47 protein-coding genes and 1 pseudogene (3 of these 48 running past the window's edge) are annotated in these 57,671 nt (G+C 62.3%); 29 read left to right on the top strand and 19 right to left on the bottom strand.

Features of this window, described 5'->3' with window-relative positions:
- Window positions 1-21: the beginning of a hypothetical protein gene (locus AC3WOG_RS25675; RefSeq protein WP_492582562.1), read on the bottom strand. It extends 474 nt beyond the left edge of the window; 21 of the gene's 495 nt are visible here — the first part of the coding sequence; its start codon is at window positions 19-21; its stop codon lies off the left edge, out of view.
- On the opposite strand from AC3WOG_RS25675, the gene AC3WOG_RS25670 reads away from it, so the two are divergent.
- The 6 genes from AC3WOG_RS25670 to AC3WOG_RS25645 all read left to right on the top strand — a co-directional run.
- A protein-coding gene (locus tag AC3WOG_RS25670) for a class I SAM-dependent methyltransferase (protein ID WP_492582449.1) crosses the window boundary here: on the top strand, window positions 1-174 show its 3' portion. The gene continues 96 nt to the left of window position 1, outside the view; 174 of the gene's 270 nt are visible here — the last part of the coding sequence; its start codon lies off the left edge, out of view; its stop codon occupies window positions 172-174. The genes AC3WOG_RS25675 and AC3WOG_RS25670 overlap by 117 nt on opposite strands.
- Entirely contained in the window at window positions 108-293 is a 186-nt protein-coding gene (locus AC3WOG_RS25665) for a hypothetical protein (RefSeq protein ID WP_492580690.1), read from the top strand. The genes AC3WOG_RS25670 and AC3WOG_RS25665 overlap by 67 nt, the downstream gene beginning before the upstream one ends.
- 409 nt (window positions 294-702) lie before the next feature.
- Entirely contained in the window at window positions 703-2,871 is a 2,169-nt protein-coding gene (gene katG, locus AC3WOG_RS25660) for a catalase/peroxidase HPI (RefSeq protein ID WP_492582448.1), read from the top strand.
- A gap of 103 nt (window positions 2,872-2,974) precedes the next feature.
- Window positions 2,975-3,373 carry a hypothetical protein gene (locus AC3WOG_RS25655; RefSeq protein WP_492580689.1) on the top strand — a complete coding sequence of 133 codons (399 nt, stop codon included), beginning with the start codon at window positions 2,975-2,977 and terminating at the stop codon, window positions 3,371-3,373.
- 359 nt (window positions 3,374-3,732) lie between these two features.
- A complete protein-coding gene (locus tag AC3WOG_RS25650) occupies window positions 3,733-3,891 on the top strand; it encodes a hypothetical protein (RefSeq protein ID WP_492580688.1) in 159 nt (52 codons plus the stop codon).
- A gap of 130 nt (window positions 3,892-4,021) precedes the next feature.
- Window positions 4,022-4,444 carry an ACT domain-containing protein gene (locus AC3WOG_RS25645; RefSeq protein WP_492580687.1) on the top strand — a complete coding sequence of 141 codons (423 nt, stop codon included), beginning with the start codon at window positions 4,022-4,024 and terminating at the stop codon, window positions 4,442-4,444.
- Window positions 4,445-5,147: 703 nt separating this feature from the next.
- Here AC3WOG_RS25645 and glcC read toward each other — a convergent pair.
- Window positions 5,148-5,915, bottom strand: coding sequence for a transcriptional regulator GlcC (gene glcC, locus AC3WOG_RS25640; RefSeq protein ID WP_492580686.1), 768 nt, complete (start codon window positions 5,913-5,915; stop codon window positions 5,148-5,150).
- A 232-nt stretch (window positions 5,916-6,147) separates the two neighbouring features.
- Between glcC and glcD the strand changes: the two genes are divergently transcribed.
- The 4 genes from glcD to AC3WOG_RS25620 all read left to right on the top strand — a co-directional run bounded on the left by glcD (window position 6,148) and on the right by AC3WOG_RS25620 (window position 11,402).
- Complete coding sequence (glcD, locus tag AC3WOG_RS25635; protein WP_492580685.1) at window positions 6,148-7,647, top strand: glycolate oxidase subunit GlcD; 1,500 nt, start codon at window positions 6,148-6,150, stop codon at window positions 7,645-7,647.
- Window positions 7,647-8,714 (top strand): glycolate oxidase subunit GlcE, encoded by a 1,068-nt coding sequence (gene glcE, locus AC3WOG_RS25630; RefSeq protein WP_492580684.1) that lies wholly within the window; start codon window positions 7,647-7,649, stop codon window positions 8,712-8,714. The genes glcD and glcE overlap by 1 nt, the downstream gene beginning before the upstream one ends.
- 13 nt (window positions 8,715-8,727) lie before the next feature.
- The gene (glcF, locus tag AC3WOG_RS25625) at window positions 8,728-9,945 is read left to right on the top strand and encodes a glycolate oxidase subunit GlcF (protein ID WP_492580683.1); all 1,218 of its coding nucleotides are present in this window, start codon (window positions 8,728-8,730) and stop codon (window positions 9,943-9,945) included.
- A 152-nt stretch (window positions 9,946-10,097) separates the two neighbouring features.
- Window positions 10,098-11,402 carry an MFS transporter gene (locus AC3WOG_RS25620; protein ID WP_492580682.1) on the top strand — a complete coding sequence of 435 codons (1,305 nt, stop codon included), beginning with the start codon at window positions 10,098-10,100 and terminating at the stop codon, window positions 11,400-11,402.
- A 413-nt stretch (window positions 11,403-11,815) separates the two neighbouring features.
- Here AC3WOG_RS25620 and AC3WOG_RS25615 read toward each other — a convergent pair whose 3' ends face one another.
- Complete coding sequence (locus AC3WOG_RS25615; protein WP_492580681.1) at window positions 11,816-12,574, bottom strand: hypothetical protein; 759 nt, start codon at window positions 12,572-12,574, stop codon at window positions 11,816-11,818.
- A 543-nt stretch (window positions 12,575-13,117) separates the two neighbouring features.
- Window positions 13,118-14,002 carry a LysR family transcriptional regulator gene (locus AC3WOG_RS25610; protein ID WP_492580680.1) on the bottom strand — a complete coding sequence of 295 codons (885 nt, stop codon included), beginning with the start codon at window positions 14,000-14,002 and terminating at the stop codon, window positions 13,118-13,120.
- A gap of 152 nt (window positions 14,003-14,154) precedes the next feature.
- Here AC3WOG_RS25610 and AC3WOG_RS25605 point away from each other — a divergent pair, with 152 nt between their 5' ends.
- The gene (locus AC3WOG_RS25605) at window positions 14,155-15,186 is read left to right on the top strand and encodes an NAD(P)H-quinone oxidoreductase (RefSeq protein WP_492582447.1); all 1,032 of its coding nucleotides are present in this window, start codon (window positions 14,155-14,157) and stop codon (window positions 15,184-15,186) included.
- A gap of 498 nt (window positions 15,187-15,684) precedes the next feature.
- On the opposite strand, the gene AC3WOG_RS25600 is transcribed toward AC3WOG_RS25605, so the two are convergent.
- Complete coding sequence (locus AC3WOG_RS25600) at window positions 15,685-16,842, bottom strand: extracellular catalytic domain type 2 short-chain-length polyhydroxyalkanoate depolymerase (RefSeq protein ID WP_492580679.1); 1,158 nt, start codon at window positions 16,840-16,842, stop codon at window positions 15,685-15,687.
- A 584-nt stretch (window positions 16,843-17,426) separates the two neighbouring features.
- On the opposite strand from AC3WOG_RS25600, the gene AC3WOG_RS25595 reads away from it, so the two are divergent.
- From AC3WOG_RS25595 to AC3WOG_RS25585, 3 genes are all read left to right on the top strand, one after another.
- Window positions 17,427-17,735: a hypothetical protein gene (locus tag AC3WOG_RS25595; protein WP_492580678.1), complete on the top strand. Its 309-nt coding sequence runs from the start codon at window positions 17,427-17,429 to the stop codon at window positions 17,733-17,735.
- Window positions 17,736-18,497: 762 nt separating this feature from the next.
- Window positions 18,498-19,241 (top strand): hypothetical protein, encoded by a 744-nt coding sequence (locus tag AC3WOG_RS25590; RefSeq protein WP_492580677.1) that lies wholly within the window; start codon window positions 18,498-18,500, stop codon window positions 19,239-19,241.
- Window positions 19,242-19,939: 698 nt separating this feature from the next.
- On the top strand, window positions 19,940-21,304 hold the full coding sequence (locus AC3WOG_RS25585) for a sensor domain-containing diguanylate cyclase (RefSeq protein WP_492580676.1): 1,365 nt from the start codon (window positions 19,940-19,942) through the stop codon (window positions 21,302-21,304).
- A gap of 279 nt (window positions 21,305-21,583) precedes the next feature.
- Here the strand turns inward: AC3WOG_RS25585 and prpF are convergent, their stop codons facing one another.
- The 3 genes from prpF to prpC all read right to left on the bottom strand — a co-directional run bounded on the left by prpF (window position 21,584) and on the right by prpC (window position 26,834).
- Entirely contained in the window at window positions 21,584-22,783 is a 1,200-nt protein-coding gene (gene prpF, locus AC3WOG_RS25580; RefSeq protein WP_492580675.1) for a 2-methylaconitate cis-trans isomerase PrpF, read from the bottom strand.
- Window positions 22,784-22,851: 68 nt separating this feature from the next.
- The gene (gene acnD / locus AC3WOG_RS25575; protein WP_492580674.1) at window positions 22,852-25,446 is read right to left on the bottom strand and encodes a Fe/S-dependent 2-methylisocitrate dehydratase AcnD; all 2,595 of its coding nucleotides are present in this window, start codon (window positions 25,444-25,446) and stop codon (window positions 22,852-22,854) included.
- 218 nt (window positions 25,447-25,664) lie between these two features.
- Complete coding sequence (prpC, locus tag AC3WOG_RS25570; RefSeq protein ID WP_492580673.1) at window positions 25,665-26,834, bottom strand: bifunctional 2-methylcitrate synthase/citrate synthase; 1,170 nt, start codon at window positions 26,832-26,834, stop codon at window positions 25,665-25,667.
- A gap of 328 nt (window positions 26,835-27,162) precedes the next feature.
- Between prpC and prpR the strand changes: the two genes are divergently transcribed.
- Entirely contained in the window at window positions 27,163-29,118 is a 1,956-nt protein-coding gene (gene prpR / locus AC3WOG_RS25565; RefSeq protein ID WP_492580672.1) for a propionate catabolism operon regulatory protein PrpR, read from the top strand.
- Window positions 29,119-29,151: 33 nt separating this feature from the next.
- Here the strand turns inward: prpR and AC3WOG_RS25560 are convergent, their stop codons facing one another.
- Both AC3WOG_RS25560 and AC3WOG_RS25555 read right to left on the bottom strand, forming a co-directional pair.
- Entirely contained in the window at window positions 29,152-30,123 is a 972-nt protein-coding gene (locus tag AC3WOG_RS25560; RefSeq protein WP_492580671.1) for a hypothetical protein, read from the bottom strand.
- A gap of 420 nt (window positions 30,124-30,543) precedes the next feature.
- Window positions 30,544-31,443, bottom strand: a complete 900-nt coding sequence (locus AC3WOG_RS25555; RefSeq protein ID WP_492580670.1) for a LysR substrate-binding domain-containing protein — start codon at window positions 31,441-31,443, stop codon at window positions 30,544-30,546.
- Window positions 31,444-31,594: 151 nt separating this feature from the next.
- Here AC3WOG_RS25555 and AC3WOG_RS25550 point away from each other — a divergent pair, with 151 nt between their 5' ends.
- From AC3WOG_RS25550 to AC3WOG_RS25540, 3 genes are all read left to right on the top strand, one after another.
- Window positions 31,595-32,341, top strand: a complete 747-nt coding sequence (locus tag AC3WOG_RS25550; RefSeq protein ID WP_492580669.1) for an SDR family NAD(P)-dependent oxidoreductase — start codon at window positions 31,595-31,597, stop codon at window positions 32,339-32,341.
- 31 nt (window positions 32,342-32,372) lie between these two features.
- Entirely contained in the window at window positions 32,373-33,119 is a 747-nt protein-coding gene (locus AC3WOG_RS25545) for an SDR family NAD(P)-dependent oxidoreductase (RefSeq protein WP_492580668.1), read from the top strand.
- A 93-nt stretch (window positions 33,120-33,212) separates the two neighbouring features.
- Window positions 33,213-33,860, top strand: a complete 648-nt coding sequence (locus tag AC3WOG_RS25540; protein WP_492580667.1) for a glutathione S-transferase family protein — start codon at window positions 33,213-33,215, stop codon at window positions 33,858-33,860.
- Here AC3WOG_RS25540 and AC3WOG_RS25535 read toward each other — a convergent pair.
- Window positions 33,839-34,034: pseudogene (locus AC3WOG_RS25535) on the bottom strand (hypothetical protein); the annotation flags it as partial. The gene AC3WOG_RS25540 and the pseudogene AC3WOG_RS25535 overlap by 22 nt on opposite strands.
- Window positions 34,035-34,059: 25 nt before the next feature.
- Window positions 34,060-36,855, bottom strand: coding sequence for a UPF0182 family membrane protein (locus tag AC3WOG_RS25530; RefSeq protein ID WP_492580666.1), 2,796 nt, complete (start codon window positions 36,853-36,855; stop codon window positions 34,060-34,062).
- A gap of 245 nt (window positions 36,856-37,100) precedes the next feature.
- On the opposite strand from AC3WOG_RS25530, the gene AC3WOG_RS25525 reads away from it, so the two are divergent.
- From AC3WOG_RS25525 to AC3WOG_RS25505, 5 genes are all read left to right on the top strand, one after another.
- Complete coding sequence (locus tag AC3WOG_RS25525) at window positions 37,101-37,538, top strand: SRPBCC family protein (RefSeq protein WP_492580665.1); 438 nt, start codon at window positions 37,101-37,103, stop codon at window positions 37,536-37,538.
- 56 nt (window positions 37,539-37,594) lie between these two features.
- On the top strand, window positions 37,595-38,293 hold the full coding sequence (locus tag AC3WOG_RS25520) for a DUF899 family protein (protein ID WP_492580664.1): 699 nt from the start codon (window positions 37,595-37,597) through the stop codon (window positions 38,291-38,293).
- Between the two features lie 388 nt (window positions 38,294-38,681).
- Entirely contained in the window at window positions 38,682-39,242 is a 561-nt protein-coding gene (locus AC3WOG_RS25515) for a sigma-70 family RNA polymerase sigma factor (protein WP_492580663.1), read from the top strand.
- A complete protein-coding gene (locus AC3WOG_RS25510; RefSeq protein ID WP_492580662.1) occupies window positions 39,239-39,970 on the top strand; it encodes an anti-sigma factor in 732 nt (243 codons plus the stop codon). The genes AC3WOG_RS25515 and AC3WOG_RS25510 overlap by 4 nt, the downstream gene beginning before the upstream one ends.
- 147 nt (window positions 39,971-40,117) lie before the next feature.
- Window positions 40,118-40,684, top strand: a complete 567-nt coding sequence (locus AC3WOG_RS25505; RefSeq protein ID WP_492580661.1) for a fasciclin domain-containing protein — start codon at window positions 40,118-40,120, stop codon at window positions 40,682-40,684.
- An 88-nt stretch (window positions 40,685-40,772) separates the two neighbouring features.
- Here the strand turns inward: AC3WOG_RS25505 and AC3WOG_RS25500 are convergent, their stop codons facing one another.
- Complete coding sequence (locus tag AC3WOG_RS25500; RefSeq protein ID WP_492580660.1) at window positions 40,773-42,260, bottom strand: MEDS domain-containing protein; 1,488 nt, start codon at window positions 42,258-42,260, stop codon at window positions 40,773-40,775.
- 576 nt (window positions 42,261-42,836) lie between these two features.
- On the opposite strand from AC3WOG_RS25500, the gene AC3WOG_RS25495 reads away from it, so the two are divergent.
- The 6 genes from AC3WOG_RS25495 (at window position 42,837) to AC3WOG_RS25470 (ending at window position 50,985) form a co-directional block, all read left to right on the top strand.
- Window positions 42,837-44,210 (top strand): MFS transporter, encoded by a 1,374-nt coding sequence (locus AC3WOG_RS25495; protein WP_492580659.1) that lies wholly within the window; start codon window positions 42,837-42,839, stop codon window positions 44,208-44,210.
- A 167-nt stretch (window positions 44,211-44,377) separates the two neighbouring features.
- Window positions 44,378-44,890: a sigma-70 family RNA polymerase sigma factor gene (locus tag AC3WOG_RS25490; protein ID WP_492580658.1), complete on the top strand. Its 513-nt coding sequence runs from the start codon at window positions 44,378-44,380 to the stop codon at window positions 44,888-44,890.
- Window positions 44,891-44,893: 3 nt separating this feature from the next.
- A complete protein-coding gene (locus AC3WOG_RS25485; RefSeq protein ID WP_492580657.1) occupies window positions 44,894-45,892 on the top strand; it encodes a FecR domain-containing protein in 999 nt (332 codons plus the stop codon).
- Window positions 45,893-46,010: 118 nt separating this feature from the next.
- Window positions 46,011-48,509: a TonB-dependent siderophore receptor gene (locus tag AC3WOG_RS25480; RefSeq protein WP_492580656.1), complete on the top strand. Its 2,499-nt coding sequence runs from the start codon at window positions 46,011-46,013 to the stop codon at window positions 48,507-48,509.
- 58 nt (window positions 48,510-48,567) lie between these two features.
- Window positions 48,568-49,326: a hypothetical protein gene (locus AC3WOG_RS25475; protein ID WP_492580655.1), complete on the top strand. Its 759-nt coding sequence runs from the start codon at window positions 48,568-48,570 to the stop codon at window positions 49,324-49,326.
- Between the two features lie 150 nt (window positions 49,327-49,476).
- On the top strand, window positions 49,477-50,985 hold the full coding sequence (locus AC3WOG_RS25470) for an MFS transporter (RefSeq protein WP_492582446.1): 1,509 nt from the start codon (window positions 49,477-49,479) through the stop codon (window positions 50,983-50,985).
- Window positions 50,986-51,048: 63 nt separating this feature from the next.
- Here the strand turns inward: AC3WOG_RS25470 and AC3WOG_RS25465 are convergent, their stop codons facing one another.
- From AC3WOG_RS25465 to AC3WOG_RS25440, 6 genes are all read right to left on the bottom strand, one after another.
- Complete coding sequence (locus AC3WOG_RS25465) at window positions 51,049-52,296, bottom strand: enolase C-terminal domain-like protein (protein ID WP_492580654.1); 1,248 nt, start codon at window positions 52,294-52,296, stop codon at window positions 51,049-51,051.
- A gap of 52 nt (window positions 52,297-52,348) precedes the next feature.
- The gene (locus AC3WOG_RS25460) at window positions 52,349-53,641 is read right to left on the bottom strand and encodes an MFS transporter (RefSeq protein WP_492580653.1); all 1,293 of its coding nucleotides are present in this window, start codon (window positions 53,639-53,641) and stop codon (window positions 52,349-52,351) included.
- Window positions 53,642-53,731: 90 nt separating this feature from the next.
- The gene (locus AC3WOG_RS25455) at window positions 53,732-54,499 is read right to left on the bottom strand and encodes an SDR family oxidoreductase (RefSeq protein ID WP_492580652.1); all 768 of its coding nucleotides are present in this window, start codon (window positions 54,497-54,499) and stop codon (window positions 53,732-53,734) included.
- 127 nt (window positions 54,500-54,626) lie between these two features.
- On the bottom strand, window positions 54,627-55,346 hold the full coding sequence (locus AC3WOG_RS25450; protein ID WP_492580651.1) for a FadR/GntR family transcriptional regulator: 720 nt from the start codon (window positions 55,344-55,346) through the stop codon (window positions 54,627-54,629).
- 158 nt (window positions 55,347-55,504) lie between these two features.
- A complete protein-coding gene (locus AC3WOG_RS25445; protein ID WP_492580650.1) occupies window positions 55,505-56,545 on the bottom strand; it encodes a fimbrial protein in 1,041 nt (346 codons plus the stop codon).
- Window positions 56,542-57,671: the final stretch of a fimbria/pilus outer membrane usher protein gene (locus AC3WOG_RS25440; protein ID WP_492580649.1), read on the bottom strand. It continues 1,624 nt past the right edge of the window; 1,130 of the gene's 2,754 nt are visible here — the last part of the coding sequence; its start codon lies off the right edge, out of view — the gene reads right to left on this strand; its stop codon occupies window positions 56,542-56,544. The genes AC3WOG_RS25445 and AC3WOG_RS25440 overlap by 4 nt, the downstream gene beginning before the upstream one ends.

Raw genomic sequence — 57,671 nt, 5'->3', positions numbered from 1 at the left:
ATGGTCGAGCTTGCACGTCATCGATGTGCCACGCTTCCGGTCGAGGCGACGACAGGCGACCTTGCATCTCCCTCGACTGGCTTTCCGATCAGTCGTTCGACAACATTTTGTGCGCACTGGCTCTCGACTATGTCGAAGACCTTGCGCCGGTTCTCAGGGAATTCCGGCGCGTAGCGCGACGGGGATCGACTTTGGTGTTCTCCATGGCGCTCCCCATGCGGGACTGGATGGATGCACGAACGCATCGCGAAGGGACATACTTCACGACCTCGCGCTTCGGCCTATATTGGTGAGGTTTCGGTGAGCCGAAGCCGTACGCGCAAGCCTATCGTCGTCCTCTTTCCGACATTCTGAACGGAAACCGAGAACGGCTGGCTGTTGGATCGCTTTGTCGAACCTCGACCGCTCGCCGAGATGCAGACCGTCTCGGAACGCTTGCACGCGGAGCTCTCACAAGCCCCAGCATACTGCGCGCCGCTTTAGCGATTAATTCGATTGCTTTCCCCTATCGCATTGATCGTTAAATTTCAACGGTCTAGGTTTGATTTTCTGCCGGCAGAAAACTACACCAGGAGGTGTCATCTCGAAAATTTGCTACCACGGTCCATGGAGGATGATATGTCTGACAAGCGACACACCGGAAGTGTTAGCGAAAGCGAAAGCCCTGCCATCCCCGCGCCAACTCCAAAGGTCGGCCGACCGATGAGGAACGAGGATTGGTGGCCGAATCAGCTGGATCTTTCGGTTCTTCACACGCACTCGCACCTGTCCTGCCCGTTGGAAGAGGAGTTCGACTATGCCGAACAGTTCAGGAGTCTTGATGTCGAGGCGCTGAAGCAGGACCTCATCAAGCTCATGACCACATCCCAGGATTGGTGGCCGGCCGACTACGGCCACTACGGGCCCTTGTTCATCCGCATGTCCTGGCATGCCGCCGGCACGTATCGCATCGCCGATGGTCGCGGCGGCGGCGGCGAGGGCCAGCAGCGGTTTGCGCCGCTGAACAGTTGGCCGGACAACGCCAATCTCGACAAGGCGCGCCGGCTGCTCTGGCCCATCAAGCAGAAGTACGGCCAGAAAATTTCTTGGGCCGATCTGCTGATCTTGGCCGGCAATGTGGCTTATGAATCGATGGGCTTCAAGACCTTCGGCTTCGGTTTTGGCCGGCCCGACGTCTGGGAGCCCGAAGACATTTTTTGGGGTCCGGAGGACACGTGGCTGGGGGACGAGCGCTACAGCGGCGACCGGGAACTCGCCAAGCCGCTCGCCAACGTGCAGATGGGCCTGATCTACGTCAATCCCGAGGGACCGGGGGGCAACCCCGATCCGCTCGCTGCGGCCAAGGACATCCGCGATACTTTTGGCCGCATGGCCATGAACGATGAAGAGACCGTTGCGCTCATCGTGGGCGGCCACACGGTCGGCAAGACGCATGGTGCTGCGCCGGCGGTAGGGAATGTCGGCCCGGGACCAGAGGGCGCCTCGATCGAGGAGCAAGGCCTAGGCTGGAAGAACAAGTTCGGCAGCGGCAAGGGTTCCGATGCGATTACCAGCGGGCTTGAAGGCGTATGGACCAACAATCCGACCACATGGGACAACGGGTTTCTGGAGAACCTGTTCAAGTACGAGTGGGAGCTGACGACGAGCCCTGCGGGCGCGAAGCAGTGGACGCCCAAGAATCCCGAGGCGAACGACACTGTGCCCGATGCACACGAGGCGTCCAGGCGGCACGCGCCGACGATGCTGACGACAGACCTGTCGCTGCGAATGGATCCGATTTACGGGCCGATTGCGAAGCGCTTCTACGACAACCCAGACCAGCTTGAGGACGCGTTTGCCAAAGCCTGGTTCAAGTTGCTTCACCGCGACATGGGTCCCCGCTCACGCTATTTGGGCCCTTGGGTCCCGGAGGCGCAGCTTTGGCAAGACCCGATACCACCCGTCGATCACGTGCTGGTCAGCGAACAGGATATCGTCGCCCTCAAGCGCACGGTCCTCGACTCTGGTTTGTCCGTCCCTGAGTTGGTTTCCACAGCCTGGGGCGCTGCCGCCAGCTTCCGTGGCACCGATAAACGTGGTGGTGCCAACGGCGCGCGGATTCGCCTGGCGCCGCAAAAGGATTGGGAGTCCAATGAGCCGCCGCGGCTGGCAAAGGTCCTGACAGCGCTTGAGCGCATCCAGAAAGACTTCAACGGCTCGCAGTCCGGCGGCAAGAAGGTTTCGCTTGCCGATCTGATTGTCCTCGGCGGATGCGCTGCCGTCGAGGAAGCGGCCAGAAAGGCGGGATACAAAATTAGCGTCCCGTTCGCGCCGGGTCGCACCGATGCCTCGCAGGAACAGACGGATGAGAGCATCTTTGATGTGCTCGAACCGATCGGCGACGGGTTCCGCAACTATTTCCGAGCGGAAGACCCCCTGTCTCCGGAGACCCGTCTGCTGGACCGGGCCAACCTCTTAAAGCTGACCGCGCCCCAGATGACGGTTCTCGTCGGCGGCATGCGCATGCTCGGTGCAAACCACGGGCAATCGAAGCACGGCGTGTTCACCGACAAGCCGGGCACGTTGAGCAACGACTTCTTCGTGAACTTGCTCGACATCGGCACAGCGTGGAGACCTTCCGTCTCGGACAAGAACGTGTACGAGGGCAATGATCGCACTACGGGCAAGACCAGGTGGACCGCGACGGCTGCCGACCTCGTCTTCGGGGCGCATTCTCAATTGCGCGCGCTGGCCGAAGTCTACGCGTGCGACGACGGGAAGGAGAGATTCGTGCGCGACTTCGTAGCGGCGTGGAACAAGGTCATGAATCTCGATCGCTACGACCTGCTCGGCCGGGGAAACGGTCGACGCGCGGTTGCCGCCGCGCTCTAAGCGAGTGTGACGACACCGCTGCAGCAAGCGTGGGCGCACCTCCCGAGGGTCGCCTGCGCCTCGCTGCTCGGGCGCGTCGCTCAACATCATGTGAGGCACGTCCATGGATCAAGACACCGCGAACCTGATCGCTCGCCTCAACTCGGTTGCTGTCTCCGTGGAGGACTTGATTCTTGCGAGCCACGAAGTTCATAACCTTCCGCCTGAGAAACGGAATTGGGAGGGGCGGACGAGCTGCGTTGCGCGTCTCTTTAAAGGGCAACATTACAAGGCGTTTGCGGTTCATTGCAGGCTGCAAGCCGTGGCTGCCCTTATCACAAGCGGCAAACTCCCTCTGGCCCTTGTCGCTGAAATGAGCGAGGGCGGCCGAATGGTCGCTGAACCGATATTTACTGCTGCTGCGAAAGAACCAATTCTCTTTACGGAGAAGGAGCCGTTCTTCAATACCGAATCCTTTATTGAGGCTGTACTCCGACACAGTGGCGCGGAGGGACATGCCTAACCGCCTTGCCGATTACACGGCGCGGGATCATTTCAAATCGGACCCGCGGCGCCGATCTTCCAGACAGCGCAGGACGCGCTAACGTGATCCCAGTGCACGTTTACGGTTAGCAGCAGTGGACGGCGCTTCGGGTCGCTGGTACTGGGTATTGAACGTCCGTTTCGGAGTGAGACGACAGTCCGTTGTGGGTCGAACTGAGACAGTTGGACCGAGCGGGCCCATCGTGCAGCCAACGCCCGACTCATCTGGTGAGCCAGCTTGACCTCGCCACTCCGCAGGCAGATCGACGTTGTTGCGAGAGAAGAATGACGTAGGTTGTCGCGCACAATCGTTGGTTCCGTCCCGCAAGCGAGTTTTCCATGCATGTACCGCATCCCTTGCGGACTGGCACGCCGCAGCTTTCCGGCCGCGACTGGATGGTCGGCGCCGACTATATCGGCAGCTTGCAGGGAGAAGCGTCGCATGACGACGAACCGAAGCGGGTGGTTTCCTGGGCGCACAGTGCCGGCGTTGCATAGCATCAAACCTGGCAGTGCCGGTCCGGGGATTCCCGGCATTCGCGTGTGTCGCTTACGCTGCCGGCCTTGCTTGCGAGCCGTTGGTGAAGTAGATTTTTATAGGGAGATGCATCACGCAGGAGGGACTGACATGGAACTGATCGTGGAACGCGTCGATGTTTGGGCAGCTACCATCGAGGACAAACCAGGCGGGCTTGCGCAAGTATTAAGCGCTTTGCGGGATGCTGGCGTGGACTTGCAGTTCGTTGTCGCACGTCGCACGCCGGAAGCACCCGGCAAGGGGGTCGTGTTTGTCGCACCGCTGCAGGGGGACAGGGAGATCCAAGCCGCGACACAGGTGGGGTTCTCCGTCACCCCGAGCCTTCACTCCGTCCGTGTAATGGGTCTGGACCAGCTGGGGATCATCGCGCAATTGACCCAGATGTTGGCAGAGGGGGGGATCAACCTCCGCGGCGTTTCCGCCGCTGTACTCGGCACACAGTTCATTGCTTATCTCGCGGTCGACTCGCTGGACGACGCCGAAAAGTCGATGGACATTCTGCAGAGGGCCTGAAGGGCCCGTGCCGGACCGCGAACCGGCTTGGTTCTTCCTATCGAGGCAACTTGGACGCCCTGCCTGACACGACCGGCGTAGACCGGTTTCGATCTGTCACCTGGCGACGATAAACGTGTCACCTCCAGGCGGGCCGTCCCCGCGTCTCCGCCCGGCCTTGCTGGATAGGCGTTTAGAGACGCGAATTCAATGTGTCACCGGCGAGGGCCGGTCGGGCGACTTCGACGGAAATCGCGTTGAGACGACCACTTCAGCTCGACAGAGTGCGCGGCCGTGCGTGCCGCGAGGGCGAAGCGGCTGGGCCCTGGTCCGGCCATTTTCGGGCATTGGCCAGCGTGTTGATACCGACCCTCGAACGTCTCCTCAACCTTGGTAAGAGACGTTCGAGCGCCGAGGGTGGTCGTCCCGACGTCGGCCGGAGCCGTCATTCAACGACCCGCGACATTGCCGGTCGCGAACGGCGGCTTACGAGAAATTCGAATGCTCCCTGCCAACCCCGAACAGCCATTCGGGCTGGATTCCCGAAATTCCTCTCAGCAACGCATAACCGACGGCGCTATTGAACTTCGTAGCCTCTGGGCGGTGCATGTGCATTCCGTTCGCGTCTTGGGGTAATCGTACGAATCGTGCGAAATCTGGCGGTAGTCACTTGCCGAGCCGCTTGCAGCAAGGCTCGGCGGCTCCACGTCTTTCGCGCTAACCCTCACGTCCACCCCTGAAGACGCAACGTGGATCGCACGAGCCGCTGCTCTTCCTGTTCGATTTCTGCGAAGCTCTCGCGCACGCTCCTGATATGCTGGCTCGCCGCCCGGCGCGCCTGCTCCGGCAGCTTGCCCGTCACCGCGTTATAGAGCCGCGCGTGCTGCCGGTCGATAGCCCGCTTCTGCGGTTGCCGGTGATACAGGTTGTTCACCGACGCGAACACCGAACTCAGCATCAGATCGTTCAACGTGGCGAGCGTATGCACGAGCACTGGATTGTGCGACGCCTCGCAGATCGCGAGGTGGAACGCGTGATCGAGCCGGGCATGCGTCGATGCGTCGGTCTCCTGCGCGTGGGCCGCAACCATCTCGTCGTACCGTCGCGCGATCAGGATATAGTCGGCGGGCGTGCCGCGCAGCGCCGCGAGTCGCGCCGATTCGGCTTCGAGCATCTCGCGCACTTCGAGCAGGTCATAGAGCGTGCGCGGTTGCGATCCCAGCAGATGCATCAGCGGCGTTTGCGCTGGCTCGGCCGTCAGTTTCGCGACGAACGAACCCTTCCCCTGCGATGTTTCGATCAGCCCCCGCGCGCGCAGGATCTTCAGCCCCTCTCGAAGCGCGGTTCGCGACACGCCTAGCTTTTCCGTTAAGCGACGCTCTGACGGCAGTGTCTGCCCCTGTTTCAGCACGCCGTCGACGATCAGCCGCTCGATGCGCTCGACGACCACGTCCGCGAGTTGCCGCTTACCCTCCGGTTCTGTCTCTTTCATGGCGCTCACCACTGGTATTACCACTGCTCGATGGTAGCACGCGAGCATGCGGCTGATCGTCTGAGATCCTTGTACAAGGCCGCCTCAGCGATAACGGTAAAAAATCACACTTAAAAAAACTGGTATTACCACTGGAAAACGATTCGACATCGCTGCCCCGACCCGGAACAATCGGGAAAACGTGCAGCAATCCGACGCTCGTGAGAAGCCGCGGACTCACAGGAGACATCGCATGACCTACGCTTACGACGAAAAGCTCGACGGTCCGCTTCGAAACCACGACAAAGCCGCAATTGTGCGCGACCTGCGGGCGCTCCTTCCCGATCTACAGCTTCTGCATTCGAAGGAAGACCTGCGGCCGTTCGAATGTGACGGCTTGTCCGCCTATCGCATCACGCCGATGCTCGTCGCCCTGGCTGGCACCGTCGATGAAGTTCAGACGCTGTTGAATTACGCGTCGGCGCACGGCGTGCCCGTGGTCGCGCGCGGCGCCGGCACCGGACTCTCCGGCGGTGCCTTGCCGCTCGAAAAAGGCATCCTGCTCGTGATGGCGCGCTTCAACCGCATCCTCGAAATCGATGTCGAAGCCGGCACCGCCCGCGTGCAGCCGGGCGTGCGCAATCTCGCGATTTCACAGGCGGCCGCTCCACACGGGCTTTACTACGCACCCGATCCGTCGTCGCAGATCGCGTGTTCGATCGGCGGCAACGTCGCCGAAAATGCAGGCGGCGTGCATTGCCTCAAATACGGGCTGACGGTCCACAACATCCTGAAGGTCGAGATCGTGACGATCGACGGCGAGCGGCTCACGCTCGGCTCCGAAGCGCTCGACTCGCCCGGCTTCGATCTGCTCGCGCTCTTCACCGGCTCGGAGGGGATGCTCGGCGTCGTGGTCGAGGTCACCGTGAAATTGCTCACCAAGCCGCAGAGCGCGAAGGTTCTGCTCGCGAGCTTCGACGATATCGAAAAGGCCGGCAATGCGGTCGCGCAGATCATCAGCGCCGGCGTGATTCCGGGCGGCCTCGAGATGATGGACAACCTTGCGATCCGCGCGGCGGAAGACTTCATCCACGCGGGCTATCCCGTCGATGCCGAAGCGCTTCTGCTGTGCGAAGTCGATGGCGCGGAATCGGACGTTCAGGAAGACTGCGAGCGCGTGGAAACGCTGCTGCGCGCGGCGGGCGCGACCCACCTTCGCCTTGCGAAGAACGAAGCCGAGCGCCAGCGCTTCTGGGCGGGCCGCAAGAACGCGTTTCCGGCGGTCGGCCGCATCTCGCCCGACTACTACTGCATGGACGGCACGATTCCGCGCCGCGAGCTGTCGCGCGTGCTGCGGGGCATCGCGGCGTTGTCGGTGCAATACGGACTGCGCGTGGCGAACGTCTTCCATGCCGGCGACGGCAACATGCATCCGCTGATCCTCTTCGATGCCAACGCGCCCGGCGAGATGGACCGCGCCGAAGCGATCGGCGCGCGCATCCTGGAACTGTGCGTCGCGGTAGGCGGCAGCATCACGGGGGAACACGGCGTCGGACGCGAGAAGATCAACCAGATGTGCACGCAGTTCAACAGCGACGAACTGACGTTTTTCCACGCGGTCAAGGCCGCCTTCGATCCCGACGGCCTGCTCAACCCGGGCAAGAACGTACCGACGCTGCATCGCTGTGCCGAATTTGGCTCGATGCACGTGCATCACGGAGCCCTGCCCTTTCCTGAACTGGAGCGCTTCTGATGCGACGTGACCTCATTTCCATCGACGACAGCGCGCGGCTCGTCGAGCAGGTTCGCAGCGCGCTCGCCGAAAAAAAACCGCTCTCCATTCGCGGCGGCAACAGCAAGGCGTTTCTCGGGCGGCCCGTCTCCGGGGAAGAAATCGATACGCGCTCGCATCGCGGAATCGTGAGCTATGACCCGAGCGAGCTCGTGATCACCGCGCGCGCCGGCACGCCGCTCGCCGAAGTGAACGCGATCCTCGACGAAGCCGGCCAGATGCTTCCCTGCGAGCCGCCTACCTTTGGCGGCGGCGCAACCGTAGGCGGCGCGGTCGCGAGCGGCCTGTCCGGTCCGCGCCGGCCGTGGGCCGGTTCGGTGCGCGACTTTATCCTCGGCTGCCGGATCATTACGGGCGAGGCGAAGCATCTTCGGTTCGGCGGGCAAGTCATGAAGAACGTGGCGGGATACGACGTGTCGCGCCTCATCGGCGGCAGCTTCGGCTGCCTCGGGCTCATCACGGAAGTGTCGTTGAAGGTGCTGCCCAGGCCGCGCGAGTCGCGCAGCCTCACGCTCGCGATCGAAGCGAGCGAAGCGATGCGCAAACTGTCGGCATGGCGCAAGGCGGCGTTGCCGGTGGGCGGCGCGTGCCACCTGGATAGCAAACTGCATCTGCGTCTGGAGGGCGGCACGGGCTCCGTGCGCGCGGCGATCGATTGTATCGGCGGCCAGAATCTCGACCCGCAGTTCTGGGAATCGCTGCGCGAGCAGCGTCTCGCCTTCTTCGACGATCCGCGCCCGCTCTGGCGTTTGTCGCTGCCGAACAATACGCCGCTCGTAGAGTTGCCGGGCGCCGTGCTGCTCGACTGGGGCGGCGCGCAGCGATGGCTCAAGAGCGACGCGCCCGCCGAGGCAATTCGCCAGATCGCGAGCGCGGCGGGCGGCCACGCGACCTGCTTCACGCCACAGCCGGGCATCGAACCGTTTCATCCGCTTGCCGCGCCGCTGATGCGCTTTCACCGGCAGCTCAAGCAACGCCTCGATCCGCACGGCATGTTCAATCCCGGGCGCATGTACGCCGATTATTGAAGCGATCACGATCATGCAAACGAATCTCAGCGACGAAGCAAAATCGCTCGCGCGCGCGAAGGAAGCGGAAGACATCCTCCGATCGTGCGTGCACTGCGGCTTTTGCAACGCGACCTGCCCGACGTATCAACTCCTCGGCAACGAACTCGACGGCCCGCGAGGACGCATCTATCTGATCAAGCAGATGCTCGAAGGCGAGCCGGTCACCGACAAGACGCAACTGCATCTCGACCGGTGCCTGACTTGCCGCAACTGCGAAACGACCTGTCCGTCGGGCGTCACGTATCACGCGCTGCTCGACATCGGACGCGAGATGCTGGAACGGCGGGTCGAGCGGCCCGTCGCCGACCGCGCGCTGCGTGCGGGCCTGCGCCATGTGATCCCGCGCGCGAGGACGTTCGGCGCGCTGCTGAAGGTCGGGAAAATGATGCGGCCTGTTCTCCCCGCGGCACTCGGTGAGAAGATTCCTCCTCACGCCCGGGTTGCCCTTGAACGGCCCGTTGTGCGCCATGCACGTCGCATGCTGATGCTCGAAGGCTGCGCGCAACGCTCGCTCTCGCCGAATACGAACGCGGCCGCCGCGCGCGTGCTGGATCGGCTCGGTATCAGCATCGAAGCAGCACCGGAGGCCGGCTGCTGCGGCGCGACCGACTATCACCTGAACGCCCAGGAAGCGGGGCTTGTGCGAGCGCGCCGCAATATCGATGCATGGTGGCCCAAGGTGCGCGCGGGCGCGGAAGCCATTATCCAAACGGCGAGCGGTTGCGGTGCGTTTGTCAAGGAGTACGGCCACCTGCTGCGCGACGACCCGGCATACGCCGACAAGGCTCGCCGCATCAGCGAAATGGCACGCGATCTCGGCGAAGTCCTCGCCGATGCGCCGCTCGAAGAGTTGCGGATCAAGGCCGACAAGCGCGTCGCTTTTCACTGCCCGTGCACCTTGCAGCATGCGCAAAAACTCGGCGGCTCGGTCGAGGGCGTGCTCGGCCGCCTTGGCTTCGACCTCGCGCCTGTTCCCGACGCGCACCTGTGTTGCGGGTCGGCGGGGACCTATTCGTTCACGCAGCCCGAGCTTGCCCGCACGCTGCGCGACAACAAACTCGACGCGCTCGAAAGCGGCAAGCCAGACGTGATCGCCACGGCCAACATCGGTTGCCAGACGCATCTGGGCGCGGGCGGACGCACGCAGGTGCGCCACTGGATCGAAATCGTCGGCGAAGCGATCGACTGAACTGCGCACACGTTCAGCGCACGCCAGACGGTCCGTCACTGCCACCAAGCCTTCATTTGCAGGTGTTCGACCGAAGCATTCCCACTTCGCCGCGCGGCGCACGCCGTGCGCCGCGGCAACCCGTATCGCATCAGAAAAGAGAGACTGGAGACATGAATATCATCGCCAAACCCAACGACGACGCGCTCGACCGTGCCACGGTCGAAACCCGCGCTTATTCGAAAGCCGCCTGGCGGCTCTTGCCGTTCCTGTTCGTGTGCTATGTCGCGGCGTATCTCGACCGCGTAAATGTGGGCTTCGCCAAGCTTCAGATGCTCAATGACCTGGCCTTCAGCGAGACCGTGTACGGTCTTGGTGCGGGCATCTTCTTCATCGGCTATTTCCTCTTCGAGGTTCCGAGCAACATCATCATGCATCGCGTGGGCGCGCGGGTCTGGATCGCGCGGATCATGATTACCTGGGCGGTGATCTCGGCAGGGTCGCTGTTCGTTAAGACGCCGACGGCCTTCTACGTGATGCGATTCCTGCTCGGCGTGGCGGAGGCGGGCTTCTTTCCGGGCATCGTCCTTTACCTGACCTACTGGTTTCCGGCCGAGCGGCGCGGGCGCATGAACGCGCTCTTCATGATGGGCATCCCCATTGCCGGCGTGGTGGGCGGCCCCTTGTCCGGCTGGATCATGACCGTGCTCCAGGGCGTGGGTGGCTGGTCGAACTGGCAATGGCTCTTTCTGCTCGAGGCGATTCCCTCGGCGGTGCTGGGCGTCGTAACGCTGTGCTGTCTGCCGAACGGCATACGCTCGGCGAACTGGCTCACGGACGAAGAAAAGCGCGTGCTGGAGGTGAACATCGAACGGGACAGCGCGGGCAAGACTCACGGTTCGCTCGCCGGAGTGTTCACCGACGCCCGTATCTGGAAGATGGCAGTCATCTACTTTTGTTGCATGATGGGTCTCTATGGAATCAGCTTCTACCTTCCGACGCTGATCAAGGCGACTGGCGTGCGCACCGCACTCGATGTGGGCCTGCTGACCGCCATTCCGTATGCGTGCGCTGTCGCGAGCATGTTCCTCGTGGCTCGCAGCGCAGACCGCTCGGGCGAGCGGCGCTGGCACTTCGCGGTGCCCGCCGTGCTCGCCGGCGCGGGCCTGTTCGCCAGCACGCAACTGACCGGCAACATTCCGCTCGCGATGGTTGCGCTGACCGTCGGCACAGCCGGCATGCTCGCGACGATGCCTGTGTTCTGGACCTATCCGAGTGCGATTCTCGCCGGTAGCTCGGCTGCCGCGGCCATCGGCATGATCAATTCGATCGGCAACCTGGCCGGGTTCGTTAGCGCGTCGATCATCGGCTGGATGAAGGACGTGACACATAGCACGAACGCCGGCATCTACTGCGTGGCGGGCGCGCTTGTCTTCGGCGCCGTGCTGGCTTTGCTTCAGCCGCACCGGTCCGTGTGATGAAGAGGTTCCACAGGCCTGGCGACGAAACGCGCCTGGTCGTCATCGTGCCAGCGGTGCAGTTCGAGGGCTGGCTGTCGCACAGGGCGACAGACGATCGGCTAGAGCCGAACGGCAGGACACTCGATAGCAGACATTGACCGACATTCTGCCTCTTCGGTGTCCGGCCGGATTGGCCGAATTTGAGTCGTTGCGAGCGCGACCGGCGCCGGCCCGGTCGTCGGCCATTGCGGTCATTGGCGGTAGACGTGGCGACAACATCAACGAATGTCCGCTTCCCAACACAAACTGCGATCGAAGTCGATTGAAGGCGGACAGTTAGCGCACGCATAACCCTTGATTGCTCGGCAGCGTTATGAATTCTCTTCAGAGGTTTCGCTAATAGTTGCAGACATTGACCGGCGCCTATCGATCTACGCAGCAATCGCCGTGTCGTCCCCATAAGGCTTGAACGCTGTGGCTCTATCTATGACAACGCGTTGGTCCGGCGCTCCAGCCTTCATTGCGTGAAAATTGTGGTACTGAGCGAGCCATTCGTACTTTTGACGCTCACGAACACGAGAAGCGTTTTCCGCTAGTCCGTTTTGAACGAATTGACGATGCCATTCCAGTGATGACGGAAAATGTATCTTTCTCCCGAGATAGTCCAGGAAAGCATAGCCATCTGCATCTCGCAATACTAACGAATGGTACAGGCTGTCAGGTTCGATATATTGGAGAACTGATTTACTCAGCAGTATTCTTGGAAACAGGGCCGCTTTTTCCAGCTCAACAGCCTCGACCAGCGCCGGACCGAATAGGAATTTTTCTGAGAACATCAGCGGCCCGACGGTAACAGCCCCCCGCATTGGGAATCCCGACAAGAGCGTTAGTTGAGTTATCTGGTCTGTGAGCTCTCCGAGGAACAGCGCGACAACCTGCTCGTCGCTTAACTGGCGATTTGATCGAAGCGGAAACGCTACAAAAATATTGTCACTGAACGTTTTGACCATCGCCCGTGTTTGGCGCTTTCTCGGGAAATGCCTGGACCATCCATTCATACGTTGCTCAAAGGTCTCCAGGCATGAAAAAAACTCTCCAGCTCGATGACGATCCTTGCCTTTAAACAGGCGGGCTCCTCCGAGTACATCAATGAACGCGCAGACTTGACGATGCAACCTAACCGTTGTCATTTCTCTTTCCTCTATCTTTCATAGTCAAAACACCTTCTGCCTGATTCTAATGGCACGTCACAGACCGCAATATCGGATTGTGCTTCTGATCGACAGATGCTTTGGTCGTTTGCTAACTGCCACAAGCCGGTACAACGGATGTCATGCGGGGGGCGGAGGCAGATATTCGGCCATTGCGCGTACTATGAGTCGCTTGGTTTCATACGTGTAGGACTCAAGCCAATACCAAACTACGGCGACAATATCGCGTCACTGTACGAGAAATTGGCTCACTAGCTTTCAACCAGAACTCCGATAGGCTTCTCGCGCATGCGTAACCAAACCGCCGAACGCATAGCGCGAGTAATTGCTGATGTACGGACCGGTAACCGATTTGGAGTCCGTAGAGAGACTGCTCCGGGTCGACTGCCGCCGACCGGCGACAGGCAGCGACCGGCCATGAGGCAACAGTCGCGATGTCGAGTTGAACGGCTGACATGCTGCGTAAATCGGCCGCTCGGGCATGTACGCGACACGCAGCAGCCGCCCCCAGGTCGTGCGTGACTATTTTGTGTGGTTGGTGTGATCTTCGAACGCGGAGACGATGCCCTCAATCATTGCCGCGATGCGCGCGGTATGCCGAAGGTCCTGATGCGTGACGAGCCAGATTTCGTAGACCGCCCCACGTGCGGGTTCCGGCCATATCTGCACGAGGCCGTCGTGTTCAGCCAGATGTATCGGAAGCTCACCGATGCCGAGGCCGGCCTTTACCGCAGTACGCAGCATGAGGCTGGAATTGAAGGTCGAAACGATGCGCCCCGCGTGTGTCGGTTCGCCAGCAAGAGTCGGTGATCGATTACCGGTCCAGTTTCCCTGATAGACGACAAGATCGTGGCCCGCGAATGCGGAGCCGGCGGCGGGCTTGCCGTGCTGCTCGAGATAGGCATTCGATGCAAAGAGCGCCATGGGCCAGCGAGCAAGGCGCCGCGCGATCAGATCGGGATTGTCCGGCCTGACTGACCGAACCGCGATATCCGCTTCACGCTTTGCCAGATTTAGCATGCGCGTCGACGTGTCCAGCAGGACGCGCACTTCAGGATGCGCAGCATGCAGGCGTTCGATCGCGGGAAGCAGGAAATCGAGCGCGATCGAGTCGGTGCTGGTGACTCTTACGTCCCCCGCCAGCCGTGTATCCGTACCTTGAGTTTGTCTGACGAGTTCGTGTGCGGAGTGTTCCATTTTCTCCGCTGATCTCAGCGCGGTTTCGCCTGCGGCGGTCAACGCGTAACCCTCAGAGGTGCGCAGGAAGAGCGTTGCGCGCAGGGCGTGCTCTAGTGCCGCAATCCGTCTGCCGACCGTCGCCTGATCGAGATTGAGCGTCCTGGCCGCTCCGCGGAGCGTTTTTTCGCGCTCCACCGCGAGAAACACTCGCGCGTCATCCCAGTTCATCGTGCCGCCCTCCCTGATGCAAATTTGCATCGGACCACGTGAATAATGCCGCGCAGATTCATCAATGTCGACTCCTATACTGAGCGCAAGAGTTCCTCGTTCAGTGATCCGACCGGATCAATCGAGCCTCATCAATCGAAGGAGTGGTATCCATGTCTGCTTCAACTTATCGTGTGCCGTCGTCCATGGTGGCCATTGAGATCAAACAGCCCGGCGGTCCTGAGGTCCTGGTGCCGACTACGCGCCCTGTGCCGATGCCGGCCGCCGATCAGGTTCTGATCCGCATCCACGCGGCTGCCGTGAACGGTCCAGACGTTTTCCAGCGCAAAGGGCTATATGATCCGCCCCCCGGCGCTTCGGACATTCCAGGGCTGGAAGTGGCAGGTCAAGTGGTTGCCGTCGGCTCCGACGTGTCCCAATTCCGGATCGGCGAACTGGTGTGTGCATTGATTCCCGGCGGTGGCTATGCAGAATATGCCGTCGCGTACGCCTGCAACACGATGCATATCCCCAAAGGCCTGACGTTGGTGGAAGCGGGGGCCATGCCCGAAACGTTTATGACGGTATGGCTGAACCTGTTCCAGCGCGGCAAGCTGGTTGCCGGCGAATCGGTGTTGATCCATGGTGGCGCGTCAGGTATCGGCACCACGGCGACCATGCTGGCGAAGGCATTCGGCGCTGCGAAAATCATCACGACAGTTGGCTCGCAGGCGCATCGGGAGGCCAGCCTCGCGCTAGGCGCAGACCTCGCGATAGATTACCGCGAGCAAGATTTCGTCGCCGAAGCGAAGCGGTTTACCGATGGAAGAGGCGTCGACGTGATCCTCGACATCATTGCCGGCGACTACGTAGCTAGAAACTATGACGCCGCGGCCGTGGACGGACGGATCCTCCAGGTGGGCGTGATCAAGGGGCCGGCGAAGGATCTCAACATCTTGCCGATGTTGACGAAACGTTTAACGCATATGGGCTCAACATTGCGATCGCGCACATCCGCGGACAAGGCGACGATCATCAATGAACTTGAGCGGCAGGTGTGGCCGCACATCGAGAGCGGCAAGATAAAGCCGGTTGTCTACAAGACCTTTGCGCTTGCCGATGCTCGCGGCGCTCACGAGCTGATCGATTCCGGCACACACTTTGGAAAGATTGTCCTTACGACAGGTGCCGATCTCATTGACTGAAGCCTGGCTTGCCGCCAAAGCGGCAGGCCTCTTGCCAGTTTCGTCATGAACGTGAAGAAAGAGCGTTACTTTTTCAAGGTCACGGACTGGCTCACGATCTGCTCGACGATCGGCCGAAGTCGGTTCGGAAGCGAACGGAGGTAGATCGCGCCTGAATGACTCAGACGGGTCGATCACGGTCTGCGTTAACCTCGATAACACTTATCGGTGTATAGATCAATAATTGCGAGGACCAGGGACAGCGGAACGCGAGGACTCTGATGAGCATCCTCGGCGGTACCGTGACTTCGACGTGAGGCGCGGCATGGGCAGTGATCGGCCATTAAGCGATCGCGGTTGACGATACAGTGGCAGGAGGGAATGGAATGCCCCGAAACCTCCGTTTGTTGAACGTCAAAAGCCGGCGCTCGACGGTCCCACCTTCATCCATCTGGCACCCTGATAAGCCGTGCTTCCAGCGGCGACCGGCCGCCCGATTCTAACCGTGCCACGACGGCCCTACGGTCGGCCAGTCACGCGCTGCACCATCGCGTAGAGCACCGACATCTGCAAGCCGCTCTTGAGTGCGTAGTTCGGGTCGTATTGATTGGAGTAGCCCCACCAGTCGAAGCATGCATTCGGGTTCGTCGGTCCTGGCGCAGACGACGCAATCGTGTCGGGATACAAGACCACCAGTTTGTTCGTGTCGGCCCATTCATTGATGCCCGCCTCGGTGACCCAGCGGTTGCCGATAAGTGAAGCCTCCTGCAGACAGCCGTGGAGGGCGAGCACGAATCCGCACTTGTTCCCTTGCGCGCAGGCTTTGGGCACAAAAACGCTCCCAGTCGAACTCATAGAAAGGTTTGGCGACGCCCCGAACTCCGTTTGATCGAATGCGGACAGCGTACCCGACAGCTTTCCGTTGTTGCGCGGTTTCAATGGGCCGAGGAACATCGTCAGCCACGTTTTTACTGAATCGTAGACTGCGCCATTCGCCGAGCAGCGCACCATGTAGGGACTCCCGAGCGTGCCGCATGCAAGTTCGCCGTCAGGCGATTCCCAGCCGTGCTCGGCGGGAAACGAATTGTCGAAGTGAACATTGGCTTCATAACGCTGGTATTCCGAGTTGAGGTCGGCCATCTCGAGCGGATTAACGACTTGGTCTTGCGTGCCGGACCAGAGGTAGACGGGCTGTCCACGCAGATTCGTCGCCGGGTCGATGGTGCCGAGGGACGATTGCGCGTCCAGGTACGTCTCGGATGCCACAAGCGTGCTGTTGTACGACGCCTGATTCGACGGAAGCGTCAAGCCGCCGCAGTTTGCCAAAGCTGTCGCGGCTCCTCCGGCGGCGGCACACCAGTACACTCCGCCAGCGTAGACAGCGGCCCCTTTGAAGGTCGAAGAGTGGGCAACGTGCATCTGCACTGCCGCGAAACCGCCAGACGAGATACCCGCGACGAAGACCTTCGTCGGGTCAATCTGATAGCGCTGAAGTTTTTCGATCCTGGACGCGTCCGCGGTAGGGCTCGACGTGGCGGCTAACGCCTTCGCCTGTGCCGATGCTCCCAATGCACCGGCATCCGTACCGGCCGAATCGCCGCCACCGCCGCACCCGGCGAGGCCGATCGCCAACACAGCTGCCGACGCTAACCGCAGGCCCAAAGCCATCGTCATCATTGTCGTCTCCTCGTCGGAGTGGAATGAATTAGCAACACCGCTCCGCCCGTCGAACTACCGGCCGTTTTCAGCTTCCGCCTAAGACTCGCTAACACAAGTCATCGACAAAGCGCGAATAGCTGTTTACGGCGTGCGATGCGCCCGACGATACCCCGGCACAGCAAAAATCGCTCCCGTAGCACTTGCAATCGTAAGCCTTAGGCGCGGAGTTAAAACGGTAAAGTCGAAGATTCCCAAACGACCGATTGACTCCATACGAGCCGTTCGCGCCGCGGGGCCTTGATTGGGAGCTCATGGTCGGCCACGGAAGTTTGATGCTGGGCGCGGCATGGGAGGATCGCTGGTGGCGCCTGGATTTCCGGGTTCGGCCAGGAAGCGACGTTCGCTTCTTCCGCCCTAGCATTCACCGCGCAATGCCGAACCACGCCAGCCTCAGATTTGGGAGCAGAACCCGTTAGACGTCATTCCGAAAAGCGAAATTAATCCTTGCGAACAATGCGCTTAATTATCGGCGACCTCTTTCCTAAACTCGGCATTACCTGCGTTTGCATCAAGATTCCAGTCCAATCCAGGAGGAACAGGTCATGAACAAGGCAACCAGCACATTAATCGCGGCTGTCGCCGCACTCGCGCTGTCGGGCGGGGCTTATGCACAAAGCAACAACACGCTGGCGACCCCGAGCGTAGTGTCGCCCGCCGCCGTGTCGCCGGCCAATGCAACGAGCGGCTACGGCACGCCTGGCGCCACCAGCTCGGACAGCGGCATGAGCGCCGGGTCGGCGAACTCGGGCCTGCAGCAGAGCACGAACACTAGCTCGACGTTCAATACCAGCGCTTACGGGGTCAACAACACGCTGGCAACCCCAAGCACAGCGTCGCCGGCTGGCAAATAACAGCAATTAATAACGCACCAGGCGCAAGCACAAAGCGAACAAGCGCCCTCATTCACCAGCCGTTGTAAGAAAAGCCACTGCCCTCACGGACAGCGGCTTTTTGTTTCTCCCTAAGCTCTTCCTGACAGCGGCTCGCGCCACACTGAATCCGGCCATCTACGGACGTTGGTCCGCGCGTTCACAGGGACATTCGAACGTCGGCTCCGGCTAGGCAACGGACTTTCGCGCGCCGACCACACCCGTGGGCTCGTCGGCCTGAGCCGACATTCGCGCAGCTCAATCAGTGACGTTGTGCGGATAACCGCTTTCGCGGCTGTCTTCGCTGCGTGAATCCGCGATTGGCCGGTAGGCACCCGGTTAAGGCCCACTTCACCGGCGTGAATCTGAATGCAACGCGACTAGCGAGGCTCTGAAGAAACAGGGCGACGATAACCTCGCCAGGCTGAATGCGCTCGAAAACCGGGAGTTCGACAGAGCCTACCCTTAGCACGAGGTCGCGTACCACGAGCAAATGGCCCATCGGTGGACGAGACGCTGATTCCCTCCGCGAAGAACGCGGAAATGAAGGCGCTGCTCGTCCGAGCGCGCCCGATTTTCATCTTGCATCTCGATCATGCCCTTCGACTGCCGCGGGCACTGGGTGCGCACGGTGGTTGAGGATCGTGAATCCTTTACACCGCCACGCCGACGGCGTATGAATTAAGTGTAAATGCGACGCGCATAAACAAAGGTGGACCCATGAAGAGGTTTTGGGTTTGGTTAATGTCGATCGCACTGCTCGGCAGTGTGGTCGCATGTGGAGGTGGCCACGAGGACCATTTCGTTAGGCCCTTGGGCGTTGCCGGCATCATGGAGGGAATCTGGGACGGCAACTTTCACTCGCACGTGACGGGCCGCGACACGGGCATGTTCGTCATCGTGACGGCAGGCGGCGAGTTCGACCTGATCACAGACGACTGCGCCCAGATCTCCGCGAGTATTGCTGCGAACGGTCCGTTCTTCTCTGGCGCCGGCACGAGTTATACGCAGACGAACTGCGACGGCGTCAACGTCACCGTGCCGCCGATCACCAGTGTGGGCACCATTCAACCTTTCCAGATCTCCGGTGTCTTCGATGATCGTACCGGTACCGCATTCGCCAACTACGTCACGGCGGACGACAGCGGCACGATCTCGTTCCTTGGTTTCTTTCCCGACTACTTTAACGAGCCGGGCACGCTGCCGCGCACTGTGGGTTCGTATTCAGTGAAACAGAAATCTACCGCGTTGAGCGTCGATGCGAACGCAAATGCTTCTTTCCGGGATGTGACGGGACAAACTTTTGCAGGCAAGTTGTCCCTCATAGATCCGACCGTTGATGTTTATCGCATGACGCTGCAGGTGGGTAGCCAATCGCTAACGGGTCTGGCTACCCTTGTCGATGACGGCGATGGCCGAAACAATGACTTCCTGTTTATCGTCGCCGATGGCACGCTTGCCTACAACGCAGAACTAAGACGCAACTGATTAAAACATGCCGAATAGGCTCTCGAATTCGGGTGTTTTGCCTCTTCGATTTCACCTGGCGGGGGGTGACATCGTCAGCTCGGCTCGATCAGCCTTGTTTTGAACACCGTCCTTAACTTCCAACATACCAATCAAATTCCATGCACAACTCGCGTCTTGCACTTTGCGGTGGCAGCTTTCGATCGAACTGAACGGTCGGATTGTTGGGCCAACGCAGCTGTTCGCCGTGTACAGAGGCGGACATTGCCGACTGGCCGCTCTCGGAATGCCTGGCTACGGCCGATCACATGAGCACATGCCAGCCGGCACGCCACGGCGAACGACCGCTTGACCCGCGCAGTCGTCTGTCGACGTGACCGAGCGATTGGCCGTTGTACTTCGGAACCCGCCGTTCGGTGGGCGAGACATCGAACGTCCGTGAAGGGTCGCGCACGGCCCGTCGAGTAAGGCGCAGTCCGGCCACAAGCTGTCATTAATCGGTAACTTCAAACACCCACCTGGATGCCCCGTCCATCCTGGCAACGGACATTCAAGCATCGGGCTTGATCCGACAGCAGAAGATGCGCAGTATCATCTGAACAATTGCCGTATGCGGGCGGCGATCTGTTTGTATGTTCTAGCCGAATCGAAACGCAGCTGCGCGACCACAGCGTCGATTCCCGTGAGCTCTGAAGAAATATAAAACGCAGGTGGATTTCATGGAAAGTTTCCTGACGCAACATGCCACGCGCAAACAAACGATAACTGTCGGGTTCATCGCATTGCTCATCCTGCTGGTCTTCGCAATCGCCGCTCCCCGCGCGACCGTGACTCTACCCGCCGTCGCCCCTTTCATGCCGATGTGCGCGTTGACCGTATTCACCACGGCGGGCATCGCGACTTTCTTGCTCGCCGCCCAGTTCACAGCGACTCGACAGCCGGTCCTTGGCGCGCTTGGTGGCGCATACGCCTTCACCGCGCTGGCCGTGGCCGTGCAGCTGTTGACCCTTCCAGGCGTTTTTACGCCGACCGGCCTCTTGGGAGCTGGTCCGCATAGTTCCGCCTGGATGTGGGTCTTCTGGCACGGTGGGTTTCCGTTCTTCGTGATTCTGGCCGCATTGACGCGCTATCGATTCGAGCAAGCGCCGATCGGAGCAACACGTGTCGGCCTGTGGGCGTGGTTGCTGATCGGTGGACCTATCGTGATTGGTGCCGCGCTTTGCGTGTTCGCCATTTACGGCAATCTGCCTCCCGCCCTCAACTCGGCGACCGGGATCAGCATATTGCCAAACGACACGACGGCCTGTGTCACGTGGTCGCTCAACATCGCCGCAATTGTCATCGTCCTGGTGACCGGCCGCCTGCGTTCCGTGCTTGACCAATGGCTATTGATCGCTGTGCTGGCTTGTTTCGTCGATACCACACTGAATTTTCTTAGTACAGCGCGGTTCAGCGTGGGTTGGTATATCGCTCGGATTTTCAGCATGTTCGCGCCGGGTGTGGTGGTTTGCTTGCTTGTATGGGAGGTCAACCTGCTTTATCGCAGACTCTTCGATGCTCATACATCTTTGCTACGGATATCTGTCCGTGATGGGCTGACGGGGGTCTACAACCGTGCCTATTTCGACGAGCAGTACCGCAAGGAGTTTGATCGCGCCAAACGTGCGCATGCGCCGCTATCGCTTATCCTCATCGATATCGATCTTTTCAAGCAATACAACGATGCCTTTGGACATCTCAAGGGAGATGCATGCCTGGCCGCTGTAGCGAGCGCTCTTGCCGGAGTCCTGCAGCGCCCAGCCGACTTCGTCGCCCGCTACGGCGGGGAGGAATTCGTGATCGTCTTGCCCGAAACGGACCTGCGCGGCTCTTCTGAAATCGCGGAACAAGCCCGCGAAGCGGTAATGCAACTGAGCCTTGAGACACCCACTCCCGTTGGGTACGTAACGATCAGCGCCGGGTGTGCCGTTGTTGGACCAGGTCGCATCCTCCCGCCCGATGATCTTGTCGGAGCGGCCGATGCGGCGTTGTACCGAGCAAAATCCGCGGGGCGGAATCGGGTTCAGCTCGCCGTGGACCGATGATCGTGTTACGCATGCCGATGGCCGGAACCGGAACCGGAACCGGAACCGGAGCCGGAGCCGGAGCCGGAGCGAGCGTTACGACGGGAATGGCCGTTATAACTCGTGCGCTGACTCAAAACGTTGCCCCGTCGAACGGCGCTTATGGGTCGAGGTCGTATGAAAACGCAAAAGTACTCGGTCTTCGAGTGTCGCTTTACTCTTCTCGAGTCGCTGCCAAGCCGATACGGCGCGATCTGAAGGGTCGATTTTTTAGCTACGCCGACCCGCCACCCACGAGCATCACTTCCCCACGAATCCATCTCCAGGCACGCGCACCCACCCTTCCATCAACACCCGAGCGCTGCGACTCATGACGGCCTTAGTCACGGTCCACTCGCCATCATTCAGACGAGCCTCCGCACCCACCCGCAACGTCCCCGATGGATGCCCAAACCGCACCGCATCACGCTCCCCGCCACCCGCAGCAAGATTCACCAGCGTCCCCGATATCGCAGCCGCCGTACCGATCGCAACCGCGGCCGTCCCCATCATCGCGTGATGCAGCTTGCCCATCGACATCGCCCGCACGAGCAGATCGACATCACCGGCGGCAACGCGCTTACCACTCGACGCAACGTAATCGGCCGGCCTGGCGACGAAGGCAACCTTCGGCGTATGTTGCCGCGTCGCGATCTCATCGAGATGCTTGATAAGACCCATCCGCAGCGCGCCATAAGCACGAATAGTCTCGAACATCGCCAGCGCCTTATCGTCGCTATTGATCGCATCCTGCAACTCGGTGCCCGTATAGCCGATCGCTGCCGCGTTCACAAAGATGGTCGGAATGCCGGCATTGATCATCGTCGCCTTCAGCGTGCCGACGCCCGGCACGTCCAGATCGTCGACCAGATTGCCCGTCGGGAACATCGCGCCGCCGGCCCCCTCTTCTTCAGCAGCCGGATCCATGAACTCGAGTTGCACCTCCGCCGCAGGAAACGTCACGCCGTCGAGTTCGAAGTCACCGGTTTCCTGCACGGCGCCATCGGTAATCGGCACATGCCCGATGATGGTCTTGCCGATATTGGCCTGCCAGATGCGCACGGTAGCCACACCGTTTTGCGGAATGCGGCTCGCGTCGACCAGCCCGGCACTGATCGCAAACGGCCCCACGGCGGCAGAAAGATTGCCGCAGTTGCCGCTCCAGTCGACAAAGGCTTGATCGATGGAGACCTGACCGAACAGGTAATCGACGTCGTGATCGGGCCGGCTGCTCTTCGCGATGATGACCGTCTTGCTGGTGCTCGACGTCGCGCCGCCCATGCCGTCGATCTGTTTGCCATAAGGGTCCGGGCTGCCGATCACACGCATCAGCAGCGCATCGCGCACCGCGCCCGGCACCTGGGCGGCTTCGGGCAAATCCTGCAGGCGGAAGAACACGCCTTTGCTGGTGCCGCCCCGCATGTAGGTCGCCGGAATTTTGATCTGAGGTTGTTGGGCCATGAAAATGTTGTCCTGACGTGGATGGGCGGCACGTCGTCGTACCGCCCGAACACAATGATCCGTGCTTGTTATGCAGCCTTCGACGACTCGAGAAAATCCTGCGCGAAGCGTTGCAACACGCCGCCGGCTTCGTAGATGGACACTTCTTCCGCGGTGTCGAGCCGGCAGGTCACCGGCACCTCCACACGCTCGCCGCTCCTGCGATGAATCACGAGCGTGAGGTCGGCGCGCGGTTTGCGTTCGCCGATCACATCGAAGGTCTCGGTGCCGTCGATACCGAGCGTGTTACGGTTCACGCCGGGTTTGAATTCCAGCGGCAGCACGCCCATGCCGACCAGATTGGTGCGGTGAATGCGCTCGAAGCCTTCGGCGACAATCGCTTCCGCGCCGGCGAGACGCACGCCCTTGGCCGCCCAGTCACGCGACGAGCCCTGGCCGTAGTCGGCCCCGGCAATCACGATCAGCGGCTGCTTGCGCTCCATGTAGGTCTCGATGGCTTCCCACATGCGCGTCACCTTGCCCTCGGGCTCGATGCGGGCCAGCGAACCGGCCTTCACCTTGCCGTTTTCCAGCACCATCTCGTTCTTCAGCGTGGGGTTCGCGAAGGTGGCGCGCTGCGCGGTGAGGTGATCGCCGCGGTGAGTGGCGTAGGAGTTGAAGTCTTCCTCCGGCAGACCCATCTTCGCCAGATATTCGCCGGAAGCGCTATCGGCGAGGATCGCGTTGGACGGCGACAGGTGGTCGGTGGTGATGTTGTCGCCCAGCACGGCCAGCGGGCGCATGCCCTTGAGCGAACGCTCGCCGGCCAACGCACCTTCCCAGTACGGCGGGCGGCGGATGTAGGTACTCGTCGGGCGCCAGTCGTACAACGGGTTGGCCTGCGCGCCGGTATCGACGGACACGGCGAACATCGGCTCATACACCTTGCGGAACTGCTCCGGCTTCACGCTGGAAGCGAAGATCGCGTCGATCTCTTCATCGGACGGCCAGATATCCTTCAGCGTCACGGGCTTGCCGTCGCCGTCGATCCCCAGCACGTCCTTCTCGATGTCGAAGCGGATGGTGCCGGCAATCGCGTACGCGACCACCAGCGGCGGCGACGCGAGGAAAGCCTGCTTCGCATACGGATGAATACGACCGTCGAAGTTGCGATTGCCGGACAGCACAGCGGTTGCATACAGATCGCGGTCGACGATTTCCTTCTGGATCACCGGATCCAGCGCACCCGACATGCCGTTGCACGACGTGCAGGCATAAGCGACGACGCCAAAGCCCAGCTGTTCCAGTTCCGGCAGCAGCCCGGCCTCTTCCAGATACAGCGTGACGGCCTTCGAACCCGGCGCCAGCGAGGTCTTCGCCCACGGCTTGCGGGTGAGTCCACGCCGGTTCGCGTTGCGGGCCAGCAAACCGGCGGCGATCATGTTGCGCGGGTTGTTGGTATTCGTGCAACTGGTAATCGCCGCGATGATCACCGCGCCGTCCGGCATCAGCCCAGGCTCGTTCTCCACCTTGCCGCTGATGCCGCGCGCCGCCAGTTCCGAAGTCGGCACGCGCTTGTGCGGATTGGACGGACCGGCAATATTACGCACCACTGACGACAGATCGAAGCTGATCACCCGCTCGTACTCGGCGTTCTTCAGGCTGTCCGCCCAGAGGCCGGTTTCCTTCGCGTAGGTTTCCACCAGTTTGACCAGTTCATCGTCGCGGCCAGTGAGCTTCAGATACTTGATGGTCTGCTCGTCGATGTAGAACATCGCGGCGGTGGAGCCGAACTCCGGCGCCATGTTGGCAATCGTCGCGCGGTCGCCCAGCGTCAAGTGGGAAGCGCCTTCGCCATAGAACTCCAGATACGAGGACACCACCTTCTCGTTACGCAGGAACTCGGTCAAGGCCAGCACGATGTCCGTCGCGGTGATGCCCGGCTGCGGCTTGCCGGCCAGCTCCACGCCGATGATGTCCGGCAGACGCATCCACGAAGCACGGCCCAGCATCACGCTCTCGGCTTCGAGACCGCCCACGCCGATCGCGATCACGCCCAGCGCGTCGACCATCGGGGTGTGCGAGTCGGTGCCGACCAGCGTGTCGGGGAAAGCCACGCCATCCTTCACCTGCACCACCGGGCTCATGCGCTCCAGGTTGATCTGATGCAGGATGCCGTTGCCCGGTGGAATCACGTCGACGTTCCTGAACGCGAGCCTGGTCCAGTTGATGAAATCGAAGCGGTCTTCGTTGCGACGGTCTTCGATTGCGCGGTTCTTCGCGAACGCATCCGGGTCGAAGCCGCCGCACTCGACGGCGAGCGAATGGTCCACCACCAGCTGCGTCGGCACGACCGGGTTGACCATCGCAGGGTCTCCGCCTTGCGCGGCAATCGCATCGCGCAGGCCGGCGAGGTCGACCAGCGCCGTCTGACCCAGAATGTCATGACACACCACACGCGCCGGGAACCACGGAAAATCCAGCTCTCGCTTGCGTTCGATGATCTGCTCAAGCGATGCCGTCAACGTGGCCGGGTCGCAGCGCCGCACGAGGTTTTCGGCCAGCACGCGCGACGTGTACGGCAGTTTGTCATAGGCGCCCGGCTGGATTGCGTCGACAGCAGCACGCGTGTCGAAGAAATCCAGCTCGGTGCCGGGAAGGCGTTTGCGGTTTGCAGTATTCATGGCTTAGGGGACAAAACAGTAATGGTCCGGGGACGGTGTGGCGGTCGAGCTTCAGTTTAGCTTGTCAGCTTGCCGCGGGTCTCGCGGACAAGCGTGCAAAACGCGCCGCAAAAAAACAGCCTTGACTCGGGGTTCCAGCGAGCCAAGGCCCAACTTCATTACGTCGCGCTCATTTGACGCAATGGAGGAGAAACGCTTGCGGCTTTGCCCGTACGCCTTCAGACGCGTTTGGCGAGCGGCACGAACGGCAGATCGTCGGGCCCGGTGTAATTCGCGCTCGGACGGATGATCTTGTTGTCGATCCGTTGCTCGATGACGTGCGCGCTCCAGCCAGCCGTGCGGGCGATCACGAACAGCGGCGTGAACATCGACGTCGGCACGCCCATCATGTGATACGAAACCGCGCTGAACCAGTCGAGATTCGGGAACATCTTTTTCACATCTGCCATCACTGTTTCAAGTCGCTCGGCGATGCTGAACAGCCTGGTGCTGCCCGCTTCCTTCGACAGCTTCTTCGCGACTTCCTTGATCACCTTGTTGCGCGGATCGGAGATCGTGTACACCGGGTGGCCGAAACCGATCACCACTTCCTTGTTCTCGACGCGACGGCGGATGTCGGTTTCGGCTTCGTCGGGTGTCTGGTAGCGCGACTGGATCTCGAACGCGGCTTCGTTGGCGCCGCCGTGTTTCGGGCCGCGCAGCGCGCCGATCGCACCGGTGATCGCCGAGTAGATATCCGAGCCCGTACCCGCGATCACGCGGCCGGTGAAGGTCGACGCGTTGAATTCATGCTCGGCGTACAGGTTCAGCGACACGTGCATCGCGTCGACCCACGCCTTCGACGGCTCCACGCCGTGCAGCAGGTGCAGGAAGTGGCCGCCGATCGAATCGTCGTCGGTTTCGACTTCGATGCGCTTGCCGTTGTGCGAGTAGTGATACCAGTACAGCAGCATCGAGCCGAGCGAGGCCATCAGCTTGTCGGCGATGTCGCGTGCGCCGGGCAGGTTGTGGTCGTCTTTCTCGGGCAGCACGGTGCCCAGCACCGATACGCCGGTGCGCATCACGTCCATCGGATGCGCCGCGGCCGGAATCCATTCGAGCGCGGCTTTCACATTCGCGGGCAGGCCACGCAGCGCCTTGAGTTTGGTCTTGTAGGCGGTCAGTTCGGCCTGGGTCGGCAGTTTTTCGTGCACCAGCAGATAGGCGATCTCTTCGAATTCGCAGGCGCTCGCGATATCGAGAATGTCGTAGCCGCGATAGTGCAGGTCGTTGCCGGTTTTGCCGACCGTACAAAGTGCAGTGTTCCCCGCCGTCACGCCCGACAGCGCGACGGATTTCTTCGGTTTGAATGCGCCGGTGGTCGGCGTGCTGTTGTCTGCTTCGCTCATGTTTTTGTCTCCAACTGCGGGGGTTACTTTTCGCGGCCTGCCACGCGTCGAGCTTGTCTTCGCACGCGTAAATAGCCAGGGTATTGGGTACAGGCCGGCGCGCGGCCTCATGGTGTCCTGTGAAACGGATGCTTATAACGCAAAGAACGGGCCATGCGCGGCAGTTCGAGCTAAGTACCTGATTTAACGAAAAATCGCCTACGGATCATGGTCGCGCAATATTTCATAAGTGAAATCTCGATTTCGAATTCGAAACGATTTCGCGCATAATAGACGGACGCCTGAACCCTTCCCGACCTCTTCCTGAACTGTTAGCGAGCCGCCTGTCGTGAACACCCCACCCTTCGACCCCGCGCAGCGCCCCCGCATCTGGGCCGTCAGCATCAGCCGGTTGCGCGATCTGTTTTTCGATATCGCCGGCGAGTACGTCGAACGCGCGGACCTGCGCATCGTCTCGCACGGCTTCGAGGATGCCGTGCATGAGATCGACGCGGTGGGCGCGGGGCGTCCGGATGTCGTGATTGCCGGCGGTTCGAACGGCGCGTACCTGAAAACACGCGTGTCGGTTCCGGTCGTGCTGATCAACCCGACCGGCTTCGACGTGATGCACGCCCTCGCGCGAGCACGGCGCGACGGCGCGTCAGTGGCCCTCGTCACGCACGGCGACACACCCGACGAAGTACGGCGCTTCACCGCCGCGTACGGCATCGATGTTGTGTTCGCTTCGTATCAGTCGGCGCAAGACGCGGAGAGTGTCGTCCTCGACCTGCGCGATCGGGGTATCGACGTGGTTGTCGGCCCCGGACTCGTGACCGATCTTGCCGCCAGCGCCGGCATGGGCGCGGTGTTTCTTTATTCGCGTGCGTCGGTGCGTGCCGCGTTCGACACGGCGCTCGAAGTCGCGCAGGCAACCCGTCGCGAAACGGTTCGCCGTCAACGGCTCGACAATCTGCTGCAGCATCTGCGCGATGGCGTCGTCGCGCTGGATGCGCAAGGGCGAGTCGAGGCGATGAACCAGCGCCTGGCTGCCGTGCTCGGCATCGACGCGGCGAAGGCGGTGGGCCGCTCCCTGCTCGAACTGGCACCCGATCTCGCAGGCGCGCTGCCGGACTCGGACGACGACACGTTCGTCCCGGTACGCGGCGTGAGCTATGCCGTGCATCGCGGGCCGCTCGCGGGCAACGGCGCGGCGGCCGGCACCGTGCTGACGTTTCAGGAATCGCGTGCGGTCGAACGGCTCGACCGCACGTTGCGCTCGCGGCAGCGCGTGCAGCAGTTCACGGCGCGTTACCGGCTCGACGATATCGTCGGCGCATGCGCGTCGATCGAGCGGGTGCGCACGCTCGTGCAACGCTACGCAAAGTCGGACGCTACCGTGCTGATTCTCGGCGAGAGCGGAACCGGCAAGGAAATGGTCGCGCAGAGCATGCATCAGCTGAGTGCGCGGCGCGACTTTGCGTTCGTCGCGATCAATTGCGGCGCGTTTCCTGAGGCATTGCTCGAAAGCGAGCTGTTCGGCTATGAGGAGGGCGCGTTCACTGGCGCGCGCAAAGGCGGCAAGGCCGGGCTGATCGAAGTGGCGCATCGCGGCACGCTGTTTCTCGACGAAATCGCCGAAATGCCGTTGTCGTTGCAAAGCCGTCTGCTGCGTGTATTGCAGGAACGCGAAGTCGTTCGGCTCGGCTCGACGGAGCCGACCCGAGTCGACATTCGTGTCGTCGCGGCAACGCATCGCGCGTTGACCGAGGGCATCGAGGCGGGCCGCTTCCGCGCGGACCTCTACTACCGGCTCAACATCCTGAGCATTGCCCTACCCCCGTTGCGTGAGCGGCCAACCGATCTGCAACCGCTTGCCGTCGAACTGCTGCTACAGGCCGCGACGCGCGAGCCGAGGCTTGCCGCTCGAATCCCCGACGCGGATGCCGCTACCCGTGTCCTTGCCGGCATTGGCGAGCCGTTGCGACGTTACGCGTGGCCAGGCAATGTGCGTGAATTGCAGAACGTGATCGAACGGATCGCGGTTGAACTGGCTGACGCGGACCCTGACGAGGCAGAAGAAACTGTCCTTACGCGCGATGTGCTGCGCACTGTCGCGCCTGAAATCTTCGAATCGTCCGCGCGCATCGAGCAAGCGGCACTGACGTTGCGCGAGCGCAGCCGCCATGTGGAAGCAGATGAAATCCGCGCGGCGCTGGCTGCGTGCGACGGCGATCGCGACGCGGTCTGCAAGGCGCTCGGCATCAGCAAGACGACGTTGTGGCGGAAGTTGAACGCGGCGCAATAGTGCGGACGTCGCTTGGTATCCGCACGTCATCGCTCATGACCAGTGCGCCGGGACCCAGATGTTCCCTATCCAGTAGTGGCCCGGTACCCGCACTACAGGGCGCGGAGCAGGTGCAACGTAGACGGTGCGTGGCGCGACATACACGGCGGGCGGCGGGGGCGGCGGTACGTAAACGACCGGGGGCGGCGGCGCATAGACAACCGGAGGCGGCGGCACATACACGACCGGCGGCAGCGCAACAACGACCGGCTTCGGCGCGACGACGACCGTTGTGCTGCCCGTCGTGACGACGCCGGTGGTCACAACCGTCCCACTCGTCGTCACGGTGTTGCCGTGCGTGCCCGTGGCGCTGGTCGAGGTCGTAACGACGCCTGGAGCGACGCGCGTTGCCGTGCCGGAGTGATTGACGGTCCCGCCGTCCGAGCCCGTCACCGTGCCCGAACGGGAGCACGAAGCGCCTGCACAGTTTGTCGATGCCGAATGGTTGACCGTGTTGCCGTTCGAGCCCGTGACGGAACCGGACGACGAATACTGGCCCGGTGCGGTTTTGGTCACGTCGCTGGAGGTGCTAGCCGTTTTGCCGTCCGGTCCGGTGAGGGTGCCGGTGTGCGAGCACGTACCGCCCGCGCAACTGGTGTCACCGTTGTGCTGGACCGAGTTGCCGTAGCGTCCTGTCGCGCTGCCCGAATTCGAAAACTGGCCCGGTGCGTTGCGGGTTACCGTACCGGTGTTGCTCGCGAAGCCACCATAGGGGCCGGCGACGCCGCCCGCATGCGAACAGCTGCTTCCGCCGCACGAGCCATAACGCGCGCCGTTATACGTGCCGCGCGACGTGTACGCGGTACCGTGTTGCGACCAGGCGAAAGCTGAAGCGCTGCCGAGAGCAAGCACGGCGACGGTTGCGGTGAGCACGAGCTTGCGCAGGGCGCCGCGCGTGGAGGTGGTGATCGTGACGCGGGCGTGGCAGGCGGCGGTGGCGCGGACGACGAAAGAGCGGATTTTCACAGTATGTCCTTCCTGGTTGCGGGCCACTTCCAGCACTGCGGTGTGGCGATGAGCGGACTATAGAAGGACGCATGGAATTAATCAGCTACGAAGATATGTCACGCGGTTTCACCGCGACAGAGGCCCGCCAGGCGATGATTTGCGAGCAGAGGGAACGCGCCGCGACATATTTCGACATAAATTGTTGCGGGTCGACATGCGCTGCGGCTGCGCGTACTTCATACCGGCCGGGGTCACCGGCGACCAGCATTTCCCGAATTCTTTCTGCAAACAGTGGCGCACCTGTTGTGACCCGCGACGAGTCAATCGATACGACCGCTGCTATGTCCGCCAACGAAGGACTATCGGCCAACGGCCGGAGCCCCGGCGAGCGCTGGATACGTGTTCGCCAGACACGAGCGCACTACGCCGGGCTCTTCCTCACGAGGATCGTGTAGTCGACTGCGCGGTGAGCTCTTCTGCTTTCGAAAGAAAGAGCTTCAGGACTGGAGAGGTGTTCGACCTGCTGTAGCCGATAACGAGATCAACTGTCGGTGCATCGCCTTCAAGGGGCCGGCTGACAACCGACCATGGCAGCAGGTTGGTCGCGTACTCCGGCATCAACGCCAGCCCACGCGTAGACGCCACGAGCGACATCGCCATCGCGAGATTGTCGACGCCGTGTTCGGGCGTGATATCGACTCCGCTCTCTCGCAGATACCGCTCGATCACATCGTGTAGCACGTTCGCCTTGTTCGACGCCATGATGAACGTCTCGCCCACGAGATCCTCCGGGCGGATCGCCGCTCGTGCGGTCAACCGGTGGTCGCTGGGCATCAGCACAATGAGCTTCTCCCTGCTGACTACGCGATAGTCGAGATCGAATCCCGGTTCGGCGCGCAGAAACGCGAGGTCGAGCCGGCCACGCGCTAGCGCATCGGCAAGGTCAGGCGAATAGCTGCTCGATACGGTGACTTCGATACTCGGCAATTCATCGCGCAGAACCTGCATGGCGCGCGGCAGCCAGGTTATTTCCTCTCCGGTCTGAAAACCAAGCGCAAAGGACTGTTTCACCGGCTGCGCTGCGCGGCGCGCAGCCTCGGTCGCGGCGTCGACCTGCGCGAGCGCCAGTCGCGCATGGTCGAGGAAAGCCTTGCCCGCCGCCGTCAGCTCGACGCCGCGCGTACTGCGGCTGAACAGTTCCGCACGGACCTCGTCTTCCAGATCGCGAATCTGCCGGCTAAGCGATGGCTGCGAGGTGTGCAGGCGCTGTTCGGCCGCAACCGTGAGGCTGCCCGTCTCCGCGACGGCAACGAAATAGCGCAGATGTCGAAGCTCCATGGATTCCTCGCCGATATCCCATGCCTCACAGGCATGCCCACCAGCCTACAAAGTCTTTTTGCTTTCCGCAATAGGCTACTAGATTAACCATCAGGCACCGACACAGCGCCTTCGCCCCATACCTTTCATCTATATCACAGAGGAATCTGAAATGAACAACCCAGTCGTTGTAATCACCGGCGCGCTTACCGGTATCGGCCGCGCCACAGCATTGGCCTTCGCGGACAGCGGCGCCCATCTCGTCATTTCCGGTCGCCGTGAAGCCGAAGGCAACGCGCTCGAAGCCGAACTTCGCGGACTCGGCGCAGACGCCGTCTTTGTCCGCGCCGACGTCCGTGACGACGAAGATGTTCGCGGCCTCGTCGATCAGGCCGTCACCCGCTTCGGCCGCATCGATATTGCCGTCAACAATGCCGGCACGGAGGGTCAACCGGGTTCTGTCGTCGACCAGACGGCGGAAAGCTACTCCGCGACCTTCGACACCAACGTGCTCGGCACGCTGCTCAGCATGAAGCACGAACTGCGCGTGATGCAGCCACAGGGGCACGGCAGCATCGTCAACGTGTCGTCGACCTACGGCCATGAAGGCGCCGCTCACGCGTCGGTCTACGTCGGCAGCAAACACGCGGTCGAAGGCATGACGAAGTCGGCTGCGCTCGAAGTTGCAGCGTCAGGCGTGCGCGTCAACGCAGTCGCGCCGGGACCGACCGAAACCGGCATGCTCGACCGCTTCACCGGCACGGCGGAGCGCAAGGCGGCGCTTGTCTCGACGGTGCCGCTGGGCCGCATCGGCCAGCCTGACGATATCGCCCGCGCGATCCTGTTTCTCGCGTCCGATGCAGCGTCGTTCATGACGGGCCAGATCGTCTCTGTCGACGGTGGCAAGACAGTAGGTTGATTCCAGACAAAGGCCCACCAGGAGGATCGCCATGACCCACCTCGCAGGAAAGACCGCTCTCGTCACCGGCGCATCACGCGGCATCGGCCGCGCCAGTGCGCTCGCACTCGCCAAGGCAGGCGCGCAGGTGCTCGTTCACTACAGCAGCGGGGAAAAAGAAGCGGATGCTGTCGTGGCCGAAATTCGTGCGGCGGGCGGCAACGCCCAGAAAGTAACCGCGAATCTGCGCGATGCCGACGGCCCGCATACGCTCGCCAAGCGCGTGCGTGCTGTGGTCGGCCACCGCCTGGACATTCTGGTGGCGAACGCCGGCATTTCAAAGGCGGCAAGCATCGAGGAAACGACTGTCGATGATTTCGACGACCTGTTCGCCGTGAACGTGCGCGCGCCCTACTTTCTCCTGCAGCAGTTACTGCCGGTGATGTGCAAAGGCAGCAACGTGGTGCTGCTCTCGTCGCTCGCGGCGCATGCCACGGTGGGCAAGCTCCCGGCCTACGCGGCGACCAAGGGCGCGGTCGATACGCTCGTCAAGCATTTCGCTTCCGCACTCGGCGAACGCGGCATTCGCGTGAATGCGGTTGCGCCCGGTGTCGTCGAAACCGACATGTCCAACTTCACGAAGACCGACGCGGGACGCGAGCTCACGCTCGGCATGCAGGCGTTAAAGCGCGTCGCGCAACCCGATGACATCGGCAGTGCGGTCGCGTTTCTCGCCTCGGATGCAGCGCGCTGGATTACCGGTGAGACGCTGCGTGTTGACGGCGGCTCGAAACTCTAGAGCGAACCGATTCACACCGATTTCCAATGTCTTCGAGAAAGTTTATTAATCAGGTATCCATATTGATATGAAAAATCGGAAAGGACGATTCAAATGACAACCGCTACACCCATGCTGTACGAATCCAAGGGCTCTCCGAACGCACGCCGTGTGCGCATCTTCATCGCGGAGAAGGGAATCGACATCCCGACGAAGCCGGTCGACCTGGGTGCCAAAGAACAGTTTTCCGATGCCTACCGCGCAATTAACCCGCGCAGCCAGGTGCCGGCTTTGGTCCTCGACGACAGCTCCGTCATCGCAGAAGTGCTCGCCATCTGGCGTTATCTGGAAGAAGCGTATCCGCAAACTCCGTTGCTGGGCACCACGGCAAAGTCGAAGGCTCTCGTCACGATGTGGGAACGCCGCGCCGAACTGGACGGCTTCGCGCCGGTCATGGAAGGCGTGCGTAACGCGGTCGCTGGACTGAAAGGCCGTGCGCTGTCAGGTCCGCATGCCTATGAGCAGATTCCCGAACTGATCGAGCGAAGCAAACAGCGCGTGGCCCACTTTTTCGCCGACTTCAATGAGCGGCTCGAGACAGTCCGGTTCGTTGCCGGCGATGAATTCTCCGCAGCGGATATCACGACGCTCGTGACGGCCGACTTCGCAACCAACGCGCTGAAGATGCCAATTCCAGTCGAACACGCCGCGTTTCAGCGATGGTACGACGAGGTATCTGCCCGGCCGAGCGCCGCCGCATGATGGGCAAGTGCCTCGCGGGCGCGCGTCCGCCGTGCCGGCGATGCCCCGGGGCGGTTTCCTTGAAGAGCGCGGCCAAGACCCGCCCAAGGTCTCCTCCATCACCACACGATCACCATAGGTGACGATCACCCGCGCCAACTCGGGCAACTGACCGGACGCCGCACGTAAGTACAGCGACGTGGAGGCGGACGAAATCAAGTCACTTCTGATCCGCGGAACGCCCAGCCCCAAGCCCCTCCAGCAGCGGCCGAAGCGCATCGAGTTCCGAGCCGAACCCGGCCCAATCCCCTGCCTTCAGTCTCTCGATCGCGCGGTCATAATGGGCAAGCGCCTCGCGGGCGCGGGCGTCCGGCGTGCCCCGGGCCGGGCCTTGAGCCGGGCCTTGAGCCGGGCCTTGAGCCGGCGCTGCCGTCGGAGCGGCTTCCTTGAAGAGCGCGGCCAACGCTTCGCCCAAGGTCTCCTCCATCACCACACGGTCGCCATAGGCGGCGATCACCCGCTTCAACTCGGGTAGCTGACCGGACGCCGCGCGTAAGTAGAGCGGCGAGATGTAGAGGATCGAGTTCTCGATTGGCACGACCAGAAGATGGCCGCGGATGACGCGCGAGCCCATCTGATTCCACAGCGAGATCTGCTGCGAGATCTCGGTATTCTGCTGGATGCGCGCCTCGATCTGGAACGGCCCATAGACCAGCTTGTCCTTCGGGAACGCGTAGACGACCAGCTTGCCGTACTCGGGTGGATCGCAACGCGCCGCCAACCAGGCGATCATATTTTCACGCTGGCTAGGCACCATCGGCAGCATCAGGACGAACTCGGCACGCGGCGCCCCAGGCAGCCGCATGATCATGTAGTAAGGCGTCATCGGCGTGGGGGCACTGCCACCGTCGATGCCGCCCAGGCCCCGCGGAAACTGCCAGAGATCCTCGCGGTTATAGAAAACCTCCGGCGCATCCATGTGATACGCGCGGTAGAGTTGCGCCTGAATCAGGAACAGATCTTCGGGGTAGCGGATATGCTGCTGCAGGTCTTTCGGCATCGCTTGCAAAGGCTTGAACAGGCTCGGGAAAATACGCTGGTATGTCCGCAGGATCGGATCTTCAGGATCGCTAACGTAAAAATCAACCGTGCCGTTATACGCATCGACCACCACTTTGACCGCGTTGCGGATGTAATTGGCGCCGTCGCCGATACCGGGCTGGGAGTAAGGAAACCAGTGGCTGAGGGTATACGCGTCCTGCATCCAGAAAAGGCGTCCGTTACTCGCGACGATATAGGGGTCGTGGTCGAGGCTAAGGAACGGGGCGATCGTGTGCACCCGGTCCTGAATGTTTCGGTGAAGCAGGATCCGGCTATCGTCCGTGATGTAGCCGGTCAGCAGGATGTTGGGATCGTCGAGCTGCCAGGCGAAAAGGCTGCGTCGCGCCGCGCCGCCGATAGCGACACCGTCGCGCCCCCTGTAAGCGGTGTAGACGTTGTCCTTTCCCTTCGGGTAGTCGAACTCGGGTACGTTGCCCTTCACGATGACGTAGTCCTGCCCGCCTTCGCCGAAATAGAGGCGCGGCTCGCGGATGGCCGGGCCGCCATCGGCGGCAGGCGGAATATCCCGCAGATAGAGTGACGGTAAGCCTTCCGTGGATTTCTCGGTGACCGGCGACATCACGACGCCGTTGCCGTGGGTGAACAGCAGATGCAGGTTCACCCAGGTCTGTGCGTTAGCCGGAAGCATCGCCGGCTCCAGTTCGCGCGCCGACAACATCACTTGCCGATAACCGGCGTCGAGCCGGTAGCGGTCGATGTCCACCGCGAAGAATTTGTAGTAAGTCCTGATCTCCTGTAACTGCGCGTAGGTATCCATCAGCGGCTGCACATCCCACAGGCGGATGTTGTCGATGGTCGCGCGATTAGCCTGCAGCGAAGCGAGAGTCAGCCCCTCCTCGGCCGCAAACGGCTTGACCTCGATCTGCGCAAGGCGGTAGGCCTGTCGCGTCAGCGCGATATTGTGTTCGATATAGGGCGTCTCCAACTGTAGCTCGCTCGGTTTGACATAGAAGCGCTGGAACAGCGCCGGGTAGATCACAGCGAACGCGAACGAACTGCCGAACACCAGCACCGCCGCGGCAGCAGGCAATCGATAACTCCGCAGGCGCACATTGGCCCACAAGGCGACGGCCGCCGCAGTAGCCAGGCCGACGAGCATCCATAAGACCGGCAAATCGACGTGGAGATCGGTATAGCCTGCGCCGACCACGACGCCGTTATCGTCGTAGAGCAGCAAAAAGCGGTCGAGCCAATAAGACCAGGCCTTCAGTAAAAAGAACAGGCCGAGCAGTGCCGAACCATGAGCGGTAGCGGCGGGCGAGAGTCCCCGCGCTGGCTGTTCGAGCACGATGTCGCCACGCGCGCCGTAGATGATGCCTGCAACGACCGTGCTGGCGAACAGCACCCGCAACAGCCAGTTCTTGAGCGCGAGATAGGCGGGCAGCGAGAAGAGATAGAAGCCGATGTCCTTGCCGAAGATCGGATCGCGCTCGCCAAAGGGCACCTGACGAAGGAAGCGAAGCGCCACGTCCCAGTTCGACATTTCGCTAGCGGCGATCACCAGCCCGATGAGGACGGCGCCGCCCGCGATGATCGAGCGCCACGGAATGCCCGGCGCAACCTGGTCAGCCAGTTCGCTGATGATCTCGTGCGTGCGCGACGAAAAGGCTGCGCCCGCCAGCGAGGGTTTGAAGCTGAAGCGCCGCGCGTAACGATGCGCGACAAACGCCGACATCCATATCGCGCCCGCGGAGGCGGCGAACACGGCGACAAACAGCCACGCCTTGGCGGAAAAGACCGTCCAGAAAACGTCGGCATAGCCGACCGAAGAAAACCACAGCCAGTCGACCAGGATGCCGGTGATGCGCCCGACAACAATCAGGCTGGCGACGACGACCGCAGCCGCGATGCCATAGCGTCTCCAGCGCACGCCGGATCTCACTTGCGACCGCATCGATCCTCCTCTGCTGGCTCACCGCACCTTGCCAGCGCCGACCGGACCATTGTGCACCGCCGATAGCAACCGGTACAGCCGGGATGGACCCTCGCTACCGCCACGCCGAATGCCACGCAAACGCAACATCGCGCCGCTCAGCTGAGTGTATAAATAAAGCGCCAGCCCGCGGAAACGGCAGCACCGGTTTACAGGTTCGATGCGAGGGTCGATGCGCGATGGGCCGGCGGCAATCGGAGGTAGCGATGACCGATCTCTATCATCAGATCACGATCGAAGCGCCGGCAGACCAGGTCTTCGCCGCGCTGGCCACCCAGCAAGGGCTGAGGGCGTGGTGGACCGAAGACAGCGTCGTCGAAGCGCGTCCCGGCGGCATGGCCGAATTCGGTTTCATGGATCGCAGCGTGGTTTTCCGCATGCGTTTCGACGAACTGGATCCGCCGCACCGGCTGGCGTGGTCGTGTTTCGGCGGGCCGCCGGAGTGGCTCGGCACCACCATCAGTTTCGAACTGACCGCACTCGACGCCGGCAAGACCCAAGTCTCTTTCCTGCACGCCGACGCACACTCGGCGGCCAGGACAATCGCGGAACGCAACACGACCTGGGGGTGCCTGATGCGCCAGCTCAAGCACCATCTTGAAGGCACTCCTTTCAACCCGGTGTTCAAGGTGTCGGGGCAATAACGTTGTGCGCCGCAACGAAACCGCGGCGCAGGACATCACTTTTTGCAACAGGAGCCATGATGGAACGCTCAATGCATGCCATCCGCTTTCCAGGCGAAAGCGATGAGTACCGGGCGGCGCGCAACCGCCTGCTCGAGGCCGAAGCCGATCTGCGCAGACAGACTGAACAGGTCGCCGCATTGCGGCGAAGTCTGCCGGACGGTGGCCCGTTGAAGGAGGATTACGTTTTCGACGAAGCCAGCCCGGGAGCCGCGGGCCGGGTCAAACTTTCGGAACTGTTCAGCGACGGTAAGAACACGCTGATTCTCTACAGCTTCATGTATGGCCCGGACATGAAGCAGGCCTGCCCGTCCTGCACCGCGATCCTCGATGGACTGAACGGTGTCGTGCCGCACGCGCTTCAGCGCACGAATATCGCCGTCGTAGCCAGGTCGCCAGTCGAACGCATCAGCAGTTACGCCCGCGAACGCGGCTGGAACCGACTGCGGCTGCTCTCGTCAGCCAACAACAGCTACAACGCGGACTACCAGGGCGAGACAGCTGAAGGCAATCAGAGGCCGGCGCTCAACGTATTCGTGCGGCGCGACGGCGCGATCCGGCATTTCTACTGCACCGAGCTGCTCTTCACCACACCCGACCCCGGACAGGATGCACGACATGTGGATACGATCTGGCCGCTCTGGAATCTCTTCGACATGACGCCGGAAGGACGCGGTACCGACTGGCGTCCGGCGCTGGCTTACGGGTCCAGCTAAAACCAGCGGCATCAGGTAACGGGCGAAAGGACCGCGCGTTGCCTGAAAATCGACCCGGCGAATTTTTTTGGCCAGTCTGCATCCGGCGATCCGTTTGATCCGTAAACGTCGTAGAGGACTCGCCGCGTCCCCGTGAAGTTACTTTGTTCTTCGTTGAAGGACGATCCGTCTTCGTGCCTGCGATTCGCGTTGCCGCATCGCTGAGGGTGTCCTTGTTGTCAGTTTTATGCTGAGGAAGAGTATCAAGATGCGGTGGCAACTACCACAGGAAGCACTCGTTTCGAATGACCGCCGCACTGCTAAACTACCGCTTATCCCTATCGTACGCGGCCAACCTGCAGAGAACGCGATGCACATGCAAGGAAATGCAGCGGCCGACGGCGACCGTATGGCGGACGGCGCCGAAGCCCGACGTCGCGACGAACTGAACCGGCTTCTGCTCCGGACCGGTGAAGGCGACCAGGCAGCATTCGCCACGCTCTATCAGCGCACCTCCGCAAAGCTGTTCGGAATTTGCGTGAAGATGCTGCGCGATCGCAGCGAAGCCGAGGATGTGCTTCAGGACGTCTATGTCACGGTATGGCGCCGCGCCGCGATCTTCGACCCGGGACTGGCCGGCGCCGTCACCTGGCTCGCGGCGATTGCGCGCAACCGGGCGATCGACCGCTTGCGCCACCGCCGTGAAGAATCGATGGATGAGTCAACGGAAGAGGAAATCGTCGACGAAACGCCTTCACCGGCCGCGATGGCCGAGCGCAGCCAGGAGCGCCGGCGTCTGGAGCAGTGTCTGGCGTTGCTGCCTGCCGAGCACGGAAAGATCGTGCGGGAAGCATTTTTCACGGGCGCGACGTACGCCGAACTGGCGGAGCGCCTGAGCGTGCCGCTGGGTACCCTGAAAAGCTGGATCCGGCGTAGCCTGATCCAGCTCAGAGCGTGCCTCGAACAATGAATACGCCATTACACGACCCCGACGACCTGCGGTGCGCCGAGTACGCACTGGGCGTGCTCGACGCTGCTGAGCGCCGGCAGATCGAAGAGGCCATGCGGCACGATCCTCAGCTGGCGGCGAACGTGGCTCGCTGGCAGAACCGCCTGATGTCGCTGAGCGAGGATATCGGCGAGATGACGGCGCCTCCGCAGGTGTGGGCGCGCATCCAGTCCGAGTTGGGGTTCGCCCGGTCCACGCCGCGCGGGTCACGCGTCAGACTATGGGACAACATTCGTTTGTGGCGCCTCATCGGCATCGGTTCGAGCGTCGCGGCGGTGGCGCTCGCCATCGTGTCCGTGGTGTTCGTGGTGCCTTTCGGGCAGGCACCCGTTACGGTGCCGGGCAATCGTGACTACATGGTCGCAAGCCTCGTCCGGCAAGGCGGTGGTGCAGCATGGACCGCCACCGTCGACGTTCAGCGTGCCCGCATGGTGATCGTTCCCGCAGACGGCGTACCGGCGGCGGCCGACCGTTCCACCGAACTATGGATCATCCCGCCGGGCGCTCGACCCATCTCGCTTGGCGTCGTTGCCGCAGACCGGCCGACTATCGTGTCGCTGCCACAGGACCGGCTCGCACAGTTGAATTCTCGTACGATCCTGGCTGTGTCGCTGGAGCCGCATGGCGGGTCGCCTACCGGGCAACCGACCGGGCCGGTACTGGCGAAGGGGCTTATCGGCGGGACGTGAGCCATTCCTGCCGCCATGTTCTTCGCGTGTGTCCGTATTTAATCGAAGCGCGTGCATCCGCCGGTCTGTTCGACCCGTATCTTCGATTGCTTCCAGTCCGGAAGCGTCGATCTTTCGGGGAGAACCGAAATGCAATCCTGCAACGATATGAAGACCATCGGCGCGATGCTCGCGCTCGCACTGACCCTGGGCGTGGCGACACCGGCCGCTACGGCCGGATCGATGTCCACGGATAACACCGTGGAAGTCGGCGGCGCGCCGATGTATCCGTCAAAAAATATCATCGATAACGCGGTGAAATCGAAGGACCACACGACCCTGGTTGCGGCCGTCAAGGCCGGCGGTCTCGTGGATACGCTCTCTAGCAAAGGCCCATTTACGGTCTTCGCGCCAACTAACGAAGCATTCGCGGCATTGCCGGCCGGGACGGTCGAGACGCTGCTCAAACCCGAGAACAGGACGACCCTGGTGAAAGTGCTCACGTATCACGTCGTACCGGGCCGGGTCACCGCACATGACCTCGCCATGGCAGTCGAACAGGGGGGCGGTAAGGCAAGCCTGAAAACGGTCGAGGGCGATTCGCTTATCGTCAGCAAGGACGGCAAAGGTTGGGCCATCACCGACGACAAAGGGGATATCGCCCATGTGACGATTGGCGATGTCATGCAATCCAACGGTGTGATTCATGTCGTCGACACGGTGCTGATGCCTTGACGTCCGTGTGAAAGCCTCGGGGCATCCAAACGTACGGGGCGGTCATCATAATCGCGGGCCGCACGCAACCGGCCCGCGAAGAGCATCGCTACTCGAGGACGCCCTGCCCGGCCGGCGCGGCACACACTGCACGACGCCCCTCTGCTTCGGGCGTGACCGCCTCCGGTTGCGTGTTCACGGCCACGGTCGCAAGCGGCAAGCGAACCACGAATTCGGCACCCGTGCCCGGACCGTTAGAGAACGCCTCGACAGTGCCGCCGTGGTCCGCGACGATATCGCGGACCACCGACAAACCGAGCCCGAGACCGTTCACGGCAAGCACGTGGCCCGCGAGACCGCGAGCGTACGGCTTGAAGATCGTCGCGAGTTCGCCGGGCGCGATGCCGATGCCGTTGTCGCGCACGGTGATGTAGCAATAGCGCCCGGCGCGCGCCGCCATCACTTTCACAGAATCCGTGGCCGCGGAATATTTGAGCGCGTTCAACATCAGGTTGACGAACACTTGCGTCAATTTGCCGAAGTCGCCTTGCACCAGCAGCGGCGCGCAGCTTGCCGTCAGATGAATCGGCGCATGCGCAGGCACGCCCGATTCGGCGACCTGACTGCAATGCGCAAGGAGGTCGTCGACATCCACGTAGGCCGGATGCGCTGCTTGCGTATCCCGCAACGGATGCGTCGGCGCCTCGCCGGCTTGTTCATGCGGGCTCGCATGCTGAGCATGGGCCGGCGCCATCAATTGCTGGGCCAACTGACCCAGCAGGCTCGCTTGCCGCGACAGCAGAAGCGCGTATCGCGCGAGCTGCTCGTCGTGGCCGTAGTGAGCGTTCAGCAGACGAGCGAGCAGGCCGAGTGGCGTGATCGCGTTGCGAATCTCATGGCCGATCATCGGCCCAATGGCGGGTTGGTTCGCTTCGTCGTCGGTGTCAATCTGGTCGCGAGCGGTCGCGATCCAAGGTCGTGACGTCTCCTCGGTCTCCGGGCTGCCTTGTTTGTGCGGCTGTCCCCCGCGTTCGGCACGCGGAGGCTCCACCATCGCATCGTGCAAGCGTTCGATTTCGCGAGTCTGCGCGGTGCGAAGCTGCTGCACGCAGTAGGTGCACAACCCGATGATCGGACACGCGGCCAGCCGATGCTTCAACGCCGCTTCATAGTCGAGCAATGCAGCCCAATCGGTGGTTTCGTTGCAGACAGCGTCGCCGGCTACCCTCAGCCCTTCGAAGCCGCGCCCGAGCGCGTCGTTGATCGCCGCGGACCACAAGCTGACCGTGGCGCCGCCGTCGAAGCCGCTTTTAGGGCGCGCGTAGAGTTGCGCGCCATCGAGAATCTGCAACTGACCCGATGCGGCGTATTCAGCGAGTGCGGGTGCCGTTCGCGTGAGCATATAGCGAGCTTTGTCCGGTCCCAGCAGTGCCGGTGCGACCCACACGCCTACTTCGCGATTGGCGAGTCCCGCATGCAGGAATTCCGCCGTGACGCTGAGTAGTTCGCTACGCGATTCGTAGAAGTGACACAGATGAGTGCCCCATGAGATAGGGCCAAGCGCGGCAAAACCGCTTTTACGAGATCCAGTGGTCATCGTTTCCCTGAAAGTGCGTGGGTCAAGAACCACAGTCGCGCTAGTCGGCACGTTTGCCTGCGCGCTCGAATATGAATATCACGGCACCTCGCGCGCGGATCCGTCAGTCTTGAAGACAAAAGACGGAACAGCCGCGGTCGGTTCGTTATGTGGGATTCAGCAGCAAATTAAGGTACGTGAGGGGAATTTTTAAAAAAATACCTGTTTTCCCTAGCCGCGTCTTTGCTGCCGGAACGCATGTTTGTCATACGCGCGTCATGGTGGTCAAGCATGGCACTGGGTGGCAACGTCGATGCCGAAATCGAACGAACGAACGAACGATCGATCGATCGTGGTGAGTTGTCCTCGTGCCCCCAACCGCTAATCGCAGTTACCGGCGGCGGCATGCTCTATCGACTCGATCGACGCGGCCGTGACGCCAAGCTGCTCTTTCAGACCTGCCCATCCGCGAGGCGTGAGCTGAACTGCCCGCGAGGATTCCGTACGCCGTAACCAGTCTTTAGCGCAAAGCAGGCTCAGAAACTGAACGCCAAGCGGTCCGGCAAGACGAACGGGAGCGTCTCGATGGGCAGCAGCATGCAACAACGTCGCGTGTTGATGGCGACTAGCGTCAGTTACGTCGTCGTCATTCTCGACACCACCATTGTCAACGTCGCACTTGAAAAGATCGCTGCTGGCCTGGCAAGCGATGTGGCCGGACTACAGTGGGTCGTGAACGCCTACACGCTGAGTTTTGCGAGTTTGCTGCTGATCGGGGGGACACTGTGCGACCGGCTTGGCGCACGCAACGTCTATATCGCGAGCCTCGCGGTCTTCACCATCGCTTCGGCGCTTTGCGGTTTCGCGCCGAGCCTGCCGGCACTGATCGCGGCGCGCGTCCTGCAAGGTATCGGTGCGGCACTGCTGGTGCCTGCTTCGATGACGCTCATCAATCGCACATGGCCCGATCCGCGTGAACGTGCGGGCGTATTCGGCCTGTGGGCGGGACTCGGCGGCGTCGCCATGGCGTCGGGTCCGTTGCTCGGCGGCGTGCTGGTCGGCCTGACCGGCTGGCGCAGCATCTTTCTGATCAACGTCCCGATCTGCGCAGCCGGTATGGCGATGGCGCGGCGTGTGCGTGCCGAACGTTCCGCGGCTACGCCGTCCCGGTTCGATTTCGCTGGGCAGTGCGCCGCGATAGCGGCACTCGGTCTGCTGAACGTCACCGTCATCCAGGCGCCATTGCACGGATGGGATTCGCCGATGATTATCGGCGGCATGACGGCGGCGCTCGCGGCCACCGGTGTGTTTGTCATGATCGAGACGTCGCGCGCGCAGCCGATGCTGCCTATCGCGCTGTTTCGCAGCGGCATTTTCTCGGGAGCGGTGTTCGTGTCGATGGTGTCGGCCTTCACGTTCTATGGCTTTCTCTTCGACCTCAGTCTGTACTTCCAGCAACAACGCGGCTACACACCGATGCAGGCGGGTCTGGCGTTTCTCCCACTGACTGTGCTGGTGCCGATCGGGAGTCTTGTGTCGAAGCGTGCGGTCGCGTGGCTGGGGCTGCGTCGCTTAGTGGGGGCCGCGCTGATTCTTGCTGCGGGCGGATTTTCCGGTCTCGCGGTGGCCGGGGCGGCAGCGCCCTACGGACTACTCGCGGCGTCGTTACCGGCCATCGGTCTGGCCGCGAGTCTCATTACCCCCGCAACGACCGCAGCGCTGATGGCATCGGTCGACAGCCAGCGCGCCGGCATTGCGGCTGGCGTACTGAACGCGGCGCGTCAGACGGGCGCAGCGCTCGGCGTCGCCTGTTTCGGGGCATTGATTTCCGTGAACCGTTCGTTTGCGGCTGGCATGCATATGGGTTTGCTGGCAGCGGCCATGCTGTCGATGGTGGCCAGTGTGGTTTGGTGGTACGCGTTGACGCCGAACGTCCACACGCCTGAGCTGGCGCCGGGCGAAAACGGCTGACCGGTGGCCAGCACGCAACCGGATGCCGATCAAACGTGCGGGGACTGTCGCCAGTTCCCCACATAACGCTTACAGCGCCGGACACTCCATTTTTTGACATGCTATGATGCGAATCATTCTCATTTACAAAGACGCCGCATCGGTCGATCTGGCGCGGACGGTGGCCCATGGCGGCAGAAAAATCGCTCTTGCACCACGAGATGCAGGTGCTCTACAGCAATCATCACGGCTGGCTTCATGCATGGCTGCGCAAGAAGCTCGGCTGCGCGCATCGCGCGGCCGACGTTGCGCACGACACGTTCGTGCGCCTGCTCGCACGCGATGAGCCGCTTGGTCTGGAGGAACCGCGCGCCTTCCTGACCACCGTCGCGCAACGCGTGATGGCCAACTACCGGCGGCGCGAACAGATCGAGCGCGCCTACCTCGACGCGCTCGCACTCGTTCCGGAAGCGTTCGCACCGTCACCCGAAGAACGCGCGCTGCTGCTCGAAGCACTGTGCGAAATCGACAGCCTGCTGGAGCGCCTGCCGCTCGCCGTCAAGCGCGCTTTCCTGCTCGCTCAGCTCGACGGCCTGAGTCATGCGGAAATCGCCGCGCAACTGAAGATTTCCATCTCCACGGTGAAACGTCATCTGGTCCGCGCCGGTGCGCAGTGTTTCTTCGCACTGAGCGCGGCCTGACGCATGAACGCCAACGCAAGACCCGATATTGCGCAACACATCGCGCTGCGTGCCGTCGAGTGGTGGATGGCGCTGCAATCCGGTGAAAATACGCGTGAGCAGAAGCTTGCGCTCGCACGCTGGCGCGCCGAGCATCCCGACCACGAACGCGCATGGCAGCATATCCGCAGCGTCAGCAATCGCTTCAAGGACCTGACCGGCGCCGCCGATGCAACCGGCGCAGCCGCCGCGCGCGCCGCGCTGACGCGCTCCAGGTCGGCAACGCGCCGCGCCGGCGTCAAGGCACTGGCGATGCTGTTGTTCACCGGCGGCGCTGCATGGATGGCGGGCGAATATGTGCCGTGGCGCGCCTGGAGCGCGGACGTGCGCACCGCCGTCGGCGAGCGCCGCACCGTCACGCTGGCCGACGGCACGCGCGTCACACTGAACACCGACAGCGCCATCGAGATTCGCTTCAGCAGCACCGAGCGGCGTGTGCGCGTTGCCAGAGGTGAAATCATGGTCGCGACCGGTCACAGCGATGCTGCCGGACCGCCGCGTCCGTTCGTCGTCGAGACTGCGCAAGGCAGGCTGCAACCGCTCGGCACGCGTTTCGCCGTCAGACAGCAAAGCGCGCTCAGCCGGCTCGACGTATTCGAAGGCGCTGTGCGGATCAATCCATCCAACGCCCACGGCCTCGCCCCGGTCGTGCATGCCGGCGAACGTGCGCGGTTTACGCGCGACGAGGTCAGCGCGATGGAAGCGATCAGCGAGAACGACGCGGCGTGGGCGGACGGCCTGATCGTCGCGAGCGGCATGCGCCTCGCCGATTTTCTGAACGAACTCGACCGCTATCGCCCGGGGTATCTGAGCTGCGATCCCACCGTGGCCGGCTTGCGGCTCTCGGGTACGTTTCCGCTCGCCGACACCGATCGCGTATTGGAAACCGTGGCCGGAACCTTGCCGGTCGAACTCGTATTCATCACGCGCTACTGGGTCACGGTACGCGCGGCGCAGTCATAAATTGGGCGTGCACGACCGGCGCTGAAAAAAATCTTCGTCCGCTGTGAGCTGTTTTCGATTCTCGCGTGACATGGGAGATGAGAGCAACACATCGTCTATCTTCCTGCGAGCCTTGAACATGGGACAGTATCGAAAGACCGGCGTCAGCCAAGGTAGCCGTGGCCGCCGCGGCGCGCCACGCGTGCGGCCGCCGGCACACATCGCGCGGCATATCGCAACGGCCGCGCTGATTTCGGCAGGACTGCCGTTCAATGTCGCGTTCGCAGCCGATGCACCGCCCGCCGCCCAGGCGTCGACGCGCAAGAGCTACGACATTCCGGCGGGACCGCTCGAAGCCACACTCAATCGCTTCGGCCGCGAAACCGGGCTGCTGCTGTCGTTCCCGGCGGCGCTCACGGCCGGCCACACGAGCGAGGGTCTGCACGGCGATTACGACGTACCGCAAGCTTTCAATCGAATCCTGCGCGGAACCGGACTTGGCGCCGTTCAGCAGCCCAATGGCAGCTATACGCTGATCCAGCATGCTGAAGCAGCAGCGGACGGCAGCGCCCACGACGCCACGCTTCCCGCCGTCACCGTGAGCACCACGGCGTGGCAAGCCGCCGGCTACCAGCCGGCCGCCGAAGCGGTGGTGATGCGCTCGGACACGCCGCTGCTCGACACGGCGCAAGCCGTCAATATCGTGCCGGCGCAGGTGCTGCGCGATCAGCGTCCGCGGAATCTCGACGACGCGCTCGCGAATGTCAGCGGCATCGTGCAGGGCAATACGCTGGCCGGCACGCAGGACACCATCCTGAAACGCGGCTTCGGCGGCAATCGCGACGGCTCGATCATGCACAACGGCATGCCGCTCGTGCAGGGACGCGGCCTCAATGCCGCCGCCGACAGCGTCGAAGTGCTCAAGGGTCCGTCTTCTTTGCTGTACGGGATCATGGATCCGGGCGGGGTCGTCAACGTGGTGAGCAAGCAGCCCTTGCTCAAGCCCTACCACGCGATCTCCGTGCTCGGCTCGACCTACGGACACGGCCGCAACGGTGGCGGCGCGACGCTCGATACGACCGGGCCGATCGGCGATTCGGGCCTCGCTTACCGGCTGGTCGTCGACCAGTCCGAAGCGCAGTACTGGCGCAACTTCGGCGAGAGCCGCGAAACGCTCGTGGCGCCGTCGCTCGCCTGGTATGGACGCGATACGCAGGTCGTGGTGTCGTACGAATATCGCAAGTTTCTCTATCCGTTCGACCGCGGCACGGCCCTCGATCCGAAGACCAACAAGCCGCTCGCGATCTCGAGCCGCGAGCGGCTCGATGAACCGTTCAACGAGATGGACGGCGAATCGCATCTGGCGCAGATCAGCATCGATCATCAGATCGACGCTAACTGGAAGGCGCACGTCGGCTACAGCTACAACCGCGAGACCTACGACGCGAACCAGTTGCGCGTGCAGGGCGTGAACAGCACGACCGGCGTCCTGTCGCGCAGCAACGACGCGACCCACGGCGCGCTCAGCACGGACAGCTACGGGATCGCCTACGTGGATGGCCATTTCAACGTGGCCGGCATGCGCAACGACCTGCAGGTCGGCGTGGACGACGAATACCGGCGCATCTATCGCAAGGATCTGCTGCGCCAGGCCACGAAATACACCTTCAACTATTTCAATCCCGTGTACGGCCGGGAAAGTCCGTCGAGCACGGTGTCGGCGAGCGACAGCGATCAGACCGACACGTTGCACGACAGATCGCTGTTCTTTCAGGACAGTTTGCATCTCACCGACAAGTGGATTCTGATCGGCGGCGCGCGTTTTCTCAGCTACAGCCAGATCGCCGGGCGCGGCCGGCCGTTCGTCGCGAACACCGATATCAACGGCACCAAATGGCTGCCGCGCGCCGGCGTGGTCTACAAATGGACCGACACGGTGTCGCTATACGGCAGCTATACGCAGTCGCTCAAGCCGACCTCGACCATTGCGCCGCTCGCCTCCGGCGTGGTGATCGATTCATCGGTGCAGCCTGAAGAAGCCACGTCGTGGGAACTCGGCGCCAAAGTGGCGATGCCGGGCGGCCTGAGCGGCACTCTGGCGCTCTTCAATATCGACAAGAAGAACGTGCTGGTGCAGCAGTACAACGACACCACCAAGCAGACCGACTGGCGCACCGCCGGCAAGGCGCGCTCGCGCGGCGTCGAGCTCGATGTGGCCGGCCAGATCGGCCAGCATTGGAGCGTGATCGCGAGCTACGCCTACATCGATGCGAAGACCACGCAAGATCCGCTCTACGCGGGCAATCGCTTGTGGAACGTGGCGCAGAACACGGCATCGCTCGCGGCGGTGTACGACTTCGGCGCGATATTCGGTGGCGACCAGTTGCGCGTCGGCGCGGGCGCGCACTACGTGGGCTCGCGCCCCGGCGATTCGGCCAACAGCTTCACGTTGCCCGCATACACCGTGGCCGATGCATTCGCGTCCTACGATACGAAGCTCGGCAACCGCCGGCTCTCGTTCCAGCTCAACGTGAAGAACCTCTTCAACAAAACCTATTACCCATCGAGCGTCAACAAGTACTTCGTGTCGATTGGCGACGCACGCCAGGTATCCCTGCTCTCGACGCTCGAGTTTTAACGCGCGGCAGGATTGCGCGGCAGGCACTTTTGATCGATCAACGTGAGACTGAACCCCTATGAAGCGTCTGAACCGCCGGACTGAAACTGAAATCAAGCCCATCCGCAAGCGCCGCGCGTTATTGACCACAGCGGGCCTCGGCGCGTGGCTGGCCTGCACGGCGCCCGTCACACTGGCCGCGTCGAGCGGAGCCGGCGCGGGCAGGAAAGTCGTCATGGTCGTGCAACTGAACGGACCCAACCTGGCCGCCGACCAGAAGATCGCCGCGCATCTCGGCGCGCGAGGCTACAGCGTCCGCATGCTGGATCAGGCGCAACCGCCCGAGGCCATCGGCGACGCCGATCTCGTCGTGATCTCGTCGACGGTTTCGTCCAGGCAGGTGGCGAGCGGCTGGCGCTATATGGCCAAACCGTTGCTGACGTGGGAAAACGATCTGCTCGACGACTTCGCGATGACCGGCAAGCGGCACGACGTCGACTTCGGCGAAGCGGAGAAGGAACGCTATCTGTGGCTCGTCAATGCGCCCCACCCGATCGCGGCGGGGTTGCCCGCCGGCGTCACCAACGTCTACGGCAAACAGGCCGCGATGAGTTGGGGCAAGCCCGGACTCGGCGCAACCATCATTGCGACGCTTTACGGCCAACCGGAGAAGGCAGCGATTTTTGCCTACGAGAAAGGCGCGACGATGGACTACGAATCACTGGCCCCGGCACGGCGCGTGATGTTCTTCCTGAACAACGACACCTTCGGCAACCTGTCGACGGCGGGCAGCAGTCTGTTCGATGCGGCAGTGGATTGGGCTGCCGGGCTGGGTTGATCCACGCTCGAGCTCGCAGCGCCGTGCGCTGAAGCGGCTTCGTCGCCGCTCGCGAGGGGCTTGTATAATCTGCCGCGCCCGCCGACTGTACGATCCCTATCCGTGACCCTCGCCCCGCCTGCCCTCACTTTCCGCAACGCCCTGTTCGCGATGCTCGGCATCGGCCTCGTCAACATGCTGGTCGCACTCGACCAGACCGTCGTCAGCACGGCGCTGCCGTCGATCGTCGCGGAACTGCATGGCTTCGAGTACTACGCATGGATTGCGAGCGCGTACCTGCTGGCCTCGGTCGTGACGGTGCCCGTGTTCGGCCGGCTCGGCGACTATTTCGGCCGCAAGCGCTTCGTCATCGCGGCGGTCGTCACGTTCACCGCCGCCTCCGTGCTGTGCGGCCTCGCCAACAACATGCTGTTCCTCGCGATCGCGCGAGGTCTGCAAGGCGTCGGCGGCGGAATGATGGTAGGCACCGCCTTCGCCTCGATACCCGACCTCTTTCCCGATCCCCGCGCGCGGGTTCGATGGCAGGTGGTGATGGCGGCGGCGTACGGGATCGGCACCGCGGCTGGACCGTCGCTGGGCGGCTGGATGAGCGAGCATTGGGGTTGGCGCTCCACCTTCCTGATCAACCTGCCGGTGGGCGCCGCCGCGTTCTATTTCATCTGGGCGCATCTGCCGAACTTTCATCGTCCTCGCGAAGGCGAGGTGCGTATCGACTGGCTCGGCGCCGGACTCGTCGCGCTCGCGCTGGGCGGACTGCAGACGTTCATCGAGGCGGTGCCGAAGGATGGCTTGACGACCGGCAACCTCGTGCTGGCCACGTGCGTGGTGGCCGCCGCGGTTGCGTTGCTAGTGTGCGAAAAGCGCGCCACGCATCCGATCATTCCGCTCGACCTGTTCAGGGATGCGCAACTGGTCACGCTTTTCGCGCTGTCGCTGCTGTCCGGCTTCGTGATGTTTTCGCTGATTTTTTTTGCGCCGCTTCTGTTGCAGGGCGGGTTCGGCTTGTCGCCGCAACAAGCCGGTCTGCTCGCCACACCGATTGCAGCGTGTATCGCGATCGGCAGCCTGGTGAATACGCGCATCGTCATTCATCTGCGCCGGCCCACGAAAATACTCTCGACCGGGTTTGCGCTGCTGCTGTTCGCCTCCATCGGCCTGGCGTTTGCCAGTGCATCGACCCGGCATCTCTGGATCGAGCTGCCGATGGCCGCGGTAGGCATCGGACTCGGATTCATCCTCAACAACCTGAACGTGTTCGGGCAGGAGATTGCCGGACGCGAACGCTTCGGCATCACCACGGCGCTATTGCAGTCCACCCGCATGGTGGGCGGGATGCTCGGCACGAGCATCGTGGCCACGGTCGTCTCGCATCACTACAGCAACGTGGTGACGCGCACCATGAGCGTGCTTGGCGAACCGGTGGCCGCGCAGTGGCTGCCGCGCTTTGTCGATTTGCGAATCCTCATCGACGAAGCGTTGAGAACAAAGCTGGTTGACGATATGAAGCCGTCTGGACTGAACCCGTTGGTCTTCATCGACGCCGCACGCGACGCGCTGGTTCAGTCGATTCATATCGGCGTCTGGCTGACCGCGGTTGCGTCGCTGGCGGCGGCGCTCCTTGTGCAAAGGATTTCGCACGTCGTGTTTCGCCGCAGTTGAACACTTGAGCCCGCCTCTGGGCCCGAATCACCGCTCAACGCTGCCAGGCAGGAAACGTCATCGTCAAGGAGTCTGGAGCGTTCCATCTTTCAGCCGTGTTTGTGTCCAGGTGGTCACGGTGTTTTCGCACGGATATTTCGCTGCTTCGGCTTCGTCGATGTCCACGCCCAAACCCGGTTTGTCGTTGGCGTAAACGTGTCCGTTCCTGAACTCGGGAAGGCCGGGAAATACATCCAGCAAAGCCGCCCTCGGCCCTTTGAGTTGCTGGATCACGAAGTTGGGCGGCTCGGTTCCGGACCATTCCTGCACGCCGAAATTGCGTGAAGCGAGATCGATGTGGATGTTCGCTGCATGCGCCAGCGGCGACATGTCGCCCGGACCATGCCACGCCGTCCTGACGCCGAATTGCTCGGCGAAGATCTGCAGCTTGCGCCCCGCCGTGATGCCGCCGATCTGGCTGAGGTGAACCCGGATAAAGTCGATCAGGCGCTCGGTGATCAGAAATCGCCATTCGGACGGATTGTTGAAGAGCTCGCCCTGCGCCAAAGGCGTGGTCGTCTTCGCCCGCAATTGACGCATCCAGTCGCCTTCTTCGAGCGCGATCGCATCTTCGAGAAAGAACAGATCGTACTGCTCCAACTCGCATGCGAAGCGGATCGCTTCGACCGGCTTCAGACGTTCATGTACGTCGTGGCACAAGGCAACGTCAAAACCCACCTTGCTGCGAATGCCGTCGAACAGCTTGAGCGTTTCCCGCATGTATTTTCTGCTGTCGAGATAGACGCCATCCGGGGCACCCTGGGGCGCACCCGACGGCGCCTTGCCATAGCCTCCCCCGCCGTATCCGCCGTTCTGGCAGCGGATGTGGGTGATGCCCTGCTCGCGATATTTCTGAATGTTCTCGCACAACTCGTTCAGGTCGCGGCCATCCGCATGGCGATAGATGGGCACGCCCTCGCGACACTTGCCGCCGAAGAGCTGATAGAGCGGCATGTTCGCCATCTTGCCCTTGATGTCCCACAACGCCATATCGACGCCGGAGATCGCGTTGTTCTCGATCGGGCCGTTGCGCCAGTAAGCGTTCTGATGCATCAGCTGCCATAGTTCTTCGATCGCCTCGGCGTCCCGGCCGATCAGCAGCGGCCGCAGATATTCCTCGATCAGACATTTGACCGCGACATGCCGGTATGCAAACGTCGCGCATCCGAGGCCGTACAAACCGTCCTGGTTGGTTTCCACCTTGACGACAATCAGGTTGATGCCTTCCGGCGCGGTCAGGATGACCTTTACATCGGTAATCAGGGTTGCCATTTTCTGTCTGCCAAAATCGAATCGATGAATCGAAGCCGGATCGTGGGGTTCTTCACGTGCGGCGCAGCGACAGCGATCCTTCACGCTTCGCCCGCTGGTCAGACCGCGCAGGTACGGTGATCATCAGGATGACCGAGAGCAACAGCGCAACCGCCATGAAGATGTACGAGACCGCGGGGCTGCCAGTCGCGCCGTTCAGATAACCGACCACCCACGATCCAAGGAATGCGCCCAGGGCGCCGCATGCATTGATGAGGCCGATCGCGCCGCCCAGCACGTTGCTCGGAATCAGCTCCGGCACGAGCGCGAAGAACGGGCCATACGGTGCGTACATCGTCGCGCCCGCCACCACCAGCAGCGCGAACGAAATCCAGAAGTGCGAGCCGCCGATCAGGTACGAAGCCACGAATGCGATGGTCCCGATCAGCAGCAGCGGCCAGACAAACAGCTTGCGATTGCGCGTCTTGTCGGAGAGCCAGGACGCGAGCAGCATCAGGATGATCGCGGCGAGATACGGAACGGCGGCCAACCAGCCGACCGACACGATATCGATCGTCGAAGCGGCCTTGAGAATCGACGGCAGCCACATGATGAAGCCGTACACGCCGACGCTCCACAGCGCGTGAATCGCGCAGCACTTCAGCACGATCGACGAACGGAATGCCGCCTTGTAGTCGCGCACCGGCGCGATGTGCGCCTGTTCCGCTTTCAGACGCGCGTCGAGTTCGGTCTTTTCGGCGTCGCTCATCCACGGCGCGTCAGCCGGCCGATCCTTCACCGTGAACCACCAGACCACCGCCCATGCGAGCGCCGGCAAGCCTTCGAGCACGAACATCTCGCGCCAGCCGAAACTGTGCACCAGATAGCCCGACACCACCGACATCCACAGCACCGTGACCGGATTGCCGAGAATCAGGAACGTGTTGGCGCGCGAGCGTTCGCTGCGGGTGAACCAGCGGCTGATGTACATCAGCATTGACGGCATCACGGCCGCCTCGACCACGCCAAGCACGAAGCGCAACGCCATCAGCATCGGAATGTTGCTGACCATGCCGGTTGCCGCCGCACACAGTCCCCACAGGATCAGGCTGAAGAAAATCAGCTTCTTCACACTGTTGCGCTGCGCGTAGATCGCGCCGGGCACCTGGAACAGACAGTAGCCGAGAAAGAACAGCGAGCCGATCAGCGACGACGTGCCTTGCGAGATGCCGAGATCCCTGTTGATCCCGGCCGCGGCGGCGAAGCCGTAGTTCGCACGATCGAGATAGGCGAGGCTGTAGGTGATGAAGATGATGGGCATCAGATACCACCATCTTTGGGTTGCTACGGGTTTGACGCTTTCCATGATGTCTCCAGATCGGTACGGCGTACGGATTATTTGGCGCGAGTCGTTGGTTGTTTTGATGTACCCGCGCGAACCTGCTTCAAAACTGCTTCAAAGTACGGCCAGCCAGCCTCCGTCGACGTAGATGATCTGGCCGTTCACATAGCTCGATGCCGGCGACGCGAGGTACACCGCCGTGCCGACGAGTTCCTCCGGTTTGCCCCAGCGTTGCGACGGATTGCTGCTCTTGACCCAGGCGTCGAAGGTGGCGTTCTCGATCAGCGCCTTGTTCATGTCGGTCAGGATGTAGCCCGGACCGATCGCATTCGCCTGAATGTTCGACGCCGCCCACTCGGCGCTCATCGCCCGGGTCAGCATCTTGACGCCGCCCTTCGCCGCCGTGTAGGCGCCTACCGTCGCGCGCCCGGCTTCGCTCGTGAGCGAGCCGATGTTGATGATCTTGCCGCCGGTGCCGCGCGCAATCATCCGTCGTGCAGCTTGCTTCGCAACGATGAATGCACTGGTCAGATTCGTATCGATCACGCGTTGCCAATCATTCAGTTCGAGTTCGACGAGCGGCTTGCGAAACTGGATACCCGCGTTGTTGATGACGATGTCGATCTGCACGCCGTCCTTGTCCCATTGCGCAAACGCTTCGGCGACCGCCGGTTCGTCGGTGACGTCGAACGCGCGGCCTTGTGCGTTGAATCCTTTGCTTTTGAGCCGGTCGACAGCTTCGGCAACCGTATCGGCGCGTGTGCCGTTCAGGACGACGCCGGCGCCCGCGGCCGCGAGTCCCTCAGCCAGTGCGAAGCCGATGCCTCGCGCCGAACCGGTGACGAGCGCCGTGCGGCCGCTCAGATCGAATAACTGTGTCATGTGCCGATCCTCTCGATGTTCAGTCACGAGGCGCGAGTGCGCCCCTCGCGACCGTTGATACGTTCGCGATAACGTTGGTATGGGGTCGCCGTTGGCGAGGCTGCCGGGCAGGCCGCCTGGCAGTCAGCTAAGCGGGCTGGTCGTTGGCGGTGCGATTCAGGGCGGCGCGGTCCTCGAAATCCTTCTCGGCACGCTCGATGAGTGTCAGCACAGCCTGTTCAGCCGCTGCCGGATCGCCCTTCTCGATCGCGACGCAAAGCGCTTCGTGCATCGGCAGCGAACGGGCCGGGCCACCGGCGATCTCGGAGCTGAGTTCGAAGCTCGTACGCAAGATCGCCGACAACGCGTTCTGCATCTGCTGGATGAACTGGTTGTGGCAGGCGGTGAGGACGGCGCCGTGAAACGCGAGGTCGGCGGGAACGTACTCGCCGTGGCCCGCGACGGCCCGTTCCATCTTCTTGAATGCGCGCCGAACCGCGACGCGATCCTCTTCGGTCGCGCGCTTCGCGGCGAGTTTCGCGGCATTCGGCTCGATGATCAGGCGCAGTTCCATCAGGTCTTCGACGAGACTCGGCTCGATGGCGCCCGCTCGCGCACGCCATGTGATCACGTCCGGATCGAACAATTGCCATTGCGAGCGCGGCAGCACGACCGTGCCGTAGCGGCGGCGCACTTCGAGCATGCCCTTGGCGGAGAGCGATTTCATCGTCTCGCGGATGGTGATGCGGCTCACCTGCATTTGCTCGGCGAGAACGGGCTCAGCCGGCAGAATATCGCCGGGCATGAATTTGCCTGAGCAAATCTGCTCGCCCATCTGATTTAGAACCTGCCTGTGCAGCGTCGTCACGATTCGCCCCCTAGATCATACGTATGATGTAGAAAGATAGACACGTGAAGACTTCACTGCAATCCGGGTTGACCCCAGGGTTCAGGCGCGGCGCCCGGCAGGTTCGCGGCGGACGCGGCAGAGGAACACCACTTACCCCCAACCGCCCGGCGATCAGGTCACTGATAACTCATCGTGAACGTGGCGAGTCCCTTGACCGTGCCTGGCCCGACCGTGCCCGTCGAAATGTACTGCGCGGTCATCGGGATGCGGGTCGTGCTGGCCGACGCGCCGACCAGCCACTGATTCGGATTGCTGGCCACGGCCGAGTCCGGGCCGTAGCTGAGCGCCGACCCGCCGCTGTTCAGCACGCGCAGCTTCACCCCCGTCGCGGTCGAACCGCTCGCCAGCGTCAGATTGCTGGTCGTGTTGCCGGGATTGGTCGCGTCGGTCAGCGTCACGTAGACGTTGGAGCCGGCCTGGCACGACAAGCCGATGCTGAAGTTGGTATTGCCCACGGTCGTGCCGGCGGGGCTCAACGCGCTGGCGTTGACCGTCGGTAACGTGACGCTGACAGACGGCGTCGTCACCGTGCAGGTGGTTGCGACGATCGACGTGTTGTTCACTGAAACCGTCACCTGCGCCGGCGAGGTGACGTTGAGCGGAATATTGTGGCTAACCAGCGTCATTAACTGCGGAATGTTGACTGCACCGCCCGTCGTCACCTGGGCTGCGGTTTTCACCAGCTGATAGGTAAACGTGAAGTTGCCCTGGAACGACGCGGTCGTCTGGATCGGCGCGGCAAAATCGCCCCAGCCGCCGAGGTTCAACGTCGACAGCGTCTTGTTGCCGTAGGTCACGTCGATCACCCGGATGCCGATGCCGGCGATCCCGGTATTCCAGACACCCGCCACCGGGCTGCCGGTCAACTGCGGGTAGTACTGGATATACCAGCCGTTGTTATACGGCGGCACGGTACCGGGATTCGACGGACAGTTGACCGATACCGTCGACGACTGCACCGGGCCGATCGCCGTGCCGACCGGTGTGTCGCGCGGCACGGTAATCGTGCCGAAGCTGATCGCCGCCGAACCGGTAATCGTGCATTGCAGCGCCGCTTGTGCAGGCATGCTGACGGTCAGTCCGGCACACGCCGCCACACACAGCGTGAGGAACCCGAACCATTTGCGCAAAATGGTGCGTGACAGAGACATGTTCATTGCGGATTCCCTTCGACGGACGAACCCGCCGCTGCTTCGTTCGCTGCGCGACTCACCGGGGAGCTGCTTGCAGGCATAGAGAGATGGCTCGCCATCGCGACGTTCGCAGCCGCGATGTTCGCGGTGACGTTATCCGCCGAGGTGGGCTTCGTGGCCGCTGCGCTAGCCGTCGAAGCTTGACCCGTGCCGCACACCGCCTCGATATGCGCATAGGCGCCACGGTCTTCACCCTTCGGCGGCAAGTGGTAGCCGAATGCGCATTGTTCGTCGGCCGCATCGCCCCACTTCACCGTGAGCGCCCCTTCATCGGCAACGCGGCGCACGAAGATCCGGCTGTTCTGACCGATCGCACCGACGCTCGCCCCCTTCGCGTCGTACACGCTCGCGCCGAACGGCAACGGTGCGCCGTTCGGCAAGCGCGCCGAGATCACCGCTGCCCGGCCGCTCACCGTGCCGAAGCGGATCATCACCACCGAATTCGCACGCGGCGCAACTTGCTGGCTGGTCGACCTGAACTCGACGTCGAGCGGGATGCCCTTCGGATCGATCTCGACCGTGTTCAGGCTGTACGGCGTCAAATACGGAATCACCGCGTAACCGAAGCTGTCGACGCGCACACCCGACGAGTTGGTGATGCGCGCGCCCTTCGCGTCTTTCGCTTCGACCACGCCGATCGTGTCGCCCAGATCGTTGGCGAAGGTGACGCCACCCGGGTGCGCCACGATCGCGCCGGTCACGCCAGCCGACACTTGCGAGTAACCCGAGCCGCCGCTTGCGCTCGCCGCCAGCGTCGCGTACGGGCTGCGGTACTGGCCGTTCACACCGCCCGCGCTCGAGCCCGGCGCATGGTTCGCCGTCACGCCGTAGGTGAATTCATTGTCCACGCCGGCCGAGCCGTTCAGCATCGCCTGCTCGGACGCGCCGCTCTGGCTGTTGTGGGTAAAGCTCGTCGACAGGGTCGGCGCATGCTGGCCGGTGCCGAGCGGAATCGACACGCTCGCAAAGAGCTGGTTGTTCATCTGCCCGGTCAAGCCGTCGCGCTGCCTCGACAGCGACACGTTGTAACTGAAGTTGGTGCCGAGCGCGCGCAACACGTTGTTGTAGCCGATCTGGAACTGCGTGGTGG

Source organism: Paraburkholderia sp. FW306-02-B, assembly GCF_058782725.1.
Note: the sequence above shows the minus strand (reverse complement) of the source record. Positions and strands in the feature narration are given on the sequence as shown.

Bases quoted from the DNA above. Each gene is read 5' to 3' on its own strand.
- AC3WOG_RS25530 (WP_492580666.1), bottom strand. From the start codon at position 36,855: ATGCGGTCGCAAGTGAGATCCGGCGTGCGCTGGAGACGCTATGGCATC.
- AC3WOG_RS25445 (WP_492580650.1), bottom strand. From the start codon at position 56,545: ATGAACATGTCTCTGTCACGCACCATTTTGCGCAAATGGTTCGGGTTC.
- AC3WOG_RS25620 (WP_492580682.1), top strand. From the start codon at position 10,098: ATGAATATCATCGCCAAACCCAACGACGACGCGCTCGACCGTGCCACG.
- AC3WOG_RS25465 (WP_492580654.1), bottom strand. From the start codon at position 52,296: ATGGCAACCCTGATTACCGATGTAAAGGTCATCCTGACCGCGCCGGAA.
- AC3WOG_RS25455 (WP_492580652.1), bottom strand. From the start codon at position 54,499: ATGACACAGTTATTCGATCTGAGCGGCCGCACGGCGCTCGTCACCGGT.
- AC3WOG_RS25605 (WP_492582447.1), top strand. From the start codon at position 14,155: ATGTCTGCTTCAACTTATCGTGTGCCGTCGTCCATGGTGGCCATTGAG.
- AC3WOG_RS25505 (WP_492580661.1), top strand. From the start codon at position 40,118: ATGAAGACCATCGGCGCGATGCTCGCGCTCGCACTGACCCTGGGCGTG.
- AC3WOG_RS25615 (WP_492580681.1), bottom strand. From the start codon at position 12,574: ATGACAACGGTTAGGTTGCATCGTCAAGTCTGCGCGTTCATTGATGTA.
- AC3WOG_RS25585 (WP_492580676.1), top strand. From the start codon at position 19,940: ATGGAAAGTTTCCTGACGCAACATGCCACGCGCAAACAAACGATAACT.
- AC3WOG_RS25645 (WP_492580687.1), top strand. From the start codon at position 4,022: ATGGAACTGATCGTGGAACGCGTCGATGTTTGGGCAGCTACCATCGAG.
- AC3WOG_RS25525 (WP_492580665.1), top strand. From the start codon at position 37,101: ATGACCGATCTCTATCATCAGATCACGATCGAAGCGCCGGCAGACCAG.
- AC3WOG_RS25470 (WP_492582446.1), top strand. From the start codon at position 49,477: ATGCTCGGCATCGGCCTCGTCAACATGCTGGTCGCACTCGACCAGACC.
- AC3WOG_RS25480 (WP_492580656.1), top strand. From the start codon at position 46,011: ATGGGACAGTATCGAAAGACCGGCGTCAGCCAAGGTAGCCGTGGCCGC.
- AC3WOG_RS25600 (WP_492580679.1), bottom strand. From the start codon at position 16,842: ATGATGACGATGGCTTTGGGCCTGCGGTTAGCGTCGGCAGCTGTGTTG.
- AC3WOG_RS25485 (WP_492580657.1), top strand. From the start codon at position 44,894: ATGAACGCCAACGCAAGACCCGATATTGCGCAACACATCGCGCTGCGT.
- AC3WOG_RS25510 (WP_492580662.1), top strand. From the start codon at position 39,239: ATGAATACGCCATTACACGACCCCGACGACCTGCGGTGCGCCGAGTAC.
- AC3WOG_RS25610 (WP_492580680.1), bottom strand. From the start codon at position 14,002: ATGAACTGGGATGACGCGCGAGTGTTTCTCGCGGTGGAGCGCGAAAAA.
- AC3WOG_RS25590 (WP_492580677.1), top strand. From the start codon at position 18,498: ATGTCGATCGCACTGCTCGGCAGTGTGGTCGCATGTGGAGGTGGCCAC.
- acnD (WP_492580674.1), bottom strand. From the start codon at position 25,446: ATGAATACTGCAAACCGCAAACGCCTTCCCGGCACCGAGCTGGATTTC.
- AC3WOG_RS25520 (WP_492580664.1), top strand. From the start codon at position 37,595: ATGATGGAACGCTCAATGCATGCCATCCGCTTTCCAGGCGAAAGCGAT.
- AC3WOG_RS25595 (WP_492580678.1), top strand. From the start codon at position 17,427: ATGAACAAGGCAACCAGCACATTAATCGCGGCTGTCGCCGCACTCGCG.
- glcC (WP_492580686.1), bottom strand. From the start codon at position 5,915: ATGAAAGAGACAGAACCGGAGGGTAAGCGGCAACTCGCGGACGTGGTC.
- glcF (WP_492580683.1), top strand. From the start codon at position 8,728: ATGCAAACGAATCTCAGCGACGAAGCAAAATCGCTCGCGCGCGCGAAG.
- glcE (WP_492580684.1), top strand. From the start codon at position 7,647: ATGCGACGTGACCTCATTTCCATCGACGACAGCGCGCGGCTCGTCGAG.
- AC3WOG_RS25540 (WP_492580667.1), top strand. From the start codon at position 33,213: ATGACAACCGCTACACCCATGCTGTACGAATCCAAGGGCTCTCCGAAC.
- AC3WOG_RS25475 (WP_492580655.1), top strand. From the start codon at position 48,568: ATGAAGCGTCTGAACCGCCGGACTGAAACTGAAATCAAGCCCATCCGC.
- AC3WOG_RS25655 (WP_492580689.1), top strand. From the start codon at position 2,975: ATGGATCAAGACACCGCGAACCTGATCGCTCGCCTCAACTCGGTTGCT.
- glcD (WP_492580685.1), top strand. From the start codon at position 6,148: ATGACCTACGCTTACGACGAAAAGCTCGACGGTCCGCTTCGAAACCAC.
- AC3WOG_RS25515 (WP_492580663.1), top strand. From the start codon at position 38,682: ATGGCGGACGGCGCCGAAGCCCGACGTCGCGACGAACTGAACCGGCTT.
- AC3WOG_RS25545 (WP_492580668.1), top strand. From the start codon at position 32,373: ATGACCCACCTCGCAGGAAAGACCGCTCTCGTCACCGGCGCATCACGC.
- AC3WOG_RS25555 (WP_492580670.1), bottom strand. From the start codon at position 31,443: ATGGAGCTTCGACATCTGCGCTATTTCGTTGCCGTCGCGGAGACGGGC.
- AC3WOG_RS25550 (WP_492580669.1), top strand. From the start codon at position 31,595: ATGAACAACCCAGTCGTTGTAATCACCGGCGCGCTTACCGGTATCGGC.
- AC3WOG_RS25490 (WP_492580658.1), top strand. From the start codon at position 44,378: ATGGCGGCAGAAAAATCGCTCTTGCACCACGAGATGCAGGTGCTCTAC.
- AC3WOG_RS25495 (WP_492580659.1), top strand. From the start codon at position 42,837: ATGCAACAACGTCGCGTGTTGATGGCGACTAGCGTCAGTTACGTCGTC.
- prpC (WP_492580673.1), bottom strand. From the start codon at position 26,834: ATGAGCGAAGCAGACAACAGCACGCCGACCACCGGCGCATTCAAACCG.
- katG (WP_492582448.1), top strand. From the start codon at position 703: ATGAGGAACGAGGATTGGTGGCCGAATCAGCTGGATCTTTCGGTTCTT.
- AC3WOG_RS25460 (WP_492580653.1), bottom strand. From the start codon at position 53,641: ATGGAAAGCGTCAAACCCGTAGCAACCCAAAGATGGTGGTATCTGATG.
- prpF (WP_492580675.1), bottom strand. From the start codon at position 22,783: ATGGCCCAACAACCTCAGATCAAAATTCCGGCGACCTACATGCGGGGC.
- AC3WOG_RS25500 (WP_492580660.1), bottom strand. From the start codon at position 42,260: ATGACCACTGGATCTCGTAAAAGCGGTTTTGCCGCGCTTGGCCCTATC.
- AC3WOG_RS25650 (WP_492580688.1), top strand. From the start codon at position 3,733: ATGCATGTACCGCATCCCTTGCGGACTGGCACGCCGCAGCTTTCCGGC.